Source organism: Amycolatopsis sp. NPDC059235 (assembly GCF_042754125.1).
GTDB classification, from domain to species: domain Bacteria; phylum Actinomycetota; class Actinomycetes; order Mycobacteriales; family Pseudonocardiaceae; genus Amycolatopsis; species Amycolatopsis albidoflava.
In genome coordinates this window covers 1-57,671 of record NZ_JBHZAG010000037.1, presented here as the reverse complement: position 1 = coordinate 57,671, position 57,671 = coordinate 1, and the positions used below count along the sequence as shown (strand labels likewise).

At 68.3% G+C, this 57,671-nt stretch carries 52 protein-coding genes; 26 read left to right on the top strand and 26 right to left on the bottom strand.

Annotation, left to right across the window (positions count from 1 at the left end; genetic code table 11):
• Positions 1-257 precede the first annotated feature (257 nt).
• Positions 258-350, bottom strand: a complete 93-nt coding sequence (locus ACFXI3_RS23855; protein WP_378402217.1) for a hypothetical protein — start codon at positions 348-350, stop codon at positions 258-260.
• A gap of 245 nt (positions 351-595) precedes the next feature.
• On the bottom strand, positions 596-1,015 hold the full coding sequence (locus ACFXI3_RS23850) for an HPF/RaiA family ribosome-associated protein (protein WP_378402215.1): 420 nt from the start codon (positions 1,013-1,015) through the stop codon (positions 596-598).
• A 257-nt stretch (positions 1,016-1,272) separates the two neighbouring features.
• Here ACFXI3_RS23850 and ACFXI3_RS23845 point away from each other — a divergent pair, with 257 nt between their 5' ends.
• From ACFXI3_RS23845 to ACFXI3_RS23835, 3 genes are all read left to right on the top strand, one after another.
• Positions 1,273-1,737 carry a DUF5994 family protein gene (locus ACFXI3_RS23845; protein ID WP_134670385.1) on the top strand — a complete coding sequence of 155 codons (465 nt, stop codon included), beginning with the start codon at positions 1,273-1,275 and terminating at the stop codon, positions 1,735-1,737.
• A gap of 390 nt (positions 1,738-2,127) precedes the next feature.
• A complete protein-coding gene (locus ACFXI3_RS23840) occupies positions 2,128-2,409 on the top strand; it encodes a hypothetical protein (RefSeq protein ID WP_378402213.1) in 282 nt (93 codons plus the stop codon).
• A gap of 328 nt (positions 2,410-2,737) precedes the next feature.
• Positions 2,738-3,289, top strand: coding sequence for a DUF5994 family protein (locus ACFXI3_RS23835; protein ID WP_378402211.1), 552 nt, complete (start codon positions 2,738-2,740; stop codon positions 3,287-3,289).
• A 763-nt stretch (positions 3,290-4,052) separates the two neighbouring features.
• Here ACFXI3_RS23835 and ACFXI3_RS23830 read toward each other — a convergent pair.
• Both ACFXI3_RS23830 and ACFXI3_RS23825 read right to left on the bottom strand, forming a co-directional pair.
• The gene (locus tag ACFXI3_RS23830) at positions 4,053-4,652 is read right to left on the bottom strand and encodes a DUF1707 domain-containing protein (protein WP_378402209.1); all 600 of its coding nucleotides are present in this window, start codon (positions 4,650-4,652) and stop codon (positions 4,053-4,055) included.
• A gap of 952 nt (positions 4,653-5,604) precedes the next feature.
• Entirely contained in the window at positions 5,605-6,027 is a 423-nt protein-coding gene (locus ACFXI3_RS23825; protein WP_378402207.1) for an ATP-binding protein, read from the bottom strand.
• 1,520 nt (positions 6,028-7,547) lie between these two features.
• On the opposite strand from ACFXI3_RS23825, the gene ACFXI3_RS23820 reads away from it, so the two are divergent.
• The 5 genes from ACFXI3_RS23820 (at position 7,548) to ACFXI3_RS23800 (ending at position 12,050) form a co-directional block, all read left to right on the top strand.
• Positions 7,548-7,724, top strand: coding sequence for a hypothetical protein (locus ACFXI3_RS23820; protein WP_378402205.1), 177 nt, complete (start codon positions 7,548-7,550; stop codon positions 7,722-7,724).
• Positions 7,725-8,544: 820 nt separating this feature from the next.
• Positions 8,545-8,874 carry a hypothetical protein gene (locus ACFXI3_RS23815; RefSeq protein ID WP_134670394.1) on the top strand — a complete coding sequence of 110 codons (330 nt, stop codon included), beginning with the start codon at positions 8,545-8,547 and terminating at the stop codon, positions 8,872-8,874.
• A 759-nt stretch (positions 8,875-9,633) separates the two neighbouring features.
• Complete coding sequence (locus tag ACFXI3_RS23810) at positions 9,634-9,987, top strand: RGCVC family protein (RefSeq protein WP_240690961.1); 354 nt, start codon at positions 9,634-9,636, stop codon at positions 9,985-9,987.
• A 49-nt stretch (positions 9,988-10,036) separates the two neighbouring features.
• Entirely contained in the window at positions 10,037-11,188 is a 1,152-nt protein-coding gene (locus ACFXI3_RS23805; RefSeq protein WP_378402203.1) for a N(5)-(carboxyethyl)ornithine synthase, read from the top strand.
• Between the two features lie 496 nt (positions 11,189-11,684).
• Positions 11,685-12,050: a pentapeptide repeat-containing protein gene (locus ACFXI3_RS23800; protein WP_378402262.1), complete on the top strand. Its 366-nt coding sequence runs from the start codon at positions 11,685-11,687 to the stop codon at positions 12,048-12,050.
• 476 nt (positions 12,051-12,526) lie between these two features.
• Here the strand turns inward: ACFXI3_RS23800 and ACFXI3_RS23795 are convergent, their stop codons facing one another.
• Together ACFXI3_RS23795 and ACFXI3_RS23790 are read right to left on the bottom strand one after the other, a co-directional pair.
• On the bottom strand, positions 12,527-13,243 hold the full coding sequence (locus ACFXI3_RS23795; protein ID WP_378402201.1) for a DUF2637 domain-containing protein: 717 nt from the start codon (positions 13,241-13,243) through the stop codon (positions 12,527-12,529).
• 293 nt (positions 13,244-13,536) lie between these two features.
• The gene (locus ACFXI3_RS23790; protein WP_378402198.1) at positions 13,537-14,115 is read right to left on the bottom strand and encodes a hypothetical protein; all 579 of its coding nucleotides are present in this window, start codon (positions 14,113-14,115) and stop codon (positions 13,537-13,539) included.
• Between the two features lie 771 nt (positions 14,116-14,886).
• Here ACFXI3_RS23790 and ACFXI3_RS23785 point away from each other — a divergent pair.
• Complete coding sequence (locus tag ACFXI3_RS23785; protein WP_378402196.1) at positions 14,887-15,378, top strand: hypothetical protein; 492 nt, start codon at positions 14,887-14,889, stop codon at positions 15,376-15,378.
• Here the strand turns inward: ACFXI3_RS23785 and ACFXI3_RS23780 are convergent.
• The 5 genes from ACFXI3_RS23780 to ACFXI3_RS23760 form a co-directional block, all read right to left on the bottom strand.
• Positions 15,371-16,426 (bottom strand): hypothetical protein, encoded by a 1,056-nt coding sequence (locus ACFXI3_RS23780; RefSeq protein WP_378402194.1) that lies wholly within the window; start codon positions 16,424-16,426, stop codon positions 15,371-15,373. The genes ACFXI3_RS23785 and ACFXI3_RS23780 overlap by 8 nt on opposite strands.
• A gap of 85 nt (positions 16,427-16,511) precedes the next feature.
• A complete protein-coding gene (locus ACFXI3_RS23775; protein WP_378402193.1) occupies positions 16,512-17,687 on the bottom strand; it encodes a hypothetical protein in 1,176 nt (391 codons plus the stop codon).
• Positions 17,674-18,378 carry a hypothetical protein gene (locus ACFXI3_RS23770; RefSeq protein ID WP_378402191.1) on the bottom strand — a complete coding sequence of 235 codons (705 nt, stop codon included), beginning with the start codon at positions 18,376-18,378 and terminating at the stop codon, positions 17,674-17,676. Before ACFXI3_RS23770 ends, ACFXI3_RS23775 begins: the two co-directional genes overlap by 14 nt.
• A 276-nt stretch (positions 18,379-18,654) precedes the next feature.
• Positions 18,655-18,897, bottom strand: coding sequence for a hypothetical protein (locus tag ACFXI3_RS23765; RefSeq protein WP_344286698.1), 243 nt, complete (start codon positions 18,895-18,897; stop codon positions 18,655-18,657).
• A gap of 48 nt (positions 18,898-18,945) precedes the next feature.
• Positions 18,946-19,209, bottom strand: a complete 264-nt coding sequence (locus ACFXI3_RS23760) for an HTH domain-containing protein (protein ID WP_344287019.1) — start codon at positions 19,207-19,209, stop codon at positions 18,946-18,948.
• 51 nt (positions 19,210-19,260) lie between these two features.
• Between ACFXI3_RS23760 and ACFXI3_RS23755 the strand changes: the two genes are divergently transcribed.
• The 4 genes from ACFXI3_RS23755 to ACFXI3_RS23740 all read left to right on the top strand — a co-directional run bounded on the left by ACFXI3_RS23755 (position 19,261) and on the right by ACFXI3_RS23740 (position 24,272).
• Positions 19,261-19,446, top strand: a complete 186-nt coding sequence (locus tag ACFXI3_RS23755) for a hypothetical protein (protein ID WP_378402266.1) — start codon at positions 19,261-19,263, stop codon at positions 19,444-19,446.
• Between the two features lie 535 nt (positions 19,447-19,981).
• Positions 19,982-21,850: a hypothetical protein gene (locus ACFXI3_RS23750; RefSeq protein WP_378402189.1), complete on the top strand. Its 1,869-nt coding sequence runs from the start codon at positions 19,982-19,984 to the stop codon at positions 21,848-21,850.
• A gap of 411 nt (positions 21,851-22,261) precedes the next feature.
• A complete protein-coding gene (locus tag ACFXI3_RS23745; protein ID WP_378402187.1) occupies positions 22,262-23,659 on the top strand; it encodes an MFS transporter in 1,398 nt (465 codons plus the stop codon).
• Position 23,660: 1 nt separating this feature from the next.
• Positions 23,661-24,272 carry an HAD family hydrolase gene (locus tag ACFXI3_RS23740; protein ID WP_378402186.1) on the top strand — a complete coding sequence of 204 codons (612 nt, stop codon included), beginning with the start codon at positions 23,661-23,663 and terminating at the stop codon, positions 24,270-24,272.
• A gap of 81 nt (positions 24,273-24,353) precedes the next feature.
• On the opposite strand, the gene ACFXI3_RS23735 is transcribed toward ACFXI3_RS23740, so the two are convergent.
• The 10 genes from ACFXI3_RS23735 to ACFXI3_RS23690 form a co-directional block, all read right to left on the bottom strand.
• Positions 24,354-25,736, bottom strand: coding sequence for a glucose-6-phosphate dehydrogenase (locus ACFXI3_RS23735; protein ID WP_378402184.1), 1,383 nt, complete (start codon positions 25,734-25,736; stop codon positions 24,354-24,356).
• Between the two features lie 4 nt (positions 25,737-25,740).
• On the bottom strand, positions 25,741-26,658 hold the full coding sequence (locus tag ACFXI3_RS23730; protein WP_378402182.1) for a Dyp-type peroxidase: 918 nt from the start codon (positions 26,656-26,658) through the stop codon (positions 25,741-25,743).
• Positions 26,655-26,990 (bottom strand): hypothetical protein, encoded by a 336-nt coding sequence (locus tag ACFXI3_RS23725; RefSeq protein ID WP_378402180.1) that lies wholly within the window; start codon positions 26,988-26,990, stop codon positions 26,655-26,657. Before ACFXI3_RS23725 ends, ACFXI3_RS23730 begins: the two co-directional genes overlap by 4 nt.
• Before the next feature lie 2 nt (positions 26,991-26,992).
• Positions 26,993-28,171 (bottom strand): PucR family transcriptional regulator, encoded by a 1,179-nt coding sequence (locus ACFXI3_RS23720; RefSeq protein ID WP_378402178.1) that lies wholly within the window; start codon positions 28,169-28,171, stop codon positions 26,993-26,995.
• Positions 28,172-28,175: 4 nt separating this feature from the next.
• On the bottom strand, positions 28,176-30,800 hold the full coding sequence (gene clpB, locus ACFXI3_RS23715; protein WP_378402177.1) for an ATP-dependent chaperone ClpB: 2,625 nt from the start codon (positions 30,798-30,800) through the stop codon (positions 28,176-28,178).
• Between the two features lie 2 nt (positions 30,801-30,802).
• Positions 30,803-31,108: a chaperone modulator CbpM gene (locus tag ACFXI3_RS23710; protein WP_344286714.1), complete on the bottom strand. Its 306-nt coding sequence runs from the start codon at positions 31,106-31,108 to the stop codon at positions 30,803-30,805.
• Complete coding sequence (locus ACFXI3_RS23705) at positions 31,105-32,025, bottom strand: DnaJ C-terminal domain-containing protein (protein WP_378402175.1); 921 nt, start codon at positions 32,023-32,025, stop codon at positions 31,105-31,107. Before ACFXI3_RS23705 ends, ACFXI3_RS23710 begins: the two co-directional genes overlap by 4 nt.
• Entirely contained in the window at positions 32,025-32,519 is a 495-nt protein-coding gene (locus ACFXI3_RS23700) for a nucleotide exchange factor GrpE (protein ID WP_378402173.1), read from the bottom strand. Before ACFXI3_RS23700 ends, ACFXI3_RS23705 begins: the two co-directional genes overlap by 1 nt.
• A 5-nt stretch (positions 32,520-32,524) precedes the next feature.
• Positions 32,525-34,408, bottom strand: coding sequence for a molecular chaperone DnaK (gene dnaK / locus ACFXI3_RS23695; protein WP_378402171.1), 1,884 nt, complete (start codon positions 34,406-34,408; stop codon positions 32,525-32,527).
• 478 nt (positions 34,409-34,886) lie between these two features.
• A complete protein-coding gene (locus ACFXI3_RS23690) occupies positions 34,887-35,834 on the bottom strand; it encodes a nucleoside hydrolase (RefSeq protein ID WP_378402169.1) in 948 nt (315 codons plus the stop codon).
• A gap of 166 nt (positions 35,835-36,000) precedes the next feature.
• Between ACFXI3_RS23690 and ACFXI3_RS23685 the strand changes: the two genes are divergently transcribed.
• The 12 genes from ACFXI3_RS23685 to ACFXI3_RS23630 all read left to right on the top strand — a co-directional run bounded on the left by ACFXI3_RS23685 (position 36,001) and on the right by ACFXI3_RS23630 (position 48,269).
• A complete protein-coding gene (locus ACFXI3_RS23685; RefSeq protein WP_378402167.1) occupies positions 36,001-37,512 on the top strand; it encodes an AMP-binding protein in 1,512 nt (503 codons plus the stop codon).
• Complete coding sequence (locus tag ACFXI3_RS23680) at positions 37,509-38,687, top strand: thiolase family protein (RefSeq protein ID WP_378402165.1); 1,179 nt, start codon at positions 37,509-37,511, stop codon at positions 38,685-38,687. Before ACFXI3_RS23685 ends, ACFXI3_RS23680 begins: the two co-directional genes overlap by 4 nt.
• Positions 38,678-39,064, top strand: a complete 387-nt coding sequence (locus ACFXI3_RS23675) for a Zn-ribbon domain-containing OB-fold protein (RefSeq protein ID WP_378402163.1) — start codon at positions 38,678-38,680, stop codon at positions 39,062-39,064. Before ACFXI3_RS23680 ends, ACFXI3_RS23675 begins: the two co-directional genes overlap by 10 nt.
• Before the next feature lie 38 nt (positions 39,065-39,102).
• Positions 39,103-39,885 carry an IclR family transcriptional regulator gene (locus ACFXI3_RS23670; protein WP_344286728.1) on the top strand — a complete coding sequence of 261 codons (783 nt, stop codon included), beginning with the start codon at positions 39,103-39,105 and terminating at the stop codon, positions 39,883-39,885.
• A gap of 16 nt (positions 39,886-39,901) precedes the next feature.
• On the top strand, positions 39,902-41,458 hold the full coding sequence (locus tag ACFXI3_RS23665; protein WP_378402160.1) for a methylmalonyl-CoA mutase family protein: 1,557 nt from the start codon (positions 39,902-39,904) through the stop codon (positions 41,456-41,458).
• Positions 41,455-41,832 carry a cobalamin B12-binding domain-containing protein gene (locus tag ACFXI3_RS23660; protein ID WP_378402158.1) on the top strand — a complete coding sequence of 126 codons (378 nt, stop codon included), beginning with the start codon at positions 41,455-41,457 and terminating at the stop codon, positions 41,830-41,832. The genes ACFXI3_RS23665 and ACFXI3_RS23660 overlap by 4 nt, the downstream gene beginning before the upstream one ends.
• Before the next feature lie 199 nt (positions 41,833-42,031).
• Positions 42,032-43,396, top strand: coding sequence for an MFS transporter (locus tag ACFXI3_RS23655; protein WP_378402156.1), 1,365 nt, complete (start codon positions 42,032-42,034; stop codon positions 43,394-43,396).
• A gap of 22 nt (positions 43,397-43,418) precedes the next feature.
• A complete protein-coding gene (locus ACFXI3_RS23650) occupies positions 43,419-44,402 on the top strand; it encodes an aldo/keto reductase (RefSeq protein ID WP_378402260.1) in 984 nt (327 codons plus the stop codon).
• A gap of 18 nt (positions 44,403-44,420) precedes the next feature.
• The gene (locus ACFXI3_RS23645) at positions 44,421-45,215 is read left to right on the top strand and encodes an SDR family NAD(P)-dependent oxidoreductase (RefSeq protein ID WP_378402154.1); all 795 of its coding nucleotides are present in this window, start codon (positions 44,421-44,423) and stop codon (positions 45,213-45,215) included.
• Positions 45,212-46,081 carry a carbon-nitrogen hydrolase family protein gene (locus ACFXI3_RS23640; protein WP_378402152.1) on the top strand — a complete coding sequence of 290 codons (870 nt, stop codon included), beginning with the start codon at positions 45,212-45,214 and terminating at the stop codon, positions 46,079-46,081. Before ACFXI3_RS23645 ends, ACFXI3_RS23640 begins: the two co-directional genes overlap by 4 nt.
• The gene (locus ACFXI3_RS23635) at positions 46,078-47,442 is read left to right on the top strand and encodes an amidase (RefSeq protein WP_378402150.1); all 1,365 of its coding nucleotides are present in this window, start codon (positions 46,078-46,080) and stop codon (positions 47,440-47,442) included. Before ACFXI3_RS23640 ends, ACFXI3_RS23635 begins: the two co-directional genes overlap by 4 nt.
• A complete protein-coding gene (locus ACFXI3_RS23630; RefSeq protein ID WP_378402148.1) occupies positions 47,439-48,269 on the top strand; it encodes an LLM class F420-dependent oxidoreductase in 831 nt (276 codons plus the stop codon). Before ACFXI3_RS23635 ends, ACFXI3_RS23630 begins: the two co-directional genes overlap by 4 nt.
• A 47-nt stretch (positions 48,270-48,316) precedes the next feature.
• Here the strand turns inward: ACFXI3_RS23630 and ACFXI3_RS23625 are convergent, their stop codons facing one another.
• The 5 genes from ACFXI3_RS23625 to ACFXI3_RS23605 all read right to left on the bottom strand — a co-directional run bounded on the left by ACFXI3_RS23625 (position 48,317) and on the right by ACFXI3_RS23605 (position 55,932).
• A complete protein-coding gene (locus ACFXI3_RS23625) occupies positions 48,317-49,048 on the bottom strand; it encodes a glycoside hydrolase family 75 protein (protein ID WP_378402146.1) in 732 nt (243 codons plus the stop codon).
• 197 nt (positions 49,049-49,245) lie between these two features.
• Positions 49,246-50,775: a DUF4157 domain-containing protein gene (locus tag ACFXI3_RS23620; protein ID WP_378402145.1), complete on the bottom strand. Its 1,530-nt coding sequence runs from the start codon at positions 50,773-50,775 to the stop codon at positions 49,246-49,248.
• 82 nt (positions 50,776-50,857) lie between these two features.
• A complete protein-coding gene (locus tag ACFXI3_RS23615) occupies positions 50,858-51,976 on the bottom strand; it encodes a serine hydrolase domain-containing protein (RefSeq protein ID WP_378402143.1) in 1,119 nt (372 codons plus the stop codon).
• Between the two features lie 112 nt (positions 51,977-52,088).
• Positions 52,089-53,129: an alpha/beta fold hydrolase gene (locus ACFXI3_RS23610; RefSeq protein WP_378402141.1), complete on the bottom strand. Its 1,041-nt coding sequence runs from the start codon at positions 53,127-53,129 to the stop codon at positions 52,089-52,091.
• Positions 53,130-53,220: 91 nt separating this feature from the next.
• Complete coding sequence (locus ACFXI3_RS23605) at positions 53,221-55,932, bottom strand: AAA family ATPase (RefSeq protein ID WP_378402140.1); 2,712 nt, start codon at positions 55,930-55,932, stop codon at positions 53,221-53,223.
• 113 nt (positions 55,933-56,045) lie between these two features.
• On the opposite strand from ACFXI3_RS23605, the gene ACFXI3_RS23600 reads away from it, so the two are divergent.
• Complete coding sequence (locus ACFXI3_RS23600) at positions 56,046-57,566, top strand: tannase/feruloyl esterase family alpha/beta hydrolase (RefSeq protein ID WP_378402138.1); 1,521 nt, start codon at positions 56,046-56,048, stop codon at positions 57,564-57,566.
• Positions 57,567-57,671 lie beyond the last annotated feature (105 nt).

Genomic DNA, 57,671 nt, shown 5'->3' with positions numbered 1-57,671 from the left:
CAATTTTTCCAGGCAGGCCACCTTCGCCGACAGCCGCAGGTTCTCCGCCGCAACCGCTCCAACTCGCCCGGCCCGGACCGCTCCGCCGCTGCGGCCGGGGGACGGCCTTTCCGCCGGGGCCGCAACCCGTGATCGCGGGCCAGCTCGAGCGCGGTCGCCTCCCCGCCGACATAACGGGCCACGACCCCGAGCTTGAACTCGAACGCGAACGACCGCCGGTCCGGTTTGTTCATCAGCGCCCCCGCGCTCCGCAGCATTCAACGATCACGCAAGCGTTGCACCGCCGTCACCGACACGCCCAACCGGGCCGCGACCGCCTTGCGGCCGTGCCCGGCCTCGAACAACGCCACAGCAGCCTCCCGCTGCCCCTCAGACAACGAACTGCACGAATACAAAGAACCACTCCCCGCAAGCCGGAACTCGATTCCCAGTCCAACTCCCGGGGAACGGTCCAGACTCTGAGCCCCTCAGGGTTCCCCTCACGGACCTGTCGAAACTCACATCGGGCGCTACTCGGATATTTCGGCGACGACGGCGTCCTGTGTGGACACTCAGCAAGCCGAGGCGACGCGGCTTGTGTTCCGGACATCGGGAGTCAGCCCTGGTTCGCCGACCATCCATATCGGACAGTGTCGCCGCCCTTGTGATGTGCGGCCTGGTCGTGCTGCCGGTCGAGAATGCCTGCCAGCTTGCGCGTCGCCCCGCGAAGCGCCTCGTCCACCGAACCCGCGAAGTGGGTGACCACGACGGCGGGCTTGCCCTCGGGACGGGCCTCGAGCACGCACCGGCGGTCCACCCCGGCGGCACCGGACGCGACTTCGTCGCTGAGGTGCGCCTCCAGCCGGATCAGGTGGTCGCTGAACCGCGAGAGCGCGGCACGGAGTTCCTCCTCGGCCCAGCGGTTCAGCTCCGCGCTGCCGGGAACGTTGTTGTCGGTGCTGATCTCGACCTGCATGTGCGGTCCCTTCGGAATGCGGCCGCGCGGGTCCTGGAACGCGGCCTGTGCCACGCTCACCGGAACCGCCTTCACCGCCTGCGCCCAGCCTACTCCTGACGGTCAGCCGCGCCCGGCGATAGTTTCGCGCCAACGGAATCCGGCGCGCTCGGGAGCCTGGCGGGAGCAGCTGCCGTCCGCCATTCCGGCCCGGCACAAGGAAATCCGGCTGATTCCGCCGGGCGGTCTCCCTTTCAGCGTAGGCTTGGCAGACAGGTCCGCCTCCGCAGGCATCCGCTGCCGGAACGGTCCCGCACCGGCCGGACAGGAGCGCCATCATGGAGTACGCCTCGAACGAGTCCAGCACGGGCGTCGTGCTCGGACCGCCCGCTCTCGGGCGGCGATTGCGCTTCAAAGAACAGCACGCGGCGAAAGGCTGCTTCGACGGCGCTTGGTGGCCCCGTTCGCGGGAACCGGTCACGGAATTCAGCGCACTCGCCGCCGCGCTCGTCGACCGCTTCGGCCGGGTGGACCGGATCGGTTTCAACCCCGGCGCCTGGGACCTCGCACCCGCCCGGCTCGCCCACGGACCGGCTCTCGTGCGGCTGGCCGCGTTCTACGGCCTCCAGCAGCACACAGTCGTGGTCATCGGCCCGCGCATCCACCACCTGACGCTGCTGGTGATCCCGCCGGAAGCAAGCCCGGCGGCGGCGGAACGCGCCCTGTGCTCGGCCATCGACCCGGACAGCACCGACGCGGCGCACGTGATCCTCGCCGCCAGCGGAGCACTGGAGGCTGCCTGACCGGCGCCAGGCGGGAATGAACAGCGGCAGGCCAGGGTTGTCGCGGACGCCGTGCGCGAGACGACGCTTCCGCATCGGAGCGGTCCGCGACAACAGGCACGGCAGAAATCGCACCAGGAACGCCCATGCGCCCCGGTATTCGCGGCAGAATCACGAGGGCAGCGCCGACCAGCCCGCACTCCGCCCTCCCGACGACCGACCCCGCTACCAGCCCCCTCGTTCGCTGGCTGCGCGGACCCCGCCGCACAAGCACGACCTCTGGCCCCAGGATGCCCAGCTTTCGGACCTGCCCGCACGCAGCACGCGCCGTCTGCCACCGATCCACGCAGCACAAGGCGCGGCGACGCCGCCTGAGCACAACACGCAGAAAGCGAACCACCGATGTTCACCATGACCGGAGCAGCCACCGAAGCGATCAACCAGCTCACCGCATCCCAGAACGTCCACGCCGAAGGCGGCCTGCGCCTCACGCTCGACGGCCTTCCCGAGGACGGCGCCGCATTCGCCGTGGACGTCGCCGCCTACCCCGCGACCGGGGAGGACATCATCGCGACCGGCGACACCCAGGTGTTCCTCGCCCGCGAGACCCGCGTCCGGCTCGCCGAGAAAACACTCGACGTCCGAAAGGACATCAACGGGTACTACGCCTTCCACATCACGACAACACCGTGACCGGCCGGCCCGCACCGCGGCCACCACGCGCAGTCCGCGAAACCCCTCGCCGAGTTCGGGGGCTTGAGCCGCGGCCGGTCGACGACCGGGACGGAAAAGGACGACCCGCGCGGGCGCGGCGTCATCCCCGTGAACGGTTCTTTTTCTCGTCCCGATTTCCGGCTGCTCAGAAGCGAAGTCCCGCTGCCGTCGGCGTTTCCGCGACCAGCGAGGCAAAGGGTGCAGTGTTGACAGTGTCCGAGAGCATCTCGTGCGTGAGCGGTCAAGCTCGCGCCGTCCTCGGCACCCAGTCCGGACTGTGACAGCGGCCGGGGACGGGAACGCCGCCATGGCACCGAACCTCCGCACCGTCGCCAGCACTGTCTCGGCCAGGAAAGCCGCCACACCGGCCTGGCGCGCACCACGCCTGCGGCTGAAACCGGACGGCCCAGCAACGGGATACGTCGACGGCGCATGGTGGCCCTACACCCGCGAACTAGCCGTGGAACTGCCGGCGTTGCTCGCGATGCTCGCCGCGCGGCTGGACCGGATCGAACGGGTCTCCTACCACCTCGCCGCCTGGACTCCGGCTCAGCGCCGGCTCACCGTCGACGGCTCCGCGATCCGGCTCGAAGGATTCCGCGCGCACCACCCCGACACGGTGACCGTCACCGGAGCGCGGGGACCGCGCCGGCTGGCTCTGCTGGTCGTACCGCCGGAGACCGGGCAAGCCGACGCGCATCGCATTCTGGCGGCCGCGGCGCACCGGGACCACCTCGATACCGTCGAGTCCCTGCTCGCCGCCCCCAGCGAGACCGACCACGAGGCGGCGGCCGGCGCGATGGACGACGCGACCCAGCGCTGGGACGTCGACGGCGGCCGCATCCCCGCGTCAGCCTAGATTTTCCCGCGACCCTCCGGCGGGACGAGCGCCCACCGCAGGGTCGCCGCGGCGGCAGGGCGGCCTCCTCCGCGTTGTTCCCGCAAGCGGCCGCCCGACAGATCACGATCTTTTTCGCGCCAGGCGAACCTGGTCGTCCGCTCTGGCGGACGAGCCGGCCGGGCGAGCTGTGGCGGCGAGAAAGCGACTGAACCACAACACATCCGGAAGCACCGCGCAACCAGCCGGAGCCGTGCCAGGCACACCCGCCCCGAAGTCCACGGCCGGGCAGGCACAACCTCGGAGTGCCCAGGTCTTCCAGTCACAGCTGATCCGTCGCCATCTCTCGCGTGGTCGAGCCGGCGCGAAACTGCGTCGGCACGCGCCGACACCAGTGCCAGGGAATCCTGAACGGACTGATTCCACCCCTGCCATGGGCGTCTTTCGCTTCAGCGAAAGGAAATTTCCAGCAGGCCGCGAAAGCAGGCGCCGGACGCCCTTCTGCTCGCCCATGCCTATCGCGAACCGCCGCGCCCCGCGACGGAGACGATCCCGTTCTGGGCTGGCCGCCGCCGCGAGCGACCGTTCGGAACCGGTCCGCGCGACGCGGATTCGGACGGCAGTTCCCTGTTCGGCACGCGCGGAGCTTCGAAAGCCCGGCCAATGGCGGTCCTGCGTTCCACGTCGCCGCGTCGGTCTCCGGAGTCAGCCGGCTCGCAGCGCTTGGCTCAGCGCGACACCGACCGTCATCGACTGAGCGGACCGCCCTCGTCGTGTCGGCCATTCAGGTCTCGCGCGGATGCCTTATCTTGAGCCGTCCACTGGCCAGCTCGCCGGACACCCGGATCAACGGGGAACCCGGCACATACGGGTCCGTCGCCTTGTCGATGACCCTGCCGCTGGTCGCGCTCAGCTCCTCGACGCGGATCGACCATCCGCGCGGCACGGTCACCTGCACCTGCCCCGAGCCGGTGCAGACCATTTTCAGCTGGATTTCCGTGTGCCGGCACACAGCCCGGGTGAAGTCGATCCGGACGCGGCCAGAGCCGCACTGCGCCAGGATCCGCCGCGGAACGACCCACTCGCCCTCCTGCTTGACCGAACCGTTGGTGGTGCGGAGCACGAGCGCGGGTGGTTCGGAGAACGGCGGTTCGGGCGGAAACAGCGACAGCCCGGGTAAATCGGCCAGCACCGATTCCATCTGTCCCCGGGTCCCCGCCGCGAGCACGACGCCGACCCGGTCGCTGAACTCGTCGAGACCGAGCAGGCCGTCACCGACGGCCTGCCGGAGCAGTTCCACCGCACGGTCGCGGTCGGCATCGGACGCACGCTGATTCCCGCGCGCTACGTCACCACCGTGCGGTTCGAGTTCGCCGTCTGACACGTCCTCAATCTATCGGGTCGGCCGCCGAACAGCGACCAGATGACCGAAAGCCCGTGCGGTGCAATACGCCGTGAGCAAGGTCGCGCGCTAATCGGACATTCGGCTGCCGGCACGGTGATCCGGACGCCGAGGATACGGCGGAAGAACACACCGCGCGCAACGTCCATTTCGCGCCCGCCGCGATCGCCACGGCTCCGGTGCCGCATCGAGCTGCGATCGGTCGCGTCTCGTTCTCGCTTTGCCTCATCGCAACCAGCCCTGGCACGAAGTTCGCGACAGGACTCGCGACTCGCGACCCCGAGGCAGAAGGTCTTTTCGCCCGCTCGCGACCACTGCGGCGAGATCCCGGAATCAGTCGCTGGTGTGTGTCGATGTTCCAGAGCTTGCCCAGCCGGCAGAAGGTGCGCTGAGGATCGGAACCGGGTTCCTTGTCGAGAGCGACGCCGCCCAAGAGGGATGCGCGTGCGCTGCTCCGCGGACGGCTGAAACCGCGCGACACGCCTTGCGTGCCCGATCGCCGCGAAGGCCTTTGCCTGCCCGGAAGAATTTCCCGAACACGGCCGGACTGTCGCTGATCGGAAAGGCGGACCCCGCTGCCTGCTTCGCTGCTCGCCGGTTCGAATGCCCCGATCTCCAGCCCCGCACGGAGGTTGCGCCGGATGTCGCCCGCCGCGTGCTGATCTCCATCGGCGGCGGACGCCGGTCACGAAGCCGATGCTCCGAACGCCCGGGCATCTCGGCGAGTTCCGCGGCATCGGGCACTCGCGCACCTGTGTCCGTACCTCGCCACGGTGCTCCGCACGCTCCAGTTCGGCCGTCCGCGACGGCTGCGGGGCAAGCCAGGCTGTCTGGTCGTCGGAACCGGCCGCCACGACTGCGGCCAGGGCCAGTCCGCTTCCTCTGGTCGATCTCCACGACCGCCTTGGTCGCTGTCGGGCTCGGCGGGCGACACTCACCGCCGGCGGACGCCTTCCCCGGACCAGCCCAAGCGCGCCCACACGGTCTTTCCGTCCAGATTGTCGTGCACTCCCCACTCGTTCGCGAGCCGGTCCACGAGCTGCATCCCCCGTCCGTGCGGCGCGGTCCCTCCCCGAGCACGGACGACCGGCCAGCCGTGCGAGAGGTCGTCCGCTTCCACGACGACCAGGCAAGGCCGGGGCTGTTCGGTCAGCCGGACCCACGTCGGGCCGAGGGTGTGCGCATGGGCGTTCGTCACGAGTTCGTCGAGCACCAGGAGCACGTCGAGCCGACGATCGGCGCTGAGGCTGCCGAGCAGACCGGCCGCCCAGACGCGGACGGCGGGCACCGACGAGAGGCCGGTCCCGCGCACGTCGAGCGTCCACGGGCATCCATTGTCCCCTCCGCTGCCGGTCATCCGCCGCGATCCATCCCGGCGGACAGACTCGCGGAGGGAACGCAACGGGCCGATATCCGGATTCTCATCAAGGAGAGGTACCCGGCAGGACATCCCGTCCACACCCGTTCCGGCCGGGTTTCTTCGCGGCCGGACGCGATTGCGTCCTTTGGGCGGCAGTTCGGGCGCGGACGGTCGTCCGATTCCACCCGCGCGAGCGAGGCGAACCGGTCCGGCTGGCCGCCGCATCCGGGCGCGGTGCCGCCCCGCCGCGGTCCGGCCGGCGGGGGAAGCGGCGCGCTCGCCGCTCCGTCGCCGGCAACTCGCCGGCAGCCTCGGACCAAGCCCGCGTCTGCGACGGTTCGGCAACGATGATCGGCCCGTGATCCGCGCGCAGGACAGACGTCGCTCCTTGTGCCGGAATGGACGGTCCGATGACCTGAGCGGACAAGGATTTCCCACGCGGTCCCGGCCCTTTCGTCCGACCGGCCGCGTGCAGCGCGCGAGGCGCGGCAACCGGATCCGCCTCCGGAGGGATCGTCAGGTCGCGGACGTGCGGCCTGGTCACCACGACGGAGCGTTGCCGGCGGCGGGAAAACCGGGCAGGCAACCAGGTGCGGCCCGTGGCGGAGCGGGGAAGAAACGAGATCCCCAGTGACCGGATTTGAGCCTGTTGCGGCCCACCCGCCCGAACTGTTCGACCTAGGCGCGGATTTCCGTGCCCGGCTTCCGGGACCGCGGCCGCCGGGCGCTGTCGAAACAGCCCTCCTCGGCGTCCGGCCCCTTGTACCGCGACCGCTCGCCTGCCGGCAACAAGTCCGATTCCCATGCCCGCCGCCAGGTTCGCCGGGACAGTCGCTCCCGTCCGGACGGCCCGTTGGCGGACGCCGATACCACCGGCCCTACGCGCCGGAAAACGGCTCCGAAGCCGGGGCTCGCCGACGCGGGAACCGGCTCTCCGCCGGAGGAAACCGCGGCCGGAGTACGTCCTGCGGGCGGATCAGCGCATCGGGCCGCGACGGGACCTGCGAACCGCTCCGAGATTGCGTTGTTATTCTTTCCGCACAACGGGTTCCGTCATTCGCACGGCAGCGGGCCACGCCGCACCGTCACCCTCCCGAGTGGGCGCTGCCGACGGAGCACAAACCCGCCCGCAGCTGCTCGGCGGCATCATGGCCGCTGGGAAGACGATGGTGCGCCGTAGGCCGGCTGCATGCCGTGCTCCCGTTCCCGGTTCACGTGACCGGATGAAACCCGAGGACGATGCGGGCTCCTGCACCCGCACACGGAATGCCTTCGGACACCGCTGACAGTACACCCTCCCGCTGCTGCCGTCGCCGCTGTCGCGGACCGCGATCGCCGGCTGGAGCCCTGCCCAACCTCGTCGGCTGGTGCGGCGCAGGCGAACCGGTGCCGCACCGGCAGAGCCGTGTCCCTGTCGCTTGCGGAGGGGCCGGGAACCTCGCGGAGCTCCGTCCGCCCTGCCAAGCGACCGCGCCCCGGCAGGGCGGCTTTCCGCTCCCGCGCTTAAGGATTCCACAATGGACGAACGCGAGACCGCGGCCGCGCCGGACGCCGGGCAGTCGGCCGGAAGCGAGTACACAGAGCTGTCGGCGGGACTGCTCGGCGGCGTCCGGTGCGGTGCGCGGCGGGAGCACCTTCGCCGTTTCGGCGGCAATGCTCGCGTGGCGGCAGGCGGCACGGCAGTTGTCGATTAAGGCCGCGATGTCGGCCGACGACAAGGCCGGCCCGGCTGAGCTGCGGCTGGCGGGTCGGCAAGCACACGCGCCACCAGGTTCATCCGAATGTTCGAGGGGACCGGCCCGGACATCGGCCGTGCAGACCCGGCAGGGCGGCGCCGAGGCCGGTTTCCTGTGCCGTACGGCGAAATGCCAGGCTTGCCTCTTCGTTCCTCCGCTGTTGCCGGGGGTGTCGACCTCTCCATGCGCCGAACGGCAACGAAGGCGACCTCGAGCACGGGAAGCCGGATGACAGTCTCAGGCCGGAGGCAGCGCGCGGCCCGTTGCAGCGCGGGTTTCGTTGAAGCCGCCCGCTCCGAGTGCGGGCACGTCGGCAGCGGCTGGTGGCCGCGGTCAGCGGACCACGCCACGCTACTGCCTGCCGGCGCCGCGGCGCCGGCCGAAGCGGCCGGACAGCTCTCGGCCCGGCCACTGCTGCCGGGAGCCAGCCGCGCTCCGTGGGCGGCGAAGACCGGACTCGCTCGCACCGCAAGTCAAGCAGCCGCTTTTCTCTCTCGCACCGCCGATCTCGTGCGCACTCTGCTCGAGCTTGCGGCTGCGGCGGACCCGGATGGTGTACTGACATCGCGTCAGGGTGCCCGTAGTGTGATTCCGCAGAGGGGGACGGCCTCAGCCCTGCCCGGGATCGTGCAGACGCCGTTCCGCCCCGGCACCGGCTTGCTGCCCGCGAGAGGGAACTGGTCGCAGTGAGCCGGAGGTTCTGGTGCCGCCTGCCTACCCCTTCGGGGCGATCCCCGGCCGCCGTGACCCGCCCTGCGGGTACTGCGGCGAGCGGCCCGTGTCCACGAGCCTCCAGACCGCTCTGGTGCGCGACTCGTCGGTCGTCGATTCCGTGGAATTGGCCTTGCCCGGACAACGGGTCGTCCACGCGTGCTGCGACGAGCACCTGGCTGCGCTGGTGAGCAAGGCCAAGCTCGAATGGGTCGACGAGCAGTGGTGGTTCGGGCTGCTGTGCCAGGCCAGCCGGGACTCGTCGCTGAGCCGCGCATCCCTGCGCCAGATCTCGCGACGGGTACGGCTTTCGGAGGCACAGCTGGACGCGGCGTTGCGGTGGAACGCCGCGCGGGCCGACCCGCTCGCGCGCTTGCCGGGCGGGCAATCGTGCTGAACGGAACTCGGTGCGTACCCCTCGAGCACACCGCCTCTGACGAAACTCTGCCAAGCGGATCCGCATTCCGCGTCTGCACTGGCGTCGCCTGCGCCGACACGAGCGCAACCAGCAGCCATCTGCGCCGGAACCGCCGAACCGTCGTGCTTCACCCAGCGACACACGCTCCGCGCAGCGCCGTGAGCACGTCGTTCGAGGCGCGGAAGCACCGGAGATTCCAGCCGCGCACGCCGGGTTCACCGCGTGGCGCGGCAGATCCTCGCCGGTGCCGAACGCGGATGTCGACGGCGGCAGGGCCGCGTTCTCCGAATCCGGCCGGGCGGTTGCCGGTCACGGCGATCGGCACGGGTCCTCGGCGGGCCGGCCTGCTCGGTGCCGCCGGAGATCCCCGTCGGGAACGGTCCCCGGCCGGCGGCCCGGTCGCCGGGATGCCGGGACGGCGCCGAGCGGGTGACCGTTGCCTGCTGAGGCCCAGGCGCGTGTAGGGTCAGTGGTGTCCGGGAGCATCCCGTGTGCGGGCAATCGAGTTTGCACCGTCCCCGGACTCCGCCTGGTTCTCGCGCGCCACGTGGTGACGATCGCGGCACGCCGGCCTTCTCGTCCCAGTTCCGGTGGTTGCCGGGGCTGGAGCGTCATGAACGTACCGCACCGCATTCCGCCGCGGGCCCGTACGGAGCCCGTCCATTCCCCGGGCACCGTCGCCAGCGTGTTCCGCACGGCCGCGAACGGATCGGCGACCGCCGGCCGAAGAGCCCGGCGATGATCGCGATGCGCGCCGCGCTGGCGCCGACCGCCGCGGCGCCGTCCGGCGATTGCCCGGTCTGTCCACATCAGACAGACGCGCACGACCCGATCGCGGACCGCTTCTGCGCCGCGACCGCAGCAGGCGCGCTCCACCGCCGCTGCGCCTGCGCCGCTGGCGGCCGCGAAACCACGAAAGAGGAACGACCCATGACCGCACGAATCGACTTCGTCTCCCGCTACGACCAACGCGTCGCCAAGGTACGGGACCTGCTCAAGCAAGACACCGGCCTCACCGACACCGCTTGCCAGGCCCTCGCTGTGCGACTGCTGCACCTCATTGACGAAACGCCCGAAGACCTGCGCCGATAACGCCCTCGGGCACACGTTGTCCAGACCACCATCGAGCAAAAGGAACCCGGTGCACCAGCTCACTCTCGGCGTCGTCGCGCATTCGCGGAAACCGGACGAACGCCGATTGCCGATCCACCCCCGGCATCTCGAGCGGATCGACGCCGATCTGCGCGAGCGCATCTACCTCGAACACGGCTACGGCGAGGACTTCGGCGTGCCCGACGAACAGCTGAAAGGCACCGTCGCCGGGCTGCGCACGCGGGAGGAACTCATCGCCGAATGCGACGTCGTCCTGCTCGCCAAACCGGTGCGGAGCGACGTCGCCGAACTGCGGCCGCACCAGGTGCTGTGGGGCTGGCCGCACTGCGTCCAAGACCGGGAACTCACCCAGCTGGCCGTCGACCGCAGGCTGACGCTGATCGCGTTCGAGGCGATGAACCACTGGACCCGCGACGGGTCCTTCGGGCTGCACGTGTTCCACAAGAACAACGAGCTGGCCGGCTACTGCTCGGTCCTGCACGCCCTGCAGCTGACCGGGTCGACCGGCGACTACGGACGCCGCCTCCGGGCGGTGGTCATCGGTTTCGGCGCGACCGCGCGAGGCGCGGTCACCGCGCTCAACGCACACGGCGTGCACGACGTGCGCGTCCTCACCGGCCGCGGCATCACCGCGGTCGGCTCGCCCATCCACTCCGCGACGATGGTGCACTTCCAGCACGACGCGAACAGCCCCGGCGACCCCCGCCGCAGCCACGCACTCACCGACCGCGGACGAGTCCCCCTCGCCGGATTCCTCGCCGAGCACGACATCGTCGTCAACTGCGTGCTGCAGGATCCCGCCGAGCCGCTGACGTTTCTCGTCAAAGCCGACCTGGACGCGTTCGAACCAGGCAGCCTCATCGTCGACGTCTCGTGCGACGAGGGCATGGGCTTCAGCTGGGCCCAGCCCACCACCTTCGCCGACCCGACCTTCACCGTCGGCGAAGGCATCACCTACTACGCCGTCGACCACAGCCCGTCCTACCTGTGGAGTTCGGCGACCTGGGAGATCAGCGAGGCCCTGCTCCCCCTGCTGCGACCCGTGCTCGACGGACCCTCCGCATGGGACACCGACGACACCATCGGACGCGCCGTCGAAATCCGCGACGGCGTCATCGCGAACCCGGCGATCCTCACCTTCCAACGGCGCTCCGCGGCTTATCCCCACCGCGTGACGTAGCCGTCGGCACCCGCTGCCGACGGTCCGGTCTCGTCGCCCAGATTCTCGGCATTCGCTCGGGAAAGAGTCTCAATGACTGCGATACCGAGCACTGGCAAGGACGTCGTCACCGAGGTCGGCGAGTGGCTCGGCGGCGAATTCGCCAGCCAGCTCTCCCCCGACGCGGTGCACCGGGAGGTCCGCGCCGCAGCCCGCGATCTGGACGGCTCGATCGTTCCCGAAGCCCTCGGCGACATGGTGCACCGGCTCGCCCGGGGCCGCCTAACACGGCTGTCGGCCGCGGAGCCCTCCCGCCGGCCGCCACGCGGCGGCAGGCTTCCGCACCGCCCGCACTGCTTGGCGGCTGAGCCCGCCCCGATGCGGGAGGTGCGAGCGAGACGGACCTCACCGACGTGGAACTGTCCGGAGCTGATCTGACCGGCGCGGTGCTTCGCGAAGCCCGCTTCGGCGAAAACGCGGTCTTGGCCCGGGCGAACCTGACCTCGACCGCACGACCCTGGCCCACGCCGACCTGCGAGACGCGATCCTCGGCTCAGCCAAGCTGCGCGGCGCTGCCCTGGACAACGCCCGGCTTTCGAACACCTCGCTCAGTGGCGCCGCAGCCAACGGCACCACCTTCACGGATACCGATTTCCGAGGCGCGGACCTTTCCCGGACTTGCTTCGTCAACGCTGATCTGCGCCGCGCTCGGCTGCTCGGAGCCACCTTGCACGACACGGACCTGACCGGCGCGAACCTTGCCGAAGCGGACCTGACTGGAACAGATCTCAGCACCACGGTCGGCCTCACTGCGGATGCACTCAAGGCGGCAGTAACCGATATGTCGACTGTCCTTCCCCCCGAACTGCGCGGGCGGCTCTGACCAGCGCTCGACAACACCCTCCGCCAGCGCAAAGCTCAGCAAATGACCTTCGAACAGCTATTCGATCCAGACTGTTCGTCGGCAAGCGAGAGCGGCCCGCGCACCACCGCGGCTCCAGTCCCGGCGGATCGTCCGGCCACGGCAGGACGTTCTCCGCGCGCACGATGTTTGGCTGACAATGTGGCCAACGACTGCAACGGTGCGAGCTACCGTGTCAACCGTCGAGGCATCTTCTTTCGAGCGTGGGCTGGATCTCGATGCAGTTCCGGTCGATCGGAACGAAACCAGACGGTGCGACCGGTTCCCGCACCGGCAAATCCACTCGTTCTCCGCTACAGCATCGGTCGTGTCGACGTCGGCGGGCAGAAGAGCCAAACAGCGGAGCGAACGGTCCGTGGTGCTGTCTGCCGTGTACTCGTCGCGGATGACGTCCCCGTTCCTTTCGCGTAGTCCACCCTCGAGCCGGCATCCATCGCTCACCGCCCGACAGCCGATAGCGCCTCCACCACCAGCTCCTCCTGTTCAGAAGCCGCATCGGCCTCCAGCAGACGGCCCGACCGCCGCCACCGGCGCAGCACACGACGACCGTAGTTGTGCGTCCCCGCCACCCGGTCCAGCTCTGCCCCGCTCGGCGAGCGTCCCGCGGCTGCCTGCTCCGCGTAATACCTCCACATCCGCTGCTCCGCGGTCAGCGCACTCGCCTCGCCGAGACTGTCCGAGACCACGTTCAGGCCGGCTCGCAGGACCTCAGCCTCGCCTTCGGCCACAGCCTCGGGGCAAGTCTCGGCGATCTGCTGCTTCAACGCCCGATTCAGCAGCTCAACCGCGAACAGCAACGCCACCGGCGGACACGCCGCCACCACCGCCTGAAGAGGACTCTCCACCGGAGCCGACCCGACATTCGCCAGCAGAGACAACCCGATCCCGAACACGAACGCCGACCACGCCACCCAACGGCCATGCTCCCGGCCAGACCGGCCTCGCTTCCACAACTCGACGGTCGCGATCGTCAGCAACCCGTCAACCAGAAGTGGCCAGATCGACGCCGTCGACGAGTCTGCCCCGAACCGGAGCGCAAACTCACGCCCGTGGCGATACGAGGCATACGCCGCGCCGACCGCAACCAGACCGGTGCAGCCGCACTGGACCCACAGGGCAAGGTTCGGAGCAACCCGTCCATGTGCCTCCCCCATCAGGACGCCTCCTTCGCCGCACGACCAACCATCGACAAAAGCCGCTGGTCAAACCCCACCGAACGACGCGACAGACTCCGGCACGTGCGAGCCCGAGGGGAGCCCGAGAGCGCAGAAACACGACGACAGGCTGCGACATCAACCGACACAACGAGCACCCGGGTCCCGAGGAAAACGACACTGACCGACATCACTCGGCACCACCCGAAACTCCGTCGAAACGACTCTTAACCAGCGGGTTCGGGGTTCGAGTCCCTGATGGCGCACACTCACTCCCCAGGTTATCGGAAACGTTAACCTGGGGTTTTTGGTTTTCTGGAGGGATTTCTTCCGGTTCCGGACTGTCCATTGTGGTCATAGGCGAGCCCGAGACTTCGCGCCGACTGCCGCGGAATGATCTCCGCTGTCGCGAACGCCACCTGAGGCAGCACCGATGTGTAGATGTCGGAGGCGATAGTGATCGAGGAGAGCCGCAGCATCCGCTGCACCACCTTCATCTCCACTCCCGCCGCCAACGCCAGAGTCGCCGCACCATGGCTGAGATCGTGCAACCGGCTCGGCGGAAGCCCGGCTTGACGGGATAACTCGTAGAACACGTCGGTGACATGCGCGGGATGCAGGGGACGGCTGTCCCACTGGGTAGAGGCCAAGTCGTGTTCCTTCCACTGCGACCCGAGGCGTGCCCGGTCCGCGTCCTGCGCCGCCAGATGCTGGGCGAGCACCAGGCCGGTGTCCTGATCGATCGCGACCGCGTTCACCGACTCGTCCGTCTTCGGCGACGACTCTCCCGTCTCCCAACCCCACCGCACGATCTGATTCGAGACCCGCACCTCCCCGGCCGCGAAACGGATCTCCGACCGCCGAAACCGCACGCCTCGCCCCTGAACAATGAGGGCCTCACACTGGACGCAGCATTGGTGGAAGAGCTCGTGTGCAAAATGGGGCCATCGAGGCGAGCGCCGCTACGGCGCGGACAACCAGATCCTCGCCCTCGCCAGGACAGGGCTCGAAACGCTAGTCGATCGCCATTGGGCTGAACGCGGATTCGAGATCGCCTGCACTATCTGTGGAGTCAAGACGTTCGCCGTCATGGCTGACGCCTCTTCCCGAGGGCCCGCCGTCTGCTACCGACTGGACGCCCCCATCGACCGCGCCAGCGACAACGGCGTTCTGCCGCACCTGCTCGCCATCGCAGTGCTGGCCGCACAGCCCCAGAATGCGAACTGCTCCCAGGCACTGACCTCATTCTTCCCGATGGCGGCACTCCCGAGGTCGACATCTTCGGAGTACACAATGCACGTGTGCTGGCAGGCGAAGTGAAGACCCGAGCCACTGACTTCACCACTGGTCAGCCTCCCGGTGACGTCAACCTATCCAAACGCCTTGATGCCGGCACCCACCTTCTAGCCGCGATCGACACACTGCCCGCAGACACTGCAAAGGCAGTTGCGCCCGGCAACGGTTGAAGATCCATGGCCATACAAGGCCACAACCATCAGGACTACCGCGGGGGCGACCAACGGAGCCACCCACACCGACACACGCCCTTAACCAGCGGGTTCGGAACGGCGTCACCGACCGCACTAAGAACTGACCAAGGCTTAGCGATAAGCCGTGATCGTCGTCGTGCCACGATGGTGACCATGCAAGCTGTTCTCGCAGCCGGGATCGCAGTGATCGGCACCTTGTTAGGTTCGACCGTGGCCTACCTCTTCCAGCGAAGGCAGGCGCGATTCGTCCATTCGATGGCTTCGCATGGACGGATGCGGGATGAGCAGATCCTTGCCTTCAGCTCGTTCGCCGAGGCGATCGCGGACCTGCGAGGCGCCCAGATCCGGCGATGGACGAGCAGGCAGGAGGATCAGCCCGACAGCGAACAGTACGTGCATGCCCGGGCTGAGTCCTGGCGGCTGCGGACTGCCGCGCGGAGCGCCATGTACCGGGTTCAGCTCGTCGCGGCCGACGAGGCCCTGGCCAATCGAGCGGGTGAACTCGTGGAGCTCACTGTGGCGATCCTGGCGGCGGGCGACGTCCAAGATCTGGACGCTTCAGCGAAGCGCTCAGCTACGGAGACCAACATGTTCATCACCGAGGCGCGACGCGTCTTGCGCAGCGATCGCGCGCAGCTCATTTAAGCGGAGGCAGGCTGGCCGGGTCGGTGGAGTGGTACTCAAACACCGTAATGTCGCGCGCGCCGAGGGAGTACGGCGACAGATACTGCGAGCCGCGGCTGTTGAGTACGTCGGCCCGGACTTCGCTCGTCGTTCCGTGTTGTTCGGCATGCTCCTGCACGACGAATTGCGCCGCGACCGCGAGCGGCTTAGGACCGAACGACCCGATCGCGAGCAACGTACGGAGTCCTTCATCGCTGGCTTGACTGCAGATCGCAGCGACATCGCGCATGTACGCCAAGGCGTGCCTGACAGTGAAGACATAGCGAACCTGGACGCCTTGCAGTGGTGCGTCACGCAAGATCGTATAGTGGTTGCGCAGCTTCAACCGCGACTCAAGCAAGTTGTCGGAGTTCATGAAGTTGACCAGGTGAATGCCGATTTGGTTGCCCATGCCGTTGCCCCTCAGAGCTTCGAGAAGCGCGACCGTATCGTGCGTAGTGCCAGCGGCGAAGATCACCACTTCGGCATGATCGCGTTCCTCTAGCAGGCTCCGCAACGGGAGGCTGCTGAAGTGGCCGACGACTTCGCCCAGAAGCTCCGGTCCGGCCGCCTTCGGATAGTTATCGGCCCACGCGTAGAGGAGAGCTACCTTCCGCACCTTTGGGAACCTCCCGCGGTTGCTGCTGGAAGCCGCGACCTCCTCGATCAACGCCGAGAGGAGGTTCCTCGGGACAGCGGAGTAGTCCACGATCAACTGGTCAATGCAGGGCAAGCCGCGCATGAGCAAGGCCAGCTCTCCCAGGAACCGGCCCGGATCGATCGGGTACTCGATGATCTTGTGTGCGACGCGGCCCCGGTGCTGACCTCCAGACAACGCCTGCACAACTCGGCGGACGTTGACCGCCTTGATCGCGTCGAGAAAAGTCGGACTGTGCCTGCCCTGCAGAGTGAAGATGATCCAGTGGATCTCGGACGTGCTTCCATCTTGGTCTAGGCCTTCGAACAGCTCGATGAGTTCAGTGCAGCAGTGGGTGGATCGCTCCTCGAAATTAGGCGCGAGAATGATCATTACCCGTGCGTGGCTGGTACCGCGAATGGTCCACCGGATCGACTGGAGGTCGCCAATCCGCAAGTATGACATTGATCGCCACCCTTCAGCGCCGCAGCGCTTCGATTATTTCTGGTCTCTCCGCAATTGTTGTCCATTTCGCGGACGACGGTTCGGCGGATTGATTGCCTATCCGTGAATGGACTCGGATGTAGGGCCCGGCGTAAGCGATCTCCGCGCCGGGTTCGCTCGAGTACCAGAAGATGGGGAGCGAGTCGGTCGGACAGTTCGCGTGGTCGACCAAGGTGAGGCCGCACCCGCGATACCCGTACTCAAGGTTGTCCCCGCTGCGGTCCCTCATCCGGTCCAGTCTCCGATCCGGTATCAGGAAGTGCTCCGCGAACCACTGGCAGAGTTCCAAAGCACTCGTACGGAGGCTGGGATCGAGAATAAGCGTTGTATCAGGGTGCGTGACACTGTGGCGGTCGTCAAAGTAGACAGCCTTGTGCCAGCTGATCCCGTCTACACGCAGCTCTGCCACGAGGTCGCGCAACGAATGCTCGGCGCGACTGGTGAGCACCTGGCACAGCACGACGATTCTTGGCACCGAGAGTCCCGATTGTTCCGCGAGTCCTCGTGCGAGGATCAGCCGACGCAGATCCGAGACAACGGAGTGACCGCTTAGCGACTTGTCCACCAACAGAACCCAGTGAGACTTCGCCACCATGGTCGCCAGCATGCTTCTCGCCGAATCCGACTTCGCCGGATTGAGGAGGTCCAGCAGCACGTCGGCGAGTTTGTCGACGCCGTCGACCCGCTGCTGACGCTGGTTATCGAGCCTCCCCTCAATCCCGTTCACGTGACAGAACACGCTTGTCATGGCGTTGGGGTCGTTCTCGAAGAAGTGGCAACGGGACAGGACTGTCTGCCGCGCAGCGATGTGCTCAAGACCGAACTCGCCCTCGCAGAGGTCGAGGTACAAGGCACGCCACGCATCGTTGAGCAAGACCTGCGGGAGATACACCGTGTTCGCGAACAGATACAGCGCGGCGTGCTTCCATGACGCGGGCAGAGGCCCGGCACGATCCAACCACTCCAGCGAGCGCCAGATGCGCCGCCAGACCGGCACTGAGGTTCCGCGGTAAGGCGAGGACACCTCAAGGTTGTCGAGCAGGTGCAGCTTGGAAACCAGCTGCTCGTCCGCGAGCGTCGCGATGTCCAGGTCGTCCCAATAGGGAGCCGCGTAGTCCGGGAACGGACCTCGCGGATCATCGGATCGCACGCGGAGCCCCGCCTTCCGCCCCAAGTCTCCGCACCGCAGTCGCGAAGGCGACGAGCCGATCGACGTCATGGTCCCCACTTGGCCCCAGCAGCGAACTCTGCGCGTCAACTGCATAGGGACGGTACGAACTCACAAGACTCGCGACGTTGTCGGGGGTGATGCCGCCAGCGAGGAACACTCGGTCGATGGGGATCACATCTAGCGTGCGATGCAGAGCGCGGGAGTCGAGCAACCGACCGGTCCCTCCTTGGCGGTGGTCGAGGATGACGAAGTCGACCAGATCAAGGATCTCGGTCGTGAGTTCCCGAGACGGCGTCTCCTCTGGATCAACCAGCATAATCACTTTCGTGTTCAGCGGCTCGGACCGCAGGGCGGTCAGGAGAGCGTCCAAACCGTCGACCGACCAGGTCCGGTGCAGTTGCAACCACCGGACGCCGGTCTTCCGCAGCGCGCGTGCCACCGGTGCGACGGCATCGACCTTCGTCAGCAGGACGGGCTCGATGGCGAGCATCTCGTCCACGATCACGTCGACCAGGGAACGTACTGCGCTTAAGGCGTGATCGTCGAGCGAATCTATGGCGTGGATTCCCGCGAAGTCGAACCCCAGCTCTGACATACGGCGAAGCGCTGTCGACGTTCGCACGCGGCACCCTTTAATCCGGGTGCTGGCCGGCTCTCCGATCGCCTGCATCCACACCTCGTTTCTCGGCTTCTTAGGAGAGTCGCCGCAGATCAACGATCGTTACGACGCAATGAATGAATACCGCCAGTTGGAGCCTCGCGACGTGCGCTCCAGCGACGCTTGGACGCGCTGGGCGGGGTCGCGATCACCGGCGGAATCGGGAGGGTGCCCGGCGTGTTGCTGGCCACTGTGCGATCACCTGGCTGGGCACCGGGGCGTCGATCTGGTCGCGGGTGTCGGACGGCGGTGCGGGCCAGAACTGAATGAGGAACCGCTCCGCGCCGTTCAGAGGGCCCCGTTGCCGCCGTCGACGCGGTGTGCCCTGGCGGCCATTGCTTCCCGCCGGCCCCTGGCGCGGTCGCCGGTGTGGGCACGGATGCGGTAGAGCACCCGGCCGCCGAGATCGAACCGGGCGAGAGGCTGCTCCCGGGCGGTGCGCCAGAGGCAGAGCCTGCCGGTCGAGAACCACGTCAGCACCTCGCTGACAGTGACCCAGTCCGCAGCGGGCGGCGGCTCGCCGTCCTCCATTCGTGGCCGGGTTCCGACGCGTGCAAGCGGTTCCGCGGAGGCGGCGCGTCAGGTCGTCGTGAGCGCGTCGAGCAGTTTCGACAGCGCAGTCTGCGCGGCAGCCGAGACGTAGGGCCCGACTGCGACCAGCGAGGCGATGAGTGCCGACGCCTCACCAGGGGTCAGCGTGAGCGGAGGCAGTTCCGGCCGCGCGTCGATCCGGTAGCCGCCGCCGGGGCCGCGGCGTACGGCGATTGGGACGCCTGCTTCGGTCAGGCGGGCGAGGTCCCGTTCCACTGTTCGGACGGTGGTTCCCGTCCTCGCGGCCAGCACTGAGCCGGGTACGAATCGGGGTGCTCTCGCGCGGAGTTCTTCGATGAGCGCGTGCTGCCGTTCGACCAGCGGCAGGGCTTGATGGAGTTGCGCGAAGCCTGCCTGATGGCCTGGTCCGATTGGCCGGGGCGGCGGTGGGTTCGCCACTGTGTCACCGTCTTCGTCAAGGTGTCCGAGAAGCCGACACCGCGCGGTCGGGTGGCCGATTCTACGGTGCGTTCATGGTCCCTTTCTTGATAATCGAGGCGCTGGTGCGTCAGCGTGAGGCGGATCTCCGTGACGGTCTGCAACCCTCGCCTCGACGCCGCGGCGCTCGCCGTGCGGTGCGGCGGCGGCTCGGCTGGGTCGGGCTTGGGACCTGGCGGACTCCGGAAAAGAAATCACATAAGCAGGGTTAATCAAGTTTGCTCAGCCATTGATCCGACGTTCGCCTTGTGAATATGCGGCATTCGCCGAGCCAGCGGCAAGCTAAGTTTCCGCATGCGGCGGGCACGGGCGACACGACATCGTCGCGACGGCGGTCCAGGGAAAGAAGATTCCCGTCGACACCGGCCGCCAGCGAAGTGTCCACAGTGGACATAGAAGGGTCTTAACCGCAGGCAAGCAGCCGATCCCGCGCGTCCGATCAGCGGGTTTCCGCCGAAGGTCCGTCCGGGCCATACTTCCCTCAGTCGCGCATTCGGCGCGCATCGGGAGGTGTTCTCGAGTGGCACGAAGACATTCCTTTCCGGGCACTTTCTTTTCTATCCTTTTACTCGGCAGCGGTCTCCTCTTGAGCGGAAACCAAGCCGCGGCGACGGAGGTGGTCGTCGATCTTGGGGCGTTTCCGGGTGATACCTCGAGCGAGGTCACCGGGATCAACGACAGTGGTGTCGCGGTCGGTTTTTACGACACTGGGGCCGAGGCGTCTGTCGCTGCGCGCTGGGAGCCGGGCGGCGAGGTCTCGCGGTTGGCGGTTCCCGCGCCGTTCAGCAGGTCTGCGGCGCGGGCGGTCAGTGACCGGGGTGTCGTCGTCGGGTTCGCCTACAACGGTGACGGCACGCAGAAGCCTGTGCGTTGGCAGCCGGACGGGTCGTTCGCCGAGTTGCGGTCGGCGAGCGGTTTTGGGTACGGCGAGGCTGCGGCGGTCAACTCGGCAGGTGTCGCGGTCGGCTTGACGATGCCGGTCAATTCCCGTGGGCAGGCGGCGCGGTGGGACGTCAAGGGGAATCTGGCGATGCTTCCGATGCCGTCGGGCGCTGACGAGTCGGCAGCCTTGGGGATCAATGACCGCGGGACGGTTGTCGGGACTATTCGGAATCAGGCTGCCCGGTGGGATGTTGACGGCAAGTTCGTCATGCTCGCCTTGCTTCCCGGAGCCAGCGACGGCAAGGCGACCGGCATCAGCGACACCGGGGTCGTCGTGGGCAGTTCTGGAGGGCGGCCGGTGCGCTGGGACGCGGACGGGACGGTCCACCAGTTGCCGGGGCTTCGTTCGCCGGAGTCGGCTGGCGGCGCGAACGCGATCAACAAAGCTGGGGTCATCACTGGCAGTTCCAGTGGCGCGGACGGGGTCACCCACGCTGTGCGCTGGGGTACCCGCGGTGGCGTCACCGACCTCGGAGCGTTGCCGGGCGGCCGGGCGAGCAGCGGGTCCGCGATCGATTCTCGTGGCACGGTCGTCGGTTATTCCGTGGCGTCCATTGGCTTGGCGCGGCAGGCGGTGCGCTGGTTGCCGTCGGGGCAGGCGGTCGATCTGGGCCGTTCGCTGCCGCGGTTCGAGTCGGCTTCGGCGAGTGCGATCAACGCTCGCGGGCAGGCCATCGGGAGTTCCTGGAAATCCGGCGGCAAGCTCCATCCGGTGCTCTGGTCCCGCGACGGCCGCATGACCGACCTCGACCCGAGCGGGGACACCCGGTGGGCAAGTGCGATCAACGACAGTGGCGTCGTCGCGGGTACCGACGGCTCATGGGCGATCCGCTGGAACACCGACTTGACCGTCACGCGGCTCAAGACGCCGGGTGGAAACGCCTGGTCCAGCGCTGCGGGGATCAACGACAGCGGCGTGATCGTCGGGCGGACGGCGCAGCGGTCGAGAGGGGCGCGGCCGATCCGGTGGAACGCGGACGGGACCTCGACCTACCTGCCCAAGCTGGACGGCGACTTCACCGGTGGAGCTACGGCGGTCAACAACCGGGGAGTGGTCGTGGGGCACTCCGGCCACCGGGACGACACCTCCCGGCACGCGCTCCGCTGGGCGGCGGACGGGACCCTCACCCAGTTGCCTGGTCTGCCATTGGCCGGTTACACCGCGGCCCTCGCAATCAATGACCGCGGCGAGGCGGCTGGCTATACCGCCGATCGACCGGCGCGGTGGAGTGTGGATGGCAAGCTCACTGTCCTCGCTGTTCCCGCTGGCGCGACCCATGCTGAGGCCACCGGGATCACCGGTGCCGGAGAGGTGGTCGGCTGGGCGGCCTTCAGCTCCGGCGTTCCCGACCGGGCGCTGCGGTGGAGTGCGGACGGGGCCCTGACTGTCCTGCCGTCGCTGCCGGGTGGGGCGTCGGCGCGGGCGTTGGGGGTAAACGCGCGCGGGGACGTCATCGGGAAGTCCGACAACTGCGGCCATCAGGTGCACGCGGTGCGCTGGCCTGCACGCTGAGGCGTCGCTGCCGGTTGGCGGACACTCCGGCCTGGGCGGGATCGGGTGAACGTCGGTACCGGCCGGATGCCTGGCGGGTGTGCGGGGCGGGTTCCCGGGCTGGCACGGGCTCGTCCGGGAACCGGTCGGCGCCAATAATCCTCGTATTCCTCAGTTGTCACCGCGCAAATTGCCCGGCCGTCCATGGACATTGCCACGAATTCAGGCTCGCCAGGATTGTCCGCGAGGTGACGCGCGAGCGAAGAGTCTCGGCCGACTGACTCCGATACCCTCACGGTCGGAACAGCGTCTCCGCTGACGACAATTCGCCAGGCGTCCATCGACGGTTACCTGTCGACCCGTCGCCAAGATCGAGAGCAGTGTCCGAAATCCGCCAGCGCGCGCCTCCCCGTCCAGGCACGCTCGGCTTCTGTGGCTGTCGAACTCTTCCCGTCCGCCGAGCAGACCCGCCCGCGGCGGGGCTTGCTGCTCGCGGTGTTGCTGTCCGGGCAGTTCATGGTCAATGTGGACGGTGCGGTGGTCAACATCGCCGCGCCCACGATCCGGACCGGGCTCGGCACGGGGGAAGGGCCGGTGGCGCTGGTCGTCTCGGGGTATCTCATCGCCTACGCGGTCCTGCTGGTCACCGGGGCGAGACTGGGGGCCACACACGGACGCCGGCGAATTTTCCTGTGGGGGCTGGCCGGGTTCACCGCCGCGTCGTTGGCCTGCGGGGTCGCACCGGGGATCGAGTGGCTGATCGTCGCGCGGTTCCTGCAGGGCGCGGCCGGGGCGCTGATGGTGCCGCAAGTCCTGAGCGGGATCCAGACGCACTTCACCGGTGCCGATCGGGGTCGGGCGCTGGGGTATTACGCGGTCGCGCTGTCCGGTGGCGCTGTTGCGGGGCAGGTGCTCGGCGGGTTGCTTGTCTCGGCCGATCTTTTCGGTACTGGCTGGCGGTCCGTCTTTCTGATCAACGTCCCGGTCGGGGTGGGGCTGCTCTTGGCCGCGCGGAGGGCGTTGCCTGCTGACAGCCGGGATGAGCGAGGCACGCTGGATCTGCCGGGCGCGGGCGTGCTGTCTGCCGCGGTGTTGCTGGCGATCGTGCCGTTGGTGCTCGGGCGCGAACATGGCTGGCCGACCTGGATGTGGCTGTGTCTCGCGGCGAGTCTGGTGGTGTTCGGCTGGTTCGTCCGCCATTGCAAGGCAGCCGCCGGGCGGGGGAAGCGTCCGTTGATCGCGTTGGACGTGGTCGCGGATTCGGTGGTACGCAACGGGTTGCTCGCGCATGGCCTCACGACCGCGACTTACGCTGGGCTGCTGTTCGTGCTGGCGCTTTACCTGCAGCAAGGCGTCGGGGTCGGACCGGCTGAGACTGGGCTGGCCATGGTGTCCTGGGTCGCTGCCTTCGGCGTGGCCGGGTTGGCGCTCCCCCGCCTTCCCGCTCGCTGGCGCAGGTTCGCGCCGGCGGCTGGGTGTCTTCTCCTCGCTATTGCCTATGCCTCGCTGTGCATCCAGTTGTCGATCGCTGGGCATCCGGGGCCGCCGTTGATCCTGTTGCTCGGGCTTGGCGGGCTTGGGCTCGGGGTCAGTTCGAATTCGCTGATCGACCGTGTGACCTCGACAGCTCGGCCGGATCGCGTCGCGGATCTCTCCGGTGTGCTCAACACTAATGCCCAGCTGTGCGCCGCGCTCGGGGTCGCGGGGGCGAGCACGGCTTATCTTGGACTCCCCTTCGAGACGACCGCCTCGTTCGCGACGGTGCTGGGCGGGTTCGCCGGGCTTGCCCTGATCGCCGCAGCCGTCGCGCTCGGCACGGAAAGGAAATGACATGCTCGCCGCCGCCCTCTTCGATCTCGACGGGACACTTGTCGATACTGAACCCCGCAGTCAAGCCGCTTGGCGTCGGCTGTTTCGCGCACACGGGGTCGGGCTGGACGAGTCGTTGGTCGCCTCGTTCGCCGGACGTCCTGGCAAGACCGTGCTGGCTGAGAACCTTCGGCTCTTCCCTGATGAGTCCACAGTGGACGGACTGTTCGCCGAGGCGATGTCCTACGCGACTGACGCGGCCGAGCCGATGCCCGGGGCCGTCGAACTGGTGCGGGCGTTGCATGAACTCGGTTGTCCGATTGGGGTGGTCACGTCGGGCACTCGCGATTACGCGCACGCCGAACTGAATGCGCTCGGCGTGCGGACGCTGTTCGATACGGTTATCACGGCGGAAGACGTCTCCCGGGGGAAGCCTGATCCTGAGGGTTATCTCCTCGGTTGTGCTCGATTGGGGGTCGAACCTGCCCGGACGGTTGTGTTCGAAGACGCTCCTGCCGGGATCGCTGCGGCTAAGGCCGCGGGGACGTTTTGTGTGGCGATCGGGGCCGACGGTTCGGCTGCCGATCTGGTGGTCGCCGACTTGACCGAGGTGCCGTTCTCGCTTGTGAGGTAGACACGAGCTCGAAAAGCAGTCGAGCGGGTCAGTTTCTGCACATGGGGTGGGTGGGCGTGTGTCGAGTGAGGGCGAGGGAGGTCAGGTTGCGGACAGCCAGGGCAATTGCCAAGCCGGGTGTCCGTCCACCAAGTCATCCGCGGCGGAGGGTCCCCACGTTCCCGGTGCGTACAGCCGCGCCGGGCGGGGATAGGCCAGGGCTGGGCGCAGAATCCGCCAGCTTTCCTCTACCGCGTCCTGCCAGGCGAACAGCCGGTCGTCGCCTTCGAGTGCGTCGGCCAGCAGGCGTTCGTACGGCGATCGCGGCTTGCCCAGGTCCCGCTCGAAGGTTGTGTCCAGGCGCACTGGGCGCCATTGCTGTGCGCTGTCCAAACCGGACAGACGAAGCCGGAAAGCTGGGTCCGGCGAGATTCGCAGGACCAGCTGGTTCGCCTCGACCTGTGCGGCGTCCGGCAGGAATCGCAGCGGCGGCGGGCGTTTGAAGATCATCCGGACCTCGGTGGCGTTCTCGGGCAGGCATTTGCCCGCTCGCAGAAAGATCGGCACCCCGGCCCAGCGCCAGTTGTCGATCGAAAGTTTGAGCGCGACATAGGTTTCGGTGTTCGATCCGGCCGCCACCCCGTGCACCCCCTGGTAGCCCTCGTATTGGCCGCGCACGCAATCGCCCGGGTCCACGGCCGGGATCGCCCGGAACACTTCGAGTTTCTTCGCCCGCAGATCCGCCACGCTCGGCCCGACCGGCGCGTCCATCGCCACCAGCGCCAGCAGTTGCAGCAGATGGTTCTGCACTACGTCGCGCAGCGCCCCGACCTGGTCGTAGAACCGGCCGCGCCCGGCGACGTCCAGTTTCTCGGCCATCGTGATCTGGATCGCGGCCACGCTGTCGCGGTCCCACAGTTCGGCGAGCACGTGGTTCGCGAACCGCAGGTATTCGATTTCGGTGACCGGTTCTTTGCCGAGGAAGTGATCGACCAGGAGCACCTGCTTTTCGTCGAGGACTTCGCTCAGGCGCCGGCGTAATTCCTGTGCAGAGGCGAGATCAGTGCCGAAGGGTTTCTCCAGCGCCACGCGGGCGTCGGCGAGCAGGCCCGCGGCGGCCAGCTGGTCCACGACGGTCGCGAACAACGAAGGCGGCAGCGCCAGGTAGTACAGCGGTCTGGCGGTCAGTTGTGCGGCAAGTGCTTGGTACAGCTCAGGATCGGTGGCACCGCCGCTGAGGTAGGTCATCCGCCGAGCTAGGCGGGCGAACACCGCGTCGTCGAAGTCGTCGACGGCCTTCTCGACGGAGCGGCGGGCGAGTTCGGTGAATTCGTCCGGGGAAAGCGAAGCGGTGGCGGTGCCGATGACCGGACACCGCAATTCGCCGCGCTGTTCGAGCCGGTAGAGCGCGGGGAGGGTCATTTTCGCCGCGAGATCCCCGGTGATCCCGAAAATCACCAGTGCTCCGGCGTTCCAGTCCGCCATCGGTTCAGCCCTGCCGGACCGGCGGATCGTCGAGGAAATCGGCCGTGGGCACGAAGAACAGGCTGCCGGTGACCGCGGTGGACACGTCGAGGAGGAGATCTGGCGGATCGGCGACGAACATCCGCTCCAGCATCTTCTCGGTCACCGCGGGATCGGCCGCGTAGCCGCAAAAGTAGGTGCCGTACTCGCCGCGGGCGATAGAGCCGAAAGGCATGTTGTCGCGCAGGATCTTGTGTTCCGTGCCGTCCGGATCCTCGATCGTGGTGCGTGAAACGTGCGAATCCGGCGCTTTCCGCGCGTCCGGGATTTCGATGTCGTCGGCGAGATGCCTGCCGACGGACCGGTCGCGTTCCTCCACCGGCATCGCGGTCCACTTCGCCAGGTCGTGGACGTATTTCTGCACGATCAGGAACGATCCGCCGGCGAAGGGACCGTCCTCGATGAGCGCTGCGCGGGCCGCGGCGGCGTCGGTGGGGTTTTCCGTGCCGTCGACGTAACCGAGCAGGTCACGGCGGTCGAAGTAGCGGAACCCGGGGGTGGCGTCGTACACCGAGACCGCGTCGCCGAGCCGGTTCACCACCCGCCGGGCCAATTCGAAGCACGGGTACTGCCGGGTCGCGCGGATGTGCAGGAAGACGTCGCCGGGTGTGGCGGGCGCGTGGTGACGCGAACCCGTCAGTTCTCGGAAGGGATGCAGGCCGGGCGGGCGCGGGCCGGTGAAAAGCCGGTCCCAGGCTTGCGAGCCGAAGCCCGTCACGCAGGTGAGGCGTTCTTCCGGCAGCGGGAAAGCCACGGAGCGGACCAGCCCGGCGAGGTCGGGCAGCAGGTCGAGGACGGCGGCCTCTCCCCCGGGATTGATCGTCAGCGTCAGGAAGATCGCGCTTTCGCTCAACTGGGCGAGAACAGGTTGCGGCGTGGTCACAGGAGGCCCGCCTCGTCCGGGATGACCTCGCAGGTGCGTTCGCGGTCCAGCGGAGCCGACATCGAAGTGACGGTGCCGGTGCCGCACCCGCGCCAGGCCGTGGTGATGCCCTGCGGCTCGTCGTGGCTGGATCCGATGGGGCCTCGCGCCGCGGTTTCGGCGGGGCCGACGTGATACGTGCGGATGTCGCCCTCGGCGGTGCCGTCGACCCTGGTCACTTCGTAGGCGAAGATCGCGACGCGCTGTCCGGCGGCCGGGAAATCGGGCGGCCACGGGTTGTCGAAGAGGCCGCCGCTGGGGGTGCCGAGGGTTTTCGCGGTGATCTGGTTCATGGTCAATCCCTTTGAGAGTGGGCTGGAATCCCGGCCCGCAGCGCTTGCATCGCGGTGACAAGCTCGGCCAGGTCACGGGGGTCGGTCAGCGACCGGTCGGTGAGTTCCCGGATCCGCCGCAGCCGGTAGCGGACGGTGTTGGCGTGGCAGTGCAGGGTCTGTCCGGCGCGTTCGGAAGATCCGCCGCCGGAGAAGTACGCCTCGAGCGTCTCCAGCAGCAGATCGCGTTCGTCGGCGGGCAAATCCAGGACCGGGCCGAAGACCTGGTCACCGAGCCGCCGGCCTTCGTCGGGGTCGTAGGCGACGAGCGCGGCCAGCGGGCTGGGGTCGAAGGCACGGACCTCGACGCGTTCGGGCGGCGTGCCGGCTAGCGCGGTGCGCGCCAGGTGCAGTGCGCGCGGGGTGTCGGCGAGCGACGTGTACGGCGGGCTGACCCCGGTGCGGGTCAACGCGACTTCGTTGAGCACGGTCAGCACCGCGCTGTATTGCCCGTCGCGCACCGACACCACCCCGGCCTGCAGCACGGGCGTGAGCTGCCAGGCCGAGACGATGCCGAGCTGCCCGAGCCGCCGTTCGATGCCGGGCAGGCTTTCCTCGGCCAGCCCGCGGGTCTCGGCGGCGACGACGGCGAGTTTCCCGTCGAGCGGCAGGCCAAGCAGCCGTCCGGCTTCCCACGGCCCGGCTTCGGAGAGGCGCTGGCCGGTGAAAAGAGCTTCGACCAGCGCGGAACGGCGGCGTTGCTGGGCGACCAGCAGTTCCGCGCTCGCCGCCCGGTACGCCTCGGTCACGCGGACGGCGTGCTCGTCGGTGAGCTGCCAGAGCAGGCTCGCGGCGTCGATCAGCACGTCGACGCTGCCGGTCTCGCGGGCATGCGCGGCCAGCAGGTCCCACAGCATCGCGCAGCCGATCCGGTACACCTGCAGCACCTCCGGCAGCGGCGCGCCCTGGTGCGCGCGCCTGCTGCCGGTCTCCTGCGGGGCGCCCTGGTCCGGGGCCTCGATGCCGCCGAGCGAGTCGACCAGAAACCGCACGTTGACCGCGATCGAGCGGTGCAGGTCCGCGCGCGGCACGATCTTCTCGTCCCGGTAAAGGCCGATCCGTTCGCACGCCGTCGCGCAGATCTCGTCGATCAGCCGCGGGAGGCGCGGCTGAACCCAGGCGACGAGCTCGCCTATGGTCATCGGATCATGCCGCAGCCTCGGCGTCCCGGCACGTCACCGTGAGCGTGCCGTCGTCGAGGCGGACGTCGATGGTCGTGTTGTCATGCGCTTCGCCGCCGAGCAGCGCGCGGCCGATCCGGGTCTCGACCTCGCGGGCGAGGAACCGGCGCAGCGGCCGGGCGCCGTAGACCGGGTCGAAGCCTTGTTCCGCGATGAAGCGCAGTGCTTTGTCGGACACCTCCAGGGTCATGTTCTGTTCGGCGAGCCGTTTGCGCAGGTCGCCCAGCATCAGTTCGACGACCCGTTCGATCTCCGGCAGCGTCAACGGTTTGAACAGGACGATGTCGTCGATGCGGTTGAGGAACTCCGGCCGGAAATGCCCGCGCAGCGCCGCCATCACCTCGCCGCGCGCGGACTCGGTGATCTCGCCCTCGGCGTTCACCCCGTCGATCAGGAAGTGCGCGCCGATGTTGGAGGTCATGATGATGACGGTGTTGCGGAAGTCGACCGTGCGGCCTTGCGAATCGGTCAGCCGCCCGTCATCGAGCACCTGCAGCAGGGTGTTGAAGACGTCTGCGTGCGCCTTCTCGATCTCATCGAACAGCACCACCGAATACGGTTTGCGCCGCACCGCTTCGGTGAGCTGGCCGCCTTCGTCGTAACCGACATACCCAGGCGGTGCGCCGACGAGCCGCGACACCGTGTGCCGCTCCTGGTACTCGCTCATGTCGATCCGGACGATGTTGTCCTCGGTGTCGAACAGATCCGCGGCGAGCGCCTTCGCCAGCTCGGTCTTGCCGACCCCGGTCGGGCCCAGGAACAGGAACGACCCGATCGGGCGGCGCGGGTCCTTGATCCGCGACCGCGCCCGGATGATCGCGTCCGCGACCAGCTGCACCGCCTCGTCCTGGCCGATCACGCGCTCGTGCAGCAATTCGTCCAGGCGCAGCAGCTTCGACCGCTCGCCTTCCTGAAGGCGGCTGACCGGGATTCCGGTCCACCGCGACACGACCGCCGCGATTTCCTCCTCGGTCACGACCTCGCGCAGCAACCGGGTGCCCGCCTGCCGCGTGGCGAGCAGTTCTTCCTCGCCTTCCAGCCGACGTTCCAGCTCGGGGAGCTTGCCGTGGCGCAGTTCGGCGGCCTTGTTCAGGTCGTAGGCCCGTTCGGCGGAGTCGGCGTCCCGGCTGACCTGCTCGATCTCCTCGCGCAGCGCCTGAACCTTGTGCAGCGCGGAGCGTTCCGCCTCCCACTGCGTCCGCATCCCGCCCGCCTCAGCGCGGAGGTCGACCAGCTCGCGACGCAGTTCTTCGAGCCGTGCCTTGCTCGCCGCGTCGGTTTCCTTCGCGAGCGCGGCTTCCTCGATCTCGGTGCGGGTCAGCCGCCTGCTCAGCTCGTCCAGTTCGGCGGGCATCGAGTCGATCTCCGTGCGCAGCATCGCGCACGCTTCATCGACCAGGTCGATCGCCTTGTCCGGCAGGAACCGGTCCGAAATGTATCGGTGGCTCAGCACGACCGCGGCGACCAGCGCGCTGTCCTGGATCTTCACGCCGTGGAACACTTCGAGCCGCTCGCGCAATCCGCGCATGATCGAGATCGCGTCTTCGACGGACGGTTCGTCCACCAGCACCGGCTGGAACCGCCGCTCCAGCGCGGCGTCCTTCTCGATGTACTTGCGGTACTCGTCCGCGGTCGTCGCGCCGATCAGGTGCAGTTCGCCGCGCGCCAGCATGGGTTTCAGCATGTTGCCCGCGTCCATCGCGCCTTCGGTGGCACCCGCGCCGACGACGGTGTGCAGCTCGTCGACGAACAACAGGATCCGGCCCTCGGCGGAGGTCACCTCGTTGAGCACGGCCTTCAGCCGCTCCTCGAACTCGCCCCGGTACTTCGCGCCCGCGACGAGCGCGCCGAGATCGAGCGAGAACACCGTCTTGCCCTTGAGCCCTTCCGGCACGTCGCCGCGGTCGATGCGCTGCGCGAGCCCCTCGACGATCGCGGTCTTGCCCACACCCGGATCACCGGTGAGCACCGGGTTGTTCTTCGTCTTGCGCGACAGGATCTGGATCACCCGGCGGATCTCCGCGTCGCGTCCGATCACCGGGTCCAGCTTGCCCGCCGCCGCGTCGGCGACGAGGTCGCGGCCGTACTTTTCCAATGCCTCGTAAGCGGATTCCGGTGTCGCCGACGTGACGCGCTGGTTGCCGCGCACCTTCCGCAGCACCTCCAGGAACTTGTCCCGGGTCAGCCCCGCGCCGCGCAACAGCCGTCCGGCCGCGCTCGAACTGCCCTCCTCCAGCAACGCCGCGACGAGGTGTTCGACGGACACGTAATCGTCCTTCAACCGGCCGGCTTCACGATCGGCCGCGTCGAGCACCCTCGCGAGCCGGGCGGTCACGCGGGTTTCGCCGGGAGTCACGCCGGGGCCGCTCACTTTGGGGCGGCGGCCGAGTTCGGCTTCCAGCTCTTGTTTGAGCCGGGCCGGATCCGCGCCTGCTTCGTCGAGAAGCCGCGACGCGAGCCCGTCCGGCTGGTCGAGCAACGCGAGCAGCAGGTGTTCGCCGTCGACCTCCGGCTGGCCGTACCGCAGCGCGGCGGTCTGGGCGTCGTGCAGTGCTTCCTGGGATTTCTGGGTGAGCCGATTGGGATCCATGATCAGTCTCCGCTGCGTCGGGATCGGAGGTCCGCTTCGAGGTCCGCGATGCGGTCGAGCAGGTCGGCGACCAGGCCGACCGCGGCGTAGTTCAGCGAGAATCCGGCGCGCAGCCGTTGGATCCGGGCCGCCGCGGACACCTGGGCGACCGGGTACCACCATTCGCCGCGCGCGTCCTCGACCGGTTCCAGCAGGCCCAGCACGGTGAACCGGCGGACCAGCTCCGGATGCAGGCCGGTCGCGTGCGCGAACGTCGGCAGATCCAGCTGCGCCGCGCCGGGGCGGCGGCGCACGAGCGCGTAGGTCATCCCGGCCTCCTCGGGTTTTCGTCGGTGGCCGCGGCCAATTCCTCGTAGAGCTTGCGCTGGGCGTCGGTCAGGTCCTTGGGGACGACGATCTTGACCGCGGCGTACAGATCGCCGGGATTTCCCCGGGAGTTCGGGATGCCGCGCCCGCGCAACCGCAGCTTTCGGCCGCTGGAGGTCCCTGCCGCGATCTTCAGCTTCGCTTCGCCGCCGCCGGGAAGGTCCATCGCTACGGTCGCGCCCAGCGCCGCCTCTGAAGGCAGCAAAGGAAGATCGACGGTCACGTCCCGTCCTTCGACCTGGTAGCGCTTGTCGTGCAACAGATGCACCACCAGGTAGAGGTCGCCGCGCGGTGCGCCTTCGCCGCTGCCGTAGCCGCCTTGCCCGGCCAGCCGGATGCGCTTGCCGTTGATCACTCCCGCCGGGATGTTGACGTCGACCGTGCGCGAACCCTCCGGACCGTCGAGGGTGAACGAACGCCGGCCGCCGCGGAAAGCTTCGTCCAGGCTGATCTCGACGCCTGCTTCCTGATCGGCACCGGGAATCGGACCGCGTGGCTGACGGCCGAAGCCGCCTTGGAAGCCGCCGCCGAACATTCCGCCGAAGAGGTCCTCGAAGTTGACCCCTTCGGCGCTCTGGAAACCGCCGCCGGACTTGGCGCGAGCGTAGGTTTCCGGGTCCATGTCCGGAGGGACCTGCCGGAAGTCCTTGCCGAACGCGTCGTAGCGCTTGCGCTTCTCCGGTTCGGAGAGCACGTCGTAGGCTTCGGAAACGGCCTTGAACTTCTCCTCCGCGCCCGGGTCCTTGTTGATGTCCGGGTGGTATTTGCGGGCGAGTTTGCGGTACGCCTTCTGGATTTCGTCCTGGCCCGCCGTCCGGGAGACGCCGAGCAGCTGGTAGAAGTCCTCGCTATCGCTCATCAATCCGCCTTCGCGACCACGACCGCCGCGGGCCGCAGCTGGTTCTCGACGTCGCCGTAGCCGGGGCGCACGACCTGAACCACCGTGCCCGGCTCGACGCCCACGGCCGGAACCACCGACACCGCCTCGTGCAACTGCGGATCGAACGGTGCGCCCTGTTCGTCCGCGTGCCGGGGGAAGCCGAGGTTGGACATCGCCGTGTCGGCCTGTGCCCGCACCGCTTCGACGCCGGAGACGACGGACTTGGGGTCCGCCTCGGCGTGCCCGATGGCCAGGTCCAAGTTGTCCAGCACGGTCAGCAATTCCTTGGCGGCCCGCTTGCGTTCTTGCCGGCGCACCTGGACGGTGTCCCGCACGGTCCGTTTGCGCAGGTTGTCGAGATCGGCCATCGCCGTGCGCCAGTTGTTCTCCAGCTCGGCGACCCTCGACTGGAGCCAGGAGACGTCGGTGTTGCCTTCCGGTTCCGCGGCTGCGTCTTGCTGCTTGTTCTCCATGGCGATCAGGAGGTGGTGAATTCGGCGTCGACCACGTCGTCACCGTCGTCGCCGTGTCCCGTGGCATGTGCGGCGGGCGCGTCGCCAGCGGTGGACGCGACCGCGGCCAGGCCGTGGAACAACTGCTGGAGTTCCGAGGTCATCGACCGCAGCTTCTCCAGGCTCGGCGCGTCCTGTTTGAGGAGGTCCCGGGCATCCACGGCAAGGTTCTCCGCACGAGCCTTTTCGTTGAGCGGCACCGCGTCGCCGAGTTCGGTGACACTTTTCTCCACCTGGTAAACGGCGCTGTCCAGGGTGTTGCGGGCGTCGACGACCTCGCGCAGCTTGGCGTCCTCGGCCCGATGCGCCTGCGCGTCGGCGACCATGCGATCGACGTCCGCGGAGTCCAAATTGGAGCTTTCGGAGATGGTGATGGTCTGCTCCCGGCCGGAATTGGTGTCCTTGGCCGAGACGTTGAGGATGCCGTTGGCGTCGATGTCGTAGGTGACCTCGATCTGCGGCACTCCGCGCGGAGCCGGCGGGATGTTCTCCAACCGGAACCGGCCGAGCACCCGGTTGTCCGCCGCCTTTTCGCGCTCGCCCTGCAGCACGACGATGTCCACAGCGGACTGATTGTCCTCGGCGGTGGAGAAGGTTTCCTTGCGCCGGGCCGGAATCGTGGTGTTGCGGTCGATAACCTTGGTCATCACGCCGCCCATCGTCTCGATGCCCAGCGACAGCGGGGTGACGTCGAGCAGCAGGACGTCCTTGGCCTCGCCCTTGATGATGGCCGCCTGGACCGCCGCGCCGAGGGCGACGACCTCGTCCGGGTTGACCGTCATGTTCGGGTCTTTGCCGCCGGTCATCCGCCGTACCAGCGCCTGCACCGCCGGGATGCGCGTCGAGCCGCCGACCAGGATGACCTCGTCGATGTCGTGCGCGGTGAGCTTCGCGTCGGCGAGCGCCTGCTCCACGGGTACTTTGCAGCGCTCGACCAGGTCGGAGGTGATCTGGTCGAACGTGGAGCGCATCAGCGTGGTGTTGAGGTGCTTCGGGCCCGAGCCGTCCGCGGTGATGAACGGCAGGTTGATCGTGGTCTGCGTGACCGAGGACAATTCTTCCTTAGCCTTGGACGCGGCCTCGAACAACCGTTGCAGCGCTTGCGGATCCGCGCGCAGGTCGATGCCGTTCTCCTGCTCGAACTGGTCCGCGAGATGGTCGACAACCCGGCGATCGAAGTCGTCGCCGCCCAGATGCGTGTCCCCCGCGGTCGAGCGGACTTCCACCACGCCGTCGCCGATGTCCAGGACGCTGACGTCGAACGTGCCGCCGCCGAGGTCAAACACCAGCACCGTCTCGTGCTGCTTCTTGTCCAGCCCGTAGGCAAGCGCCGCCGCAGTCGGCTCATTGATAATCCGCAGCACTTCCAGCCCGGCGATCCGGCCCGCGTCCTTCGTGGCCTGGCGCTGCGCGTCGTTGAAGTACGCCGGGACCGTGATGACCGCCTCGGTCACCTTCTCGCCGAGGAACTTCGACGCGTCGTCCACCAGCTTGCGCAGCACTAGCGCCGAAACCTCCTCCGGCGCGTACTTTTTGCCGTGCACGTCGAACCGCACCGCGTCGTCCGGCCCCGGCACGACGTCGTAGGACACCGCGTCGATCTCGCTGGCCACCTCGTCGTAGCGGCGGCCGATGAACCGCTTCGCCGACGAAATCGTGCCCTTCGGATTCATGATCGCCTGCCGCCGCGCGAGCTGCCCCACCAGCCGCTCGCCCGAATCGGTGTACGCGACCACCGACGGGGTAGTCCGGGCCCCGTCCGCGTTGGCGATCACCTCGGGCTGGCCGCCCTCCAGCACCGCGATGACCGAGTTGGTCGTCCCCAGGTCGATGCCCACCGCTTTCGCCACGACGCGTTCCTTTCCGGGATTTCTTTCCTATCCGGAGACCTCAGGACAGGACGGGTTCGAGGTCTGGTGTACTGGAGAAGGAAAGGGATCGTCAAGGCTAAATGATCTTGGGTTTCGCCTTGTCCAGCGCATTCGCTTGACGATTGTGGAGCGCACCAAAGAATATTGTTCCGCCACACAATCGGCTGGCTTCTCAAACCCACGTGCCCCGCTAGCGCACGTGCGGCTTGGTTGCCAGCCAGCGCGGGGTACTCCAGCATCACCCGTTGCAGTTCTCCTGCGATGAACCTCGTCCCAGCGTCCACGAATTCGTCAACGGAGCAATGCAATGCGGTTTTCAGGCAGGTCGGAGTCACACGGAGGGAATCGCGGTCGAATTCGAAGGTGATGAGTTCGGCGTTCTCGGTGAAGTCGACCTTCCAGATCCCGCGTCCGGCTCGAGCGGCCGTCTTCTTCCCGGGAAACAGAAGTCAGGTCTTCAGCCTGGGTGCGCTCTCGTCCGTGAGGCCCGCCCTCGAACGGGAGCCCGGCCAGGCAGCAAAGCGTACGTCAACTGCGCAAGCAACCTACTGGTGTCAGCGGCGACTGCGACAGCCGCCCCTGCCAGGTGCTCGGCCTTGACGGCTCGCGTCTGTCCACGCCGTTGCTCCCCGAGGTCGACCGTGATCGACGTGCGGTGAAGTCTGGCGATCTCCGGATCGAGCAGGATCGCGGCGGCCAGCGGGTCATGGAGCGGGAAAGCCGGCAACTTCCCCGGCAGAGCAAGGAGCATTGTCGCTATTCGTCCCCATAGCCGATCTTCATCAGCGGCGAGACGTTCGAGCCAGAGCCGGGTGACGGTGGCCTTGCGGGTCACGTCGAGAGGAACCAGCGTCAGGTCGAACCCTGCCGCTACGGCCTGGGCAGCTGCCTCGGGATCGTGCCATACGTTGCTTTCGGCGTAGTCGCTGATGTTGCCCTTCGCCTCGAACGCTCCGGCCATCGCCACCACGCGCCGGACCAGCCGGGGCAGTTCGGGTTCGGCGTCCAGGGCGATCGCGACATTGGTGAGCGGGCCCAGAGTCAGGAGATCGACACAGCCGGGGCTCTTCCGGGCGAGCCGGACGATTTGCTCGGCGGCGGTTTCCTCCCGCACGGGCTTCCGTTTCGGCGAGCCCGCCGCCTTGCCCAGGAGATCTTCCGGATGGGCCAGATGCAGCGGCCGGGCGAGCGGCTCCGACGCCCCGACTGCTATGGGCGTCGAATGATCACCTGCGATCTCGAGGGCGCGCAAGCCGTTGTCGGCCGCGGCAGGCGCAGAGACGTTGCCGTGCACCGAACCGACACCGGCGATCTCGACGCCGGGGGTGCGGGCGAGGAGAACGAGGGCAAGCGCGTCGTCAACACCGCCGTCCTGGTCGACGATGACGGTGGTCGTGGTTGCCATGAGGCATCTTCTCCAGAGGCCCGCGAGTGACGCAATTCTTCGACGCCGCCCGCGAGCGCGCTCCGGCCGAGGACCTCCCCGGCGGACACCCCCTTGACAGTTCGTTTCATCAGACAATACGTTCTTGTCGCCAGATGAAACACCTTCAGCAAGGGAGGCCGCTCGGATGGTTCTCGACACCGCCTACTTGCTTCGTCGCGCGGGGGCCTCCTACCGGGGCCTCAGGGCGGTCGACGACGGGCGTACGGCGCGTACTTTCGGCGAGCTGCTCGACCGCGCGGAGCGGTTGGCCAATGCCTTGGACGCGCTCGGCATTCCGGAGGGCGCGAGTGTCGGGATTCTGTCCGACAACCGCACGGAGTTTGTCGAGACAGACTGTGCCCTGGCGCTCGGGCGGCGGGTTCGGGTGGCGCTCAACGCGCGGCTGCATCTGGAGGATTTCCGTTACGTAGCCGAGGATGCCGGGCTCCGAGCGCTCTTTTTCGCACCGAGGTTCGCAACGGAGGCGCACGCGTTGGCCGAGGAGTTCGGCATCGCGGTGATCCCGTTCGAGGAAGACGCCAGCTTTGAACACACGTACGAGGGTCTCATCGCGAAAGCGAAATCCGAGCCGGTGTTGCGCGACCTCGATCCTGAAGGCGCGGCGTGGATTTCCTACACTTCAGGGACAACCGGACGGCCCAAGGGAGTCGTGCTGTCGCATCGCGCGCTGCGCGAGGTGGCGCTGAATCTGCTGCTGGAGCTGGCACCGGTCCGCGAAGGGGAACGGGTTTTGCTTACCCAGGCCGTTTCGCACGCGTCGGGGTACTTTGTGCTGCCGTATTTGATCAGTGGCGCGGGCGTGCACGTCATGCCGAAGTTTGACGCGGATGAAGTGTGGCATCGGTCCCGAGAGGGGCATTTCCGCACGCTCAAAGCGGTTCCGGCGATGCTCGAACCATTACTGGACGCGGCGCGCGGCGAGTGGGGGTTCGAGACGATCGTCTACGGGGCGTCGAGCGTGGCGTTGCCGGTGCTGGAGCGCGCGCTCGATCGGTTCGGGCCGACGTTGGTGCAGGACTACGGGCAGTCCGAGGCGCCGATGACGATTACCTGCCTGAGCAAGGCCGATCATCTTGACCCGTACGCGAGGCAGTCCGCGGGGCGGCCTTGGCGGTCGGTAGCGGTCGAGGTGCGCACCGAGGACGGCCGGGTGGCTCGGGCCGGGGAGATCGGGGAAGTCTATGTGCGCGGGTCGCATTTGATGTCCGGATATCACCGCAAACCCGAGGCCACGGCGGCGGCTCTGGTCGACGGATGGTTGCGCACCAAGGATCTCGCGCGGGCGGACGAGCGCGGGTTTGTCCATCTCCAAGGGCGCAATGACGAAATGATCAATTCCGGCGGGTACAACATCGCTCCTCGCGAGGTAGAGAACGAGCTGTCGGCGCACGCCGCGGTCAGCGAGGCGGTGGTGCTCGGCCTTCCCGATCCGCGCTGGGGCGACGCGGTCACGGCGGTGGTGCGGTTGCGGGACGCCCAAGCCGCGTCCAGTCAGGAGTTGATCGAGTTCGTCCGGCCCCGGCTGGGGATTCGCACGCCGCGAAGGCTGGAGATCTGGGACGCCATTCCGCGCACGCCGTACGGGAAGGTCGACCGGGTCGAATTGCGCGACAAGCTGATCGGAGGGTTCGAGTGAACACCGGCGACATTGAGATCTTAGGCGTGGGGATGCATCCCTTCGGCCGGTACCCCAATTCCTCGCTGAAGGATCTCAATCGCGTCGCGTGTGTGTCCGCGCTGGTTGACGCCGGGCTTGAGGTGCGCGACCTCGACGCGGTTTACGCGGCCAATGCGATGGCGGGATTGCTTCAGGGGCAGGAGATGATCCGCGGTCAATCGGTCATGCGGGAGATCGGGATCGAGCGCATCCCCGTCACGAACGTCGAGAACGCTTGCGCGAGCGGGTCGACTGCGTTGCGTCAGGCCGTCCTCGCGATCCGCGCTGGGTCGGCGGACGTCGTGCTGGTCGCGGGTGTGGAGAAGATGTTCGTGGAGGACCGTTCCCGGACGCTCGCGGCGTTGGAGTCCGCGGGCGATCTCGACGTGGTGTCCGGGATCGGGCTGCAGTTCACCGCGGTCTACGGGATGCGGCTGCGCAAGCTCATCGCGGAGGGCAGGCTGACGGTGGACGATCTGGTCGCGGTTTCCGTCAAGAGTCACGCCAATGGCGAGCGCAATCCCTATGCACAGCACCGGAAAGTCGTCAGTCCTGAGGAAGTGCTGGGTTCGCGGCCGATCGCTGATCCGTTGACGTTGCTGATGTGCAGCTCCATCTGCGACGGTGCGGCGGCGGTCGTGGTGGCACGACGCGGGGCGGTGCCAGCGAACGAAAGGCCGAGCATCCGGATCAGGGCGTCGCAGGCCGCAACGGGGTACACGACCACCGGAAACGAACCGTCGCTGACCGAACTGTGCGCGGCGGCGGCGTATGCGGAGGCGGGGCTCGGACCCGAGGACGTCGACGTCGCCGAGGTGCACGATGCGATGGCTCCTGCCGAACTCATCGCGTACGAGCAGCTCGGTTTCTGCGGTCCGGGCGACGCCGGCGCGCTGCTCGACAGCGGGGCGACCCAGATCGACGGCTCCCGTCCGGTCAACCCGAGCGGCGGGCTGTCGTCGCGCGGGCACGCGGTGGGGGCGACCGGGTTGGCCCAGATCGCCGAGCTGACCTGGCAGTTGCGCGGCGAAGCGACCGGACGGCAGACCCAGCGTCCGCGCATCGGCCTCGCCCACAACAACGGCGGCTGGCTGGAGGGCGAGTCAGCCGTCTCGAGCGTGCATCTGCTGGAGAGGACCGAGCCATGGGACTGAACGCCGCTTTGCAGGTTCCGACCACCGCCGAACGGCCGCGCGACAACGGGTCCGCGCTCGTGGGCAGCCGTTGCGGGCAGTGCGGTGCGGCCTCGTTCCCGGCGCGCGCGGTCTGTCATCGATGCGGGACAGCTGCGCCCGCCGAACACACTTTCGCGGCGAGCGGCGTGCTGCTCACCTACACGACTGTGCACGTCGCGAGGCCCGGGCTGCCCGCGCCGTACACGCTCGGCCAGATCGCCCTCGACGACGGCGGGCCGATGGTATTCGGCCAGGTCAGGACGGACGGAGACGAGCCTGAGGCGGGGATGGCCGTGCGGGTGAGGATCGGCGAGACGCCGCGCTACTGGTTCGTACCCGAGCGTTTCGCTGGTTGATACGGTGACCTCACTCGACGAAAACGCAGAGGTGGCCAGTGACTGAAACCCCCGACGGCTCCACAGTCCGCGCGGTCAGCCGGGCGATCGACATCCTGTTCGCGCTCGGGCACAATCCGCTCACGCTCGGCGACGTGGCGGAGGTCGTCTCGCTGTCGAAGCCGACGACGTACCGGCTGCTGAGCACGTTGCGCGCCAAGGGAATGGTCGTGCAGGACCAGGCCAGCGGACACTACGGGCTCGGCCCCGGCTGTTTTCACCTGATGTCGTCGATCTCGAACGGGAACGCGGGCTTCATCTTCGAGGCGACCGACGCGCTGGAGCAACTGCGCGACGTCACCGCGGAGACCGTCGCGGTGCACGTGCGCGCCGGCCGTTCCCGCATCTGTGTCAAGGAACTCCCGAGTCCGCACCTCATCCGCTACATCGCGGGCGTCGGCGTTTCCGAGGGCATCCACACCGGGTCGGCGGGCAAGACGCTGCTCGCGTTCATGCCCGAGGCGGAGCGCGAACGCCTGCTCAAGGACCTCCCGCTCGACCCGACGACGCCGAACACGATCACCGACCTCGAAACCCTGCGCGCCCAGCTGAAGAGCATCGCGGCCGCTGGTATCGCGCACAGCCACGGCGAACGGGCGGTGGGCGCGGTCGGCGTCACCGCGCCGATCACGGACGCGAACGGTTTCGCGCTCGCGGCGTTGAGCGTCATCGGGCCGGAAGGCCGTCTCGGCAAGGAGAAAATCGCCGAGATCGAACGACACGTACGGGAAGTCGCGGCCCGGATTTCGGCGACGGTATCCGGAGCGTCCGAAGTGGACTGAACGAGACGGAGGTCCAGTGCCCCACGATGGCGACGACAGCACCACAGCGAACGACGGCCGGGTTTCGCTCCGCGCGCGGTACGAGCCGACCACTGCCGAGCCCGCGCTGAAAGCCTGGAGCGACAGCAGGATCGCCGAGCCCGGACCGTTCCGGCCGCGCTTCATGGTCTACTCCGGACTCGGCCCGCCCGCGATGACCGCGGAACGGCTCGCCGTGCTGCAGGAGGTCGGCGCGGAGTCGTTTCTGCTGGCCGCCGACCTCCCCTCGCAGCTCGGTTTCGACCCCGACCACGAGCTTTCGCACGCCCAGGTCGGCCGGGCCGGAGTGTCCTGCGCGACGCTCGACGACTTCGCCACGATCTGTTCCCGGCTCGATCTCGCCGCCGCGGACAGCGTCGGGATGCTGCAGAACTCGCTCGGACACGTCGCGCTCGGAATGGTCCACAGTGTACTGTCCGATCGAGACGCCCGGCACGTCAAGCTGGTGATGCAGAACGATCCGCTCAAGGAATTCACCGCGCGCGGCACCGAAATCCACTCCCCCGCGCAAGCGCTGCGGATCGCCGCCGATTGCGTGGCGTTCGCGATCGACGAGGACATGCCCGGAGCGGCGCTCACCGTCTGCTCCAACCATTACGACGTCGCGGGCGCGGGTCCGTTGCTGGCGGTGGCTTTCGCTTTCGGCAACGCCATCGCATACCTGGACGAATTGGTCGCGCGCGGCTACGAACCCGCGGACGTCGCCGGGAAACTGATGTTCTTCCTCAACGAGCGCAGCGATTTGTTCGTGGAGGCCTCGGTTTTCCGCACCGCGCGGATCTTGTGGAGCGAGATTCTGCGTGACCGGTACGGCATTCCGGTCGCCGAACAACCCGTCGCGAAGCTCATGGGCTACGCGCACGGGCTGGAATCCGCCGAGGAACCGCTGGTCAACATCCCGCGCGTGACGCTCAGCGTGCTCGGGTCCATGCTCGGCGGCGTCGATTACCTCTGCGCCACCGGTTACGACGAGGCATTGCGCATCCCGTCCGCCGACGCCGCCGCGCTCGCCGTGCGCACGATGCAGGTCGTCGCGTACGAGCACGGCACGCTGACGACGATCGATCCGCTCGCGGGCAGCGCCAAACTGCGCGACGTGGACGAGCAGGTGATGCGCAAAGTCCGGCTCGAACTCGACCGGCTCGCCGAAGCCGGCGGCCCGCTGGAAGCCATCGAGAACGGCTACATCGCTGGGCGCATCGACGAAAACCGCGGTGCGCGCCAGGAACAATTGCGGACCGGCGAGCGGCTGATGGTCGGCCACGGCGTATTCGACGCCAAGGCCCGCGCTGAGTGGTTCGCGGGCAAGAGTTCGGGCGAGATCGACTTCGCGAAGGTCGAGCGGGAGGCCGTCGAGCGGATCACCGAGCACAAGCGCCGCCGCGACACCGCGCTGGTCGACCGGGCGCTCAAGGCGGTCGAGACCGCGGCCGCTGGGACCGAGAACCTCGTCCAGCCCAGCATCGAGGCATTGCGTGCCGGCGCGACCTCCGCCGAGATCGTCGGTGCCACCCGGGAAGGGTTCGACAGATGACACGCGTCGTACTCGCCAAACTCGGACTCGACGGCCATGACGTCGGCGTCCGGCTCATCGGCAAACACCTCGCCAACGCCGGATTCGAAGTCATCTACCTCGGCAAACGCGTCCCCACCACCACCATCGTCCACGTCGCCATCCAGGAGGACGCCCACGCCGTCGGGCTCAGCTGTCTCAGCGGCGGGCTCGGTCACTTCGCCTCGCTGACCGTCGAAGGGCTACGCCGCGAAGGCGCAGACGTCCCGGTTCTCGCCGGCGGCATCGATGAGCCCGCCGAGATCGAGCGCATGATGGCGGCGGGCGTGCATCGGCATTTCGGGCCCGGTGCCTCGATGGAGGAGATCGTGACGGCGTTCCGCGAGGCGACCTGACGCCGTCCTCTACCCGCCTCCCGCTCAGCCGATCGGGAGGTCCCGGTCCTGCCCTCAAGAGGCCCGGCAAGACCCCCCTTGACCTGCGTGACCAGGGCGAGTAGACAAGCCATATCACGTAGTGGTTCGCACGTTTCATTGGACGAAACACAGAGAGTTTCGTCCCGACGGCCGTCGAAGGTGGCGGAAGGAGCGGGCAATGGCGCCGGCGCAGGAACCGACCCAGGCACGACCCGAGACGAGACTGGCCAAGGTCGCGGTGACCGCGCTCTCGGCCTCGAGCATCGAGAACTACGACTTCTTCATCTACGGCACCGCGGCGGCGCTGGTCTTCCCCCAGCTCTTCTTCCCCGAGCAAACCGCGCTGACCAGCGCATTGCTCAGCTTCGCGACCTTCGCGGTCGGCTTCATCGCCCGGCCGCTCGGCGGCGTGCTCTTCGGCCACATCGGCGACGTGCACGGCCGCAAGAAGGCGCTGATCGGCGCGCTCGCCGGGATGGGGCTCGCGTCGACGCTCATCGGCCTGATGCCGACGCACTCGGTGATCGGGGTCGCCGCGCCGATTCTGTTGGTATTGCTGCGTTTTCTGCAGGGCATCGCGGTCGGCGGACAGCTCGGCGGCGTCGTCCTGCTCGCGATGGAGAGCGCGCCGCCCCGCAAGCGCGGCTTCTTCTCCAGTTTCGCGCAGGCGGGCGGTCCGGGCGGCATCATTCTCGGCAACCTCGCCTTCATCGCGGCTATCCGGTTCACCTCGCCCGCGGCGTTCGAGGCGTGGGGCTGGCGCGTTCCGTTCCTCGCCAGCGCCGTGCTGGTCTGGCTGGCCATCCACCTGCAGCTGCGCCTCGAGGACACCGACGCGTTCCGGCGGCTCAAGCAGGTCAAGAAACCGGCCGCCGGCCGCTCCCCCGTGCTGCGCGCGTTTCGCGTCCACTACAAGCAGATCGCGTTGGTCGCGGCCGCCTACATCGGCATCAACGTGACCTACTACCTGTTCATGACGTTCGCGGTTTCCTACAGCACGAACTCCGCGATTTTGGGGCTGTCCAAGGACACCATCCTGCTCGCCGTCCTCGTGGCGGCCGGGGTGCAGCTGGTCTTGCTCCCGGTGTCCGGCGCCATCTCAGACCGCATCGGACGGCGCGCGATGCTGCTGGCGGGTTCGGGGATGCTCTGCGCCTTTTCGTTCGCGTTCTGGCCGCTGCTGAACACGAAGTCGACGTTCCTGATCCTGGTCGCGTTCATCGTCGGCCTCGGCCTGATGCACACCACGATGTACGGACCGCAGGGCGCGTTCTTCGCCGAGGCGTTCTCCACCGGGCTCCGGTACTCCGGCGTTTCGCTGGGCGTGCAGCTGGGGGCCGTGATCGGCGGTGCGTTCGCTCCGCTGATCGCGACGTCGCTGTACGCGGCGACCGGATCCTCGATGTCGGTGGCCATCTACATGGCGGCGGTCTGCGCGATCACCTTCGGCGCCGTGCTCCTCATGCCGGAAACCCACCTGAAAGACATCAACGAGCCAGTGGTGGCAGCCGAACCCGCCGCCGCGAGCGATCCAGCCCACTGAGCAAAGGAGAAGCAGCATGGCGATGCCCACCCGGCATCTCGGCAAGCTCGACGTCGGCGCCCAAGGGCTCGGCTGCATGGGCATGAGCGATTTCTACGGCAGCGGCGACGAAACCGAGTCGATCGCGACCGTGCACCGCGCGCTCGACCTCGGCGTGACGCTCCTGGACACCTCCGACATGTACGGCTACGGCGCCAACGAGGAACTGGTCGGACGGGCGATCGCCGGCCGCCGCGACGACGTCGTCCTGGCCACCAAGTTCGGCGTCGTCCGCGCGGAGGACGACTCGATGGCGCGTTCGGTGCGCGGTGACGCGGAATACGTCCGGCAGGCGTGCGACGCTTCCCTGCGCCGACTCGGTGTCGACCGCATCGACCTTTACCAGCAGCACCGGGTCGATCCCGCCGTCGAGATCGAGGAGACGGTCGGGGCGCTGGCGGAGCTGGTCGCGGCCGGGAAGGTGCGCCACATCGGGCTGTCGGAGGCGTCCGCGGAAACGATCCGCCGGGCGCACGCGGTGCACCCGATCACGTCAGTGCAGACCGAATGGTCGCTGTGGTCGCGCACGATCGAGGACGAGGTGGTGCCGGTCTGCCGCGAGCTGGGCATCGGGATCGTGCCGTATTCGCCGTTGGGCCGCGGCATTCTCACCGGCCGCTACCGTTCGACGGACGACTTCGAGAAGGACGACTTCCGGCGGACGTCACAGCCGCGCTTCGCCGAGGGGAACCTCGAACGCAACCTGGAATTCGTGCGGGCGCTGGAAGAACTCGCCCGACAGCGTGGTGTCACGGCGGGTCAGCTCGCGCTGGCGTGGGTACACAGCCACGGCGACGACGTCGTGCCGATCCCGGGCACGAAGAAGCGGAGCAGGCTGGAGGAAAACGTCGCGGCCGTTGATATCTCGCTGTCCGCCGCTGACGTGGCGGCGATCGAACAAGCGGTGCCTGCGGATCAGATCGCCGGCGAGCGGTATTCCCCGGACCGGATGTCGTTGCTCGAATGACCTTGATGGGTTGGTGAAATGCGTTTCGCAGACCGTGTGGTGATCGTGACCGGCGGCGGTGGCTCCGGGCTGGGCCGGACGCTGGTCCGCCGCTTCGCCGCCGAGGGCGCCGCCGTGGTGGTCGCCGACCGCGACGAGGCGGCGGCCGGCCAAGCCGCCGCCGAGGTGGAAGAACAGGGCGGACGAGCGTTAGCGGCAAGGACCGATGTGCGCAGCGATGACGACGTCCGCGCGCTGGTCGAAGCCACCAGATTCGCTTACGGCCGCATTGACGTCCTCGTCAACAACGCCTTCACGTCCAATCCGGCGTCCATTCTGGACACTCGCATCGAGGACTGGCAACGCGACCTCGACGTCGTGCTGACAGGCGCCTTCCGCTGTTCCCAGCAGGTCCTGCCGACGATGATCGACCAACGGCGCGGCGTGATCATCAGCGTCTCGTCGGTGAACGCGCACACCCACGTCGGCGCGGCAGGCTACAGCGCCGCGAAAGCCGGGGTGGAAGCGCTGACCCGCAACCTGGCCGTCGAGTTCGCGCCCTTCGGGATCCGGGCGAACGCGCTGGTGCCCGGCACTTTCCGCACCGACGTCTGGAAGGAACGGCAGAAGATCGACCCGGACCTCCTCGACCGCCTGGCGACCTGGTATCCGCTCGGCCAGGTCGGCGTGCCCGACGACATCGCGTCCGCGGCGCTGTTCCCGGCTTCGGACGAGGCGTCGTTCATCACCGGGAGCCTGCTGCCGGTCGACGGGGGTCTGCTGGCGGGCAATCCGCAGTTCGCGCGCGACGTGCATCCGGAGAACCACCGATGAAGGACGAGGTGCGCGTTTCGCTGGTGCAGTTCAGTTCGGCGGTACTGGACTGCCCGGGCAACGCCAAACGGATGGCGGAGTTCGTCGAGCGCGAGGCACAGGAGCACGGGGCCGAGCTGATCGTTTTCCCTGAGCTCAGCAACACCGGGTACGTCCGCTCCGCGCGCGACGACGCCTATGCCGAGAGCCTCTACGCCGCGTCGGAACTCGTGCCCGGCCCGACCACGGAGGCGCTGGGCGAAGCCGCTCGCCGTGGTGGTGCGCACGTCGTAGTTGGTATGTCGCAACGGCATCCGCTGATACCAGAGGTGCTCTACAACAGCGCCGTGCTGATCGGTCCGTCCGGAGACGTGGCCGGCATCCAGCACAAGGTGCATCCGTGCCGCGACGAGAAGGAATATTACGTTCCCGGCGATGAGATCTCCGTGTTCCCCACTGCGCTCGGCACGCTCGCGCTCAACGTTTGCTACGACGTCCGGTTCCCCGAAATGGCCCGCGTGCAGACCCTCGCGGGTGCCGAGGTCGTCGTCTCGCTGTGGGCGTCGGCGGTGCAGCCGGGCAAGGTTCTGTCGGACAGCATCGTCTCGCGGTGTGCGACCAGGGCGATGGAGAACGCTGTGTTCTTCCTGGGCTGCAACCGAACTGGCACTGATGACGAGCAGCGCTTCTACGGCCGAAGCGCCATCGCGGGCCCGAGCGGTGAAGTGCTGGCGCGCTCGGACGACGACCGGGAGGACGCCGTCCGGGCAGTGCTGCGGGGTGCAGATCTCAAAGCGCAGCGCCGATATCTCACGATTTTCCGCGACCGCAGACCGGAATTGTACGGCCGCGTCACCGAACCGCTCTCCCGCCCGGAGCCCCTATGACCTCGGACCTCAGCCAGTGGACGGCTGAACAACTCGGCGCCGCTTACGCGTCCGGCGATCTTTCTCCGGTAGAAGCGACAATGGCGGCGCTGGACGCGATCGACGTCGATCTCCGCGCTTTCGCTTACGTCGACCAGGAAGGCGCGCTCAAGCAAGCGTCCTTGAGCGAACAACGCTGGGTCGACGGGCGCGCACTGGGACCGCTCGACGGCGTTCCCGCGTCGATCAAGGACCTCTTCCTCACCCGCGATATGCCCACGCTGCGCGGTTCGCGTCGCACCGACCCGACGCAGCGTTGGGACACCGACAGCCCCGCCGCGGCTGCGCTCCGCGCGAACGGTCTGGTCCTGCTCGGCAAGACGACGACTTCCGAACTCGGCTGGAAAGGCGTCACCGACAACCCTATCGACGGCATCACGCGCAACCCGTGGGACCCGAGGCTCACCGCAGGCGGATCGAGCGGCGGCAGCGGCGTGGCGGTTCGGGCGGGAATGGGCGCGGTGTCCGTGGCCACCGATGCGGCCGGCTCAGTCCGGATCCCGGCCGCGTTCTGCGGCGTCGTGGGCTTCAAGCCGACACACGGACGCATCCCGATGCATCCGCCGAGCGTCCTGGGCACCCTGGCACACGCCGGACCGATGGCCCGCTCGGTAGCCGACGTCGCCGCGCTGACCGACCTCCTCGCCGCACGGGACCACCGCGATCCCTCCTGGACACCGACAATCGGCGAAACAGCGGAACCCATCAGGGTTGCGTTCTCACCGGCGCTCGGTCGCGTGGACGTGCACCCGGAGATCGCCGCCCTCGTCGCGGAAACCGTCGCCTCGTTGGCCGAAGCGGGCTTGCAGGTCGAGGAGTCCGACCCCTCTTTCCCGGACCCGGCAGGCGCATTCGACGTACTGTGGTCCGTCGGCGTCGCGCACATCGTCCGGCGCTACGGCGGCACGGCACCGCTCGATCCGGGCCTGCAGAAGCTCATCGAACGAGGTGCCCGCTACGAGACGGCCGACTATCTCGACGCGCAAAGCGAACTCGCCGCGCTCGGCGTCGCCATGGGCGAATTCCACACGCGTTACGACGTCCTGCTCACGCCGACCGTGCCGATCGAACCCTTCGCCGCGGGCCACGACGTGCCACCGGACAGCGGGATGACCGACTGGCCACAGTGGACGCCGTTCACTTACCCGTTCAACCTGTCCCGGCAACCCGCGCTCAGTGTCCCAATTGGACGGACGTCCCGCGGCCTGCCGGTCGGCCTCCAGCTCGTCGGATCCCGTTTCGCGGACTCGACGGTCCTGAAAGTCGGCGCCCTGATCGAACAATTACGTCCCGCGCTCACCTATCCGCAGGAGAACGCATGAAGTTCGGCGTCAACACTTTCGTGACCGACGAAAGCATCCGCCCTGACGCGCTGGGCCGAGCACTGGAAGAGCGCGGCTTCGAAACGCTGCTCGTCACTGAACACTCGCACATCCCGGCGAAACGGGAGACGCCCTGGTCCGGCGGCGGCGAACTGCCGCGCGAGTACTACCGCACCTACGACCCGTTCGTCGCCCTCGCCATCGCCTCCGCGGCCACGACCACGCTCACCCTCGGCACCGCCGTCGCCCTGCTGGCCCAGCGCGACGTCTTCCAGACCGCGAAAGAAGTCGCGACGCTCGACGTCCTCTCCGGCGGGCGAGTCCTGTTCGGAGTCGGAGTCGGATGGAACCGCGAGGAAATGCGCAACCACGGCGTCGAACCGCGCCGCCGCGGCCCGCTGCTGAACGAGAAACTCGCCGCGCTCAAAGCGATCTGGACCGCTGACGAGGCCGAATTCCACGGCGAGCACGTCGACTTCGATCCGGTCTGCTCCTGGCCGAAACCCGCGCAGCACCCGCACCCGCCCATCGCCATCGGCGGCGAAAGCCCAGCCGCACTCGACCGGCTCGCCCGCTACGGCGACGAATGGATGCCCCGCGCGAAACCCCCGGTCGACGAACTGCGCCGCGTCGCGTCATGGCTGGCCGACCAGGGGCGATCCGATGTCCGCACGACGCTCTGCGGAGCCACATTGGACTCTGACATCGCGGCGTACGCCGAAGCCGGAGTAGCCCGGGTGACGTTCACTCTGCCGCCCCTGCCGGACCGGGAAACGGTGCAATACCTGGACAAACTGGCGGCCTACGTCGAACGGCAAACACGCTGAATGCGGTCACTGCCAGCTTCGGCAGTGACCGCATCAGTTTTTGAAGACTAGATACCCATGCTCGCGCCGAGCGTGTCCAGCGCCTTGTTGACCATGCCCTGGGCCGCGGCGTTCAGGTTGGCGTTGGTGCCGTTCACGACCCAGTCCGAGCCGGAGAACATCACCACGGTCACGCCGTTGTCGACGCCGCCGTCAGTGCCGCTGCTGTTGATGCCGAGCAGCGAAGCCGCCTTCACCGACGCTTCGCCCAACTCGCGGGAGTCGTTGTCCGAAGTGTCCTGGTCGTTCGCGGTCTGCGTGTCGCCGAAGATCGCGCCGATCACCTTGCTCTTGTAGAACATCAGCGCGAACTGCCTGCCCTTGATGCCGTGCTCCTTGTAGAAGAAGTGCGGGCACGGGCTCTTCTTGTCGTAACAGTCGTCGCCGAGGACGTAGAACGGCACCTTGTGCGCGCCGAGCGACTTTCCGTTGCTGTCCTTGAAAGTCGTGGTGCCCTGGTGGTCGGGATCGGGGTCGGGGTCGCTGCCGTCGGTGTCGACGGCCAGGCCGGAACCGTAAGCGTAGACGCCCTTCGCCACCTGGTAGACGTTGACGTTCTTGGCCCGCGTCATGGTGTTGATGTGCGGCTGGGTATTGACCTTGTTCGCGTTCGTGCTGTTCTTCTTGACGCCGGCCAGCACCTCCGCGGCCGTGTACGACTTGGCCGCGGTGTCCGCGGTGGACGCGTGAGCGGAGTTGACAGCGAGCGGCACGGCGAGCGCCAGAGCGGCGCCAACCACAGCGAAACGCCTACGGGAGGATGACATGACCGGGCGACCTCCAGCCTTCATTAGGAAAACTTCCTAACATAGTGAACCATCCGTGACCAGTCGTTGTCACGAGGTCACTTCGAGAAAGTTCGAGGCGGCGGCCTGGTGCTGGGGATCCACGCGGGACAGGTGCCGCTGACCGGCACGCCGCCCGCGGATCAGTCCGGCTAGTGCAGCTCGAAAGTGAAGAGCTGACGCCCCTCCACCAGCACCCGAATCTGGATGACCTCGCTGACGCGGCGCGGCAGAGCGTCGCGCATCGCGAAGAAGATCGTCCTGATCGCCTGGAACATCGCGGCGCGGTCTTTCGCCAGCCGATAACTGACCGGGAGACTCAGGTCCACACCGGATCGATTGTTCTTCTGCGCGTCGTCGAGAAGCGACGCGACGCGGAGGGCGAAGTCGCTCGCCAGGTCGTAGTCCCCGGCCCGCTCGGTGCCGCGCACCTCCGGCGGCGTCAGCAACAGCGGGTCGAGCCTCCGGGCGGCGTCCAAGACGGCCTTGCTCGGCCCAGCCGGTTTGAGGTTCGGTTTGGGCGCGTCCCGCGACGGAGAGAAGTCGAATGCGACCGACGGGCCCGGGATGATTTTTTCGCCGGGCGCGGACGGAACCGGCGGCGCGACGGACGGCGGCACGACCTGGGCGTACGGGCTGCCCGCGCCCTCCTGCTGACGTTCCATCGCCTTGCCCGGCTGCTGGTTGATCCATCCCTCCACGAGGCTGTGGATGGAGCCCTGCTCCTCGGGCTTGAGGTGTGCCTGATCCATCGCCACGTCGACAAGCTTGAGTATTCCCGACGCGACCGCCGACTTGGCGCCGTCCACGACGAGCTTCCGCAGGCCGTCGGACAGCCCTAGCCGGCGGAGGATCGGCGTGAGGGTCGAATCGACGACCACGGAGCCGACCGCCTCGCCCGCGTTCTTCGGCTGTTTGTCCGGGTCGGCCTTCACCGGAGAGATGCCCAAGTGCGTCACCCGATTCTCCGGAACGACGGACGGCAGCTTCTTGGCGACCTCGTGCGCGAGGACGGCCGGCGTGCCGGACACCGGCCCGGACAACCACGCCTGAACCGACGCCATCTTCAACGCATCGCCGACGAACAGCTTCAGGATCGCGGACTTCACCTCGTCGGTGTTGTGCAGCGTCTGGCCACCCTGGACACGCTGTACCTCAGTCAGGTATTCGGCGAGCGCCTTCTCTACCTTGCCGACCGGCACGCCCGGCTTCTCGCTGGTGCGGTCGATCTGCCGCTGGATCGCCGCGACCGGACCGCCGGGCACCGCCGACCCCGCGTCGGCCGCCCGCTCGGCCGAGTCCCCGGGGGAACTGACCCCAGGCACGAGGCGGCTCGCGTGCCGCTGCTGCACCACGTGGGCCGCCTCGTGCGTCAGGAGGGGTTCGTCGGGAGTGCCGGCGACGACGATGTCCTCGCCCGAGGTGTACGCGACCGCGTCCAGGTCCCGGGCGGAGCGGGCCGCGTCGGGACCGGTGTGCACCCGGACACCGCTGAGGTCCTCGCCCCACCGGTCTTCCAGCCGGTGCCGCACTTCGGACGGCAGCGGCGTCCCGGGCGAGCGCGCCGGGATCTGGCTGAAGTCCGTTGAGACGGCGGCCGGCGTCTCGTGGACGTCGTCCGGCGCGACCTGGGCTACCGGATCAGGTTTCCGCCTCGTCGGACGGTGGTCGTGAGCCCGCATACCGCGCCTCGCTTCCGATCGCCTGGCTACGGCTTCAGCCCCCAGGATCGGCCGCGTGCGTCACCGTCGCATCACCGCCGCGTCAGGACGCGCAGTAGGCCTTGAGCGCCGCGTTGCCGAGCGTGGTCTGTCCCCGGGTCGCGGCTCCCGCCAGATGGTTCTCGTTGGCCGCGACCAGCACCTGCTTGCTGCCGTCGTCGCTGGTCAGCCACAGGTTGTAGTAGCCGAGCACCCCGCCGCTGTGATTCCAGACCGGGCCGCAGGCCGTCGGCGACAGGCCGATTCCCAGCCCGTATTGGTTGCCCGCGTTGTCGGTCGGCACTGTCGTCTTCAGCTCGGCCTGCTGCTGCGGCGGCAGGAGTTTTCCGCTCAGCAGCGCGCGTTCGAAGGTCGCCAGATCGTCCTCTGTGGACACAATGGCGCCCGCGGTGCCGAATGCCTGCACGTTGGAGACCGTGACGTCGTTGTAGAACGCGCCGAGCGCGATGTAGTAGCCGTTCAGATAGTTGCCGGCCAAGCCGGGATCAGCGGTCGGGAAGGAAGTGCTGCTCAAGCCGAGCGGCTCGATGACGCGCTTCTGGATCTCCGCCGCCGGTTCGTTCCCGGTCACCGCCTTGATCACCATGCCGGCGACCACGTAGTTGGTGTTCGAGTAGTGGAACGAGGTGCCCAGCGACGGGTGCGACGTCGCGATGTCCACCAGCGTCTGCGGCGGCCACGGCTGGCGGGGGTTGGTGTTCGCGACGTAGGGGCCGAGGAACCGCAGGTCGCCCGCGTAGTCCGGCAGGCCGGAGGTCTGGTGCAGCACCTGGCGGACGGTGATCTTCGTGCCGTCGTTCCCGTTGGCGTTCACCGCGCCGGGCAGCCAGCGGGCGAGCGGGTCGTCGAGGGAAAGCCTGCCCTCGGCTTCCAGCCGCAGCAGGACGGCCGCGGTGAACGCCTTGGTGTCGCTGCCGATCCGGAACTGCGCTTTCGGGTCAGCCGGGGTCTTGGTGGTGAGATTTCCGTATCCGGCGTGGATGTATTGCGCGGTTTCGCCGTTCCGGACCAGGCCGATTACCCCGGGATATCCCGCGCTGACCCCGCCCTGGGCTCCGGCTTGGAGGATCTCCGCCGGAGTCTCCGCCGATGCCGGACTGGCCAGGCCGGTCAAGGCGGCCACCACCGCTACCGCGACAGCTCCGAAAGCTTTGCGTCTCATCGCACTCCTCGCGTCGAAGGTCGCCGGGCTTGCCGATTCCTGAACGGGCACAGCAGTTTCCGGCGAGAGGAATGCGCAACGTATCCGCTTCCGATCAAACTTCGATGAATCGTCAGAGCTTGGCCGCGTCCGCGATCGCCTGCGCGAACGGCCGCGGCGCCTCCTGCGGCACGTTGTGCCCGATCCCGTCCAGGATCCGGTGTTCGTACCCCCCGGTGAACTTGGCGCGGTAAGCCTTGCCGTCCTTGGCCGCGCCGTCGAAGTCGCTGGCCAGCGTGATCGCCGGAACGCCGATGGTCGCGCCCGCCGCGAGTTTCTGTTCGTACGCCTCGTACTGCGGCTCGCCCGGAGCGAGGCTGAGCCGCCAGCGGTAGTTGTGGATGACGATCGCGACGTGGTCCGGGTTGTCGAACGCCGCGGCGCTGCGGTCGTATGTCGCGTCGTCGAAGTGCCAGGTCGGCGACGCCGTCTTCCAGATCAGCTTGTTGAAGTCGTGCCGGTTCGCCGCGTAGCCGGCGCGGCCGCGTTCGGTTGCGAAGTAATACTGGTACCACCAGCCCAGTTCCGCGGCCGGGGGCAGCGGCTGAAGGTTGGCCTTGAGGTTGGCGACGATGTACCCGCTCACCGGGACAACCGCCTGGCACCGCTGCGGCCACAGCGCCGCGATCACCGCGGCCGTCCGGGAACCCCAGTCGTAGCCGCCGAGAATCGCTTTGTCGATCTTCAACGTGTCCATCAGCGCGACGACGTCCTGCGCGATAGCGGTCTGCTGTCCATTTCGGACAGTACTGGCCGACTTGAACACCGTCGATCCGAACCCGCGCAGGAACGGGACGATCACCCGGAACCCTTGCGCGGCAAGCAGAGGCGCGACGTCGGCGTAGCTGTACGGGTCGTACGGCCAGCCGTGCAACAGCAGCACCGGCTTGCCGTCAGCCGGACCGAATTCCGCGTAAGCCATCGAAACGAGACCGGCGTCGGCGTGCTTGATCGTGCCCAGCGAGGTGTGCTCGCCAGAGCCCGCCCGCAAATCCGCTCCGGCGGCGGGCTGGGAGACGGCGGGCTGCGACGCGGCGGGCGAGGAGCAGGCAGCGAGAGAGGTCGCCGCCAGACCGGCCGCGAACGCCTGGGTGAATCGTCTCCTGCTGATCATCTGAACTCCTGTGCGCGAGATCGTGGGACGGCCTCGACGCTAAGGAGCCCGGCCGCCGCCCGCGCCCGTCGGATGACGCAACCGGCGTAAGTCAGTCGCCCAGAGCCCGCACCGCACCAGCCAATTCGGCACGAGAACTGACGCCGAGCTTCGGGAAGATCCGGTGCAGGTGGGTCCCGACGGTCCGATGCGAAAGATAGAGCCGCTGCCCGATCTCCCGGTTCGTCAGCCCCTCGGCGGCCAGCTGCGCGATGCTCAGCTCGTGCGGAGTCAGCTTGTCCCGGGCGTCCGGGCTCCGGTTCGGGCTCGACTCCCCCGCGCTGCGCAATTCGCGCCGCGCCCGCTCGGCCCACGCCGTCAGGCCGAGCGCGTCAAAAGTCTCCCGCGCGGTACGCAGGTGCGCGCGGGATTCGACGACCCGGCGCTGCCGCCGCAGCCACTCGCCGAACGCCAGATGAACCCGCCCGCGTTCGGCGGGCCAGCCGCTCAAGTCCGCCTGCAAAGCCGCCGTGAACAGGTCTTCCGCGGTTTCCTTCGGCGCGAGCACGGCCCGCGCGTACCGGAGCCCGATGTGCAACGCCGGGGCTGACGTCATCGCGGCCAGCGGCTCCAGCTCGGCCAGGATTTCCCGCATCGCGTCGGCCTGCCCGGCCCGGACGGCGGCCTCGGTCAGCTCCGCGACGCAGTACGCGCGCAAGGCCAGCTGATAAGCCGGATCCGCAGGATCAAGCAGCCGGCGCAGGTCGGCGAACGCGTCCTCGTACCGGCCTTCGCTCAACCCCACGAGCCCGCGCGCGAGCTGGACCGTGGCCAGCACCGGACGCGCACCCGCGGCGAGCCCCGCGCGCTCGGCCTCGTCAGCGAGTGCGGTGGCCTGCTTGTGGTCGCCGCGCAAAGCCGCGATCTCGGCCTGGACCGCGAGCGCCAGCCCGCCCATGAACGGCTGGCCCGTCTCCCGCGCGAGCCGGACGGCTTCGGCGGCCGAGGGCGCGGCACCAGCCAGGTCGCCGAGCCGAACCCGGCTCCACGCCTGGACGGCCAACGCACGCGGCAACACCCCGAGCTTGCCTTGCGCCCGCAAGCCCGGCACCGCGGCCGTCGAAAAGCGGGCCGCCAGGTCGAATGCGCCGACCTGCAAGGAAGCGCTGCCCAGGTATCGGTCGGTTTCCGGGTCAGCTCCGGCCGAGCCGACAAGTACCCGGAGCTGCTCCAGCACCGCAGTGCCCCGCTCGAACGGCGCGACGTACGCAGCGACCGCGATCAGGCGCGGATCGTCGTCGGGAATGGGCAACTTGGCGGCGACGTCCAGCAGTTTCCGGCGGGCCGTCGCGCCGGGTTCAGCCCAGAAACACCGCATCGCGGCACCCCACAAGATCCGCATCGCCGCGTCGCCCTGTCCGTCGGCGGCAGATTCGGCGACGGACTCGGCGAGGGCCGCCAGCTCCCCGATCCGCGAGGGATCCTCGCGGACGCCGTCCTCGAAAGCGCTGAGCACCTGGCTCGCGGTCGCCTTGCGGCGTGGGGAAAACGACTCGTCGCGCACCAAGCGTTCGGCGGTCTCGCGGCGGCCCGATTCGACCGCCAGCTCGGCGGCTCGCAGCAACCGATCCGCCCGTGCGTCCGGGTTTTCGCTGAGCCGCGCCGCCTGCTCCAGCGCGGCGATCGCGGCGGCGGCCCCGCCTCTCCGGCGAGCGCGATCGGCCGCCGATTCCAAGGCCGCAGCCACGGTTTCGTCCGGACCGGATGCCGCCCGGGCTTGATGCCAGGCTCGCCGATCAGGCTGTTCGCGCACCGTCTCGGCCAACGCGAGCTGCGCCCGCCGACGGTCGCCGAGCGTCGCGGCGGCGGGAATGGCCGAGCGCATCAACGGGTGCCGGAAGGTCACGCAGCCGACCGCGAACTCGACCAGCCGGGCGTCGACAGCGGGGCTGAGCACCTCGGGCTCGACCGGCGTGCCGAGCAGAATGCCCGTCGCGGCAAGGGTTTCGGCGATCGAACCGGCCTCGTTGAGCGCCGCGACCAGCAGGGCGGCTCGGGTGGCTTCCGGCAGCGTCGCGACCCGGGACGCGAACGTCCGCTCAAGCCGTTCGGTCAGCGGCAGGACCGGGTCGAAGACGTCGAGTTCGGCCACGGCGGACGGAAGTTCGGTCAGCGCGAGCGGATGGCCGACGGACTCGGTGAGCAGCCGCGTCCGGACCATCGGGTCGAGCCTCGGCGCCACCGAGTCCAGCAATTCGGCAGCGGCGTCGTCGGCGAGGCGGCCGAGCGGCATCGGCGAGAGACCGGCGTCGAGCAGCGGGCCGGAATCGTCCCGGAGCGTGGCGAGCAGCGCGACCGGTTCGGTCTCGACGCGCCGGGCGACGAAGGCCAGGACGTCCGCGCTGGCGCGATCCAGCCAATGGACGTCCTCGGCGACGACCAGCACCGGCTTCGCGGCGGCGGCATCGGCCAGCAGCGTCAACGCGGCGAGCCCGACCAGATACCCGCTGGGTTCCGGCCCGTCCGCGAGCCCGAGCGCGGTTTCCAGAGCGGTCCGCTGCGGCGCGGGCAGCTCGGCGAAGCCCGCGCGGACGGGGTGCAGCAACTGGTGCAGCCCGGCGTAGGCGAGGTCCTGCTCGGCCTCGGCACCGGTCGTCCGCAGCACCCGCATTCCCGCGACCGAAGCCGCGGCCGTTGCAGCGGCGACGAGCGCGGACTTCCCGATGCCGGCCTCGCCGCGGATGAGGACCCCGACGCGTCCTTCCGGGCCGTCGACCAGTTCGGTCAGCTCCTTGAGCTCGGCGTCCCGTCCGTGCAGCGTCATGATCCCTGACGATACCGGGAGCCGACGTACGTCGACGGCGTCGTCCGACGGGCGCGAAGACGGCCGCGAGCGGCTTAGTTTCAGCCGAAAGCGACCCTCCACAAAGGAAAGCGATGAGACGCACCCGAACACTTTTCTCGGCGTTGCCGCTCGCGGCGCTGCTGGTGACGACCGTCACCCAGCTCGCGCCCAGCGCCGCCGCAGCGGAGACCACCGCCTGCGCCACCGTCCCCGCCGCCGCGCCCAGCGGGGCGAAGATCGAATCGGTGCAGGCTGAGCCGAAGCCCGGCTACTGCGAAATCACCGTCACGCTCACCCACCCCGGGGCCAATGACCACGTCAAGGTCGCCGTGGCACTGCCGCAGACCGGGTGGACCGGCCGGCTCCAGGCGGTCGGCGGCAGCGCGTACGCCGCCGGCGACTTCGGCGCACCGCTGGCCCAGGCCGCCAAGGACGGCTACGCGGGCGTGACCACTGACGCCGGCGTGCTGACCGGGCTCGACGCCTCGTGGGCACTGACCGCGCCCGGCAAGGTCAACCGGCCGCTGCTGACGAACTTCGCGACCCGCTCGGTGCACGAGGCCGCGCTGATCGGCAAGGACGTCACTCAGCGGTTCTACCACCGGCCGGTGACCTATTCGTACTGGAACGGCTGCTCGACCGGCGGCCGCCAGGGCTACTCCGAGGCGCAGAACTACCCCGGCGACTTCGACGGCATCCTGGCGAACGCGCCCGCGGTCCACTGGACGCAGTTCGCGGTCGCGACGCTCTGGCCGCAGATCGTGATGAACCAGGAGCACGATTTCCCGAGCCCCTGCGTCTTCAGCGCGTTCCGGCAGGCCGCGGTCAAGGCGTGCGACGCGAACGACGGCGTCCGCAACGGCATCGTCGACCGGCCGGACGAGTGCAGCTACGACCCGCGCTCCCTGATCGGCACGAAGGTCCTCTGCGACGGCAAGGAGGTCATCGTCACGGCCAAGGACGCCGACGTCGTGCGCAAGATCTGGGCCGGGCCGACCGACGAACGCGGCCGGAAGCTGTGGGACGGCCTCCCGAAGGGCGCCGATTTCACCTGGCTGGCCGGCACCGACGACACCCCGTCCGCGCCCGGGTTCCCGGTGGCGGTCAAATGGGTGCAGTCGTTCGTCGCCAAACAGGCCGATTTCGACACTTCGAAGCTCACCTACGCCCAGTACGCGCAGGTGTTCCGCCAGTCGGTGCGCGAGTACGACGACGTCATCGGCACCGCTGACCCGGACTTGTCGGCCTTCCGCCGGACCGGCGGCAAGCTGCTGACCTTCGTCGGCTCGGACGACCAGCTCATCCCGCCCGGCGGCACGCTGCGCTACCGCGCCGAGGTCGAACAGGCGATGGGCGGCTCCCACCGGGTGAACGACTTCTACCGGCTGTTCCTGGCCCCCGGCGTCGAACACTGCGGCGGCGGGACGGGCGCGGCGCCGACCAACCCGCTCGGCGCGCTGGTCGATTGGGTCGAACACGGCAAGGCCCCGGCCACCTTGGCGGCCTCGACCGCGGACGGGAAGCAGACCCGCGACCTGTGCGCGTACCCGCGAGTCTCGCGGTACCAGGGCTACGGCGACCCGGCCGTCGCGTCCAGCTACCGCTGCCGCTGACCTGTGCCGTGCGTGCCGACCCCAGCGGCGCGCCCCGGCCGTGCCACGCGGCGGGCCGGCCTTCAGGGCAAACAACGGCGCGGAGATGGTGAAAACGCACCAATG

Coding starts and splice junctions, on each gene's coding strand:
- ACFXI3_RS23640 (WP_378402152.1), top strand. CDS start 45,212: ATGAAGGACGAGGTGCGCGTTTCGCTGGTGCAGTTCAGTTCGGCGGTA.
- ACFXI3_RS23700 (WP_378402173.1), bottom strand. CDS start 32,519: ATGGAGAACAAGCAGCAAGACGCAGCCGCGGAACCGGAAGGCAACACC.
- ACFXI3_RS23765 (WP_344286698.1), bottom strand. CDS start 18,897: ATGGAGGACGGCGAGCCGCCGCCCGCTGCGGACTGGGTCACTGTCAGC.
- ACFXI3_RS23820 (WP_378402205.1), top strand. CDS start 7,548: ATGGACGAACGCGAGACCGCGGCCGCGCCGGACGCCGGGCAGTCGGCC.
- ACFXI3_RS23610 (WP_378402141.1), bottom strand. CDS start 53,129: ATGATCAGCAGGAGACGATTCACCCAGGCGTTCGCGGCCGGTCTGGCG.
- ACFXI3_RS23710 (WP_344286714.1), bottom strand. CDS start 31,108: ATGACCTACGCGCTCGTGCGCCGCCGCCCCGGCGCGGCGCAGCTGGAT.
- clpB (WP_378402177.1), bottom strand. CDS start 30,800: ATGGATCCCAATCGGCTCACCCAGAAATCCCAGGAAGCACTGCACGAC.
- ACFXI3_RS23615 (WP_378402143.1), bottom strand. CDS start 51,976: ATGAGACGCAAAGCTTTCGGAGCTGTCGCGGTAGCGGTGGTGGCCGCC.
- ACFXI3_RS23630 (WP_378402148.1), top strand. CDS start 47,439: ATGAAGTTCGGCGTCAACACTTTCGTGACCGACGAAAGCATCCGCCCT.
- ACFXI3_RS23660 (WP_378402158.1), top strand. CDS start 41,455: ATGACACGCGTCGTACTCGCCAAACTCGGACTCGACGGCCATGACGTC.
- ACFXI3_RS23740 (WP_378402186.1), top strand. CDS start 23,661: ATGCTCGCCGCCGCCCTCTTCGATCTCGACGGGACACTTGTCGATACT.
- ACFXI3_RS23835 (WP_378402211.1), top strand. CDS start 2,738: ATGGCACCGAACCTCCGCACCGTCGCCAGCACTGTCTCGGCCAGGAAA.
- ACFXI3_RS23785 (WP_378402196.1), top strand. CDS start 14,887: ATGCAAGCTGTTCTCGCAGCCGGGATCGCAGTGATCGGCACCTTGTTA.
- ACFXI3_RS23655 (WP_378402156.1), top strand. CDS start 42,032: ATGGCGCCGGCGCAGGAACCGACCCAGGCACGACCCGAGACGAGACTG.
- ACFXI3_RS23620 (WP_378402145.1), bottom strand. CDS start 50,775: ATGCGGGCTCACGACCACCGTCCGACGAGGCGGAAACCTGATCCGGTA.
- ACFXI3_RS23685 (WP_378402167.1), top strand. CDS start 36,001: ATGGTTCTCGACACCGCCTACTTGCTTCGTCGCGCGGGGGCCTCCTAC.
- ACFXI3_RS23720 (WP_378402178.1), bottom strand. CDS start 28,171: ATGACCATAGGCGAGCTCGTCGCCTGGGTTCAGCCGCGCCTCCCGCGG.
- ACFXI3_RS23705 (WP_378402175.1), bottom strand. CDS start 32,025: ATGAGCGATAGCGAGGACTTCTACCAGCTGCTCGGCGTCTCCCGGACG.
- ACFXI3_RS23675 (WP_378402163.1), top strand. CDS start 38,678: ATGGGACTGAACGCCGCTTTGCAGGTTCCGACCACCGCCGAACGGCCG.
- ACFXI3_RS23690 (WP_378402169.1), bottom strand. CDS start 35,834: ATGGCAACCACGACCACCGTCATCGTCGACCAGGACGGCGGTGTTGAC.
- ACFXI3_RS23795 (WP_378402201.1), bottom strand. CDS start 13,243: ATGGGGGAGGCACATGGACGGGTTGCTCCGAACCTTGCCCTGTGGGTC.
- ACFXI3_RS23810 (WP_240690961.1), top strand. CDS start 9,634: ATGATCGCGATGCGCGCCGCGCTGGCGCCGACCGCCGCGGCGCCGTCC.
- ACFXI3_RS23605 (WP_378402140.1), bottom strand. CDS start 55,932: ATGACGCTGCACGGACGGGACGCCGAGCTCAAGGAGCTGACCGAACTG.
- ACFXI3_RS23725 (WP_378402180.1), bottom strand. CDS start 26,990: ATGAACCAGATCACCGCGAAAACCCTCGGCACCCCCAGCGGCGGCCTC.
- ACFXI3_RS23650 (WP_378402260.1), top strand. CDS start 43,419: ATGCCCACCCGGCATCTCGGCAAGCTCGACGTCGGCGCCCAAGGGCTC.
- ACFXI3_RS23600 (WP_378402138.1), top strand. CDS start 56,046: ATGAGACGCACCCGAACACTTTTCTCGGCGTTGCCGCTCGCGGCGCTG.
- ACFXI3_RS23845 (WP_134670385.1), top strand. CDS start 1,273: ATGGAGTACGCCTCGAACGAGTCCAGCACGGGCGTCGTGCTCGGACCG.
- ACFXI3_RS23825 (WP_378402207.1), bottom strand. CDS start 6,027: ATGACCGGCAGCGGAGGGGACAATGGATGCCCGTGGACGCTCGACGTG.
- ACFXI3_RS23735 (WP_378402184.1), bottom strand. CDS start 25,736: ATGGCGGACTGGAACGCCGGAGCACTGGTGATTTTCGGGATCACCGGG.
- ACFXI3_RS23770 (WP_378402191.1), bottom strand. CDS start 18,378: ATGCAGGCGATCGGAGAGCCGGCCAGCACCCGGATTAAAGGGTGCCGC.
- ACFXI3_RS23645 (WP_378402154.1), top strand. CDS start 44,421: ATGCGTTTCGCAGACCGTGTGGTGATCGTGACCGGCGGCGGTGGCTCC.
- ACFXI3_RS23780 (WP_378402194.1), bottom strand. CDS start 16,426: ATGATCATTCTCGCGCCTAATTTCGAGGAGCGATCCACCCACTGCTGC.
- ACFXI3_RS23840 (WP_378402213.1), top strand. CDS start 2,128: ATGACCGGAGCAGCCACCGAAGCGATCAACCAGCTCACCGCATCCCAG.
- ACFXI3_RS23635 (WP_378402150.1), top strand. CDS start 46,078: ATGACCTCGGACCTCAGCCAGTGGACGGCTGAACAACTCGGCGCCGCT.